Source organism: Shewanella kaireitica (genome assembly GCF_023284045.1).
Taxonomy (GTDB): Bacteria; Pseudomonadota; Gammaproteobacteria; order Enterobacterales; family Shewanellaceae; genus Shewanella; species Shewanella kaireitica.
This window is the reverse complement of sequence record NZ_JAKIKQ010000008.1, coordinates 115,343-169,333: the sequence shown is the minus strand read 5'-3', so window position 1 is coordinate 169,333 and position 53,991 is coordinate 115,343. Positions and strand designations below refer to the sequence as shown.

Genomic DNA, 53,991 nt, shown 5'->3' with positions numbered 1-53,991 from the left:
GCTCAACAGCACTGGCAGCTACAGCTTCACCCCGAATGACGATTGGAATGGCAACGTGCCGGTGATCACCTACACCACGAACACCGGTGAAACTGCCACACTGACCATTACCGTCACCCCGGTGAACGATGATGTAACAATTACAGGAGTGACAGACTCTCGAGTCTCCGAAGAGGGGCTTGCAGATGGGGTTATCGATAGTACAGGAAATACAGATTTAACAAATTCAGTGACGGCCAGTGGCATTATAAGCATTGAAGACGCCGACACAGATACTTTGACCGTTTCACTTTCAGGGCCAGGAACTGATTTGTACTCAGGCGGAGAAACTGTACAGTGGAGCTGGGATGCGGGCTCTAATACGTTGACAGGTTATGTTGGCACAGTTGGTGAAGGCTCTTATCTTGAAGTCATGTCAGTGGTTCTCACGCCACCAGCGGGTAACTCTTCAGGAGACTGGGGCTACGATGTTACGCTTCTCGCCCCTGTACAGCATTCAGACGGTACTTCAGAAGACAACTTATCGGTTAGCTTTGGGGTGAATGTTGATGACGGCAACGGCGGTACAACCTCAGGAAACTTTAATGTAGTCATCGAGGATGATGCACCTGAGGCGCAAGTAGATGATCTGGTTGTCAACAATGCTAATGGTAGCAACACTGGTCAACTCAGTGTTCAAGGTGCTGACTCAGATTATTCAGCCAATTTAACAGGCAATGTAACGGGCTGGAGCGACACTCCAGGTAGTGAACTATATTTTGCTGATTCAGGTATCACAACTGCCGGTGAAATAATCTACTACTATGTTGACCCAAGTAATCCGGATGTACTCATTGCATATACCAGCGATACAGCCTCTGAGTATGGCGCGGCAGGAACAGAACAATCGATCGTATATACATTGACAGTAGATCCTAATTCTGGCGAGTATGTATTAGATCTGCAGCAACCTATTACCGATATAGTAGCAACAAACGCCAACCTGACAGGCAATATTCCAGGCGGTAACGATGAAGATCTATTCATCTTGCTACAAGGTAGCGTCGTAGGCGAAGTGGGCGCTGATGATGTTGTAAAATGCTCTATAACAGCAAAAGATTCCAATGGGAATAGTGAGTCAGTTAACACCAGTCCAAATGGTATTGGGATCGGCTCAGGTAAGGATATTAGCGACGGTGAGACTCTGATTTTAACCTTCAGCGACCCTGTCACTAAAAACCTCACATTAACTCTTAGTACCAATAACGGTAATGAATATACCGGCACTGCGACTTTTTATGTTTCAGGGCTTGATGCTAACGGCGCTTTATCTGAATTTACTTTCTCAGGAACTAGTGCTGAATTTGCTACCTTCCTATCAAATTCAGACTTAGTTGATGTCAATTTATTAGAGTTATCAACTGCGATTGATGGAACCGATTTCAATTTACAGAATATCAATACCGAGACCATTATCATTGACACGTCAGGGACAACACTTGACTTCACTGTAGATATTATCGACTCCGACGGCGATGTTGATAGTGACAATGATTTCAGCGTAACGCTGAACTCACCATCGGCTCTAACTGCAATCACGCCATACGGCTTTGCAAGCTTAAGCGAAACCAGTCTGCTCTCTGCCGCTGCGGATAATGATACTGAAACGCTGCTATTTAAAGCGGGTGAAAATGAGCTAAATGACTTCAGCTTTGGGAACACAGATAACATCTCTGTCCAAGGTATACGTCAACCAATGACATGGCGGATTGAGGATGGCAAGCTTATAGGGTCGATGAATGGCCGTGGAGATCTACTCAAACTGACACTTGATTGGGACTCTATCGCCTCAGGTCAACAAGGTGATGTGGTTCTTGATGCAGAGTTACTAGGAAAGCTGCCTCATAACATTGATGTAGATAATCTGCAGATTACTGGTATTACTGTCATTGCGACCGACACTTCTGGTCAAACAGCTGAATCGAGTGTCACAGTTAACGTAGCCGAGCATGATTTCGCTCCTGAGTTCTTATCTGGAAGCGACACAGCCAATACAGAGGCCAATCAAGATGTTTACCAGTTAAACGTCACTCAAGATAATTTGAATTCAGGCACTATCGTAGGCAACGTAACCGCACACGATCCCGACAATGGCGGTACATTAACTTATAGCTTTGAAGATGGCTCTTTAGTTAATGGTTTATTTACCATAGATGCTGATACCGGACAGATTACACTCAATCAAGATCTCGATGCGAATGGAACAACAAATTACAGCTTTAATGTGCTCGTTACCGACGAGAGCAATCTCACGGATACCGCGGTTGTTAATGTCCAATTAACTAATGAGAATGAACCTCCTGTTGCACTCAATGATTATTTTGGGCCAGGGCTAAGTAGCTACTACTACAGCTATGACGACTCTGCTGGCGGTGGTAATCTATCTAACGTAAATCAGGTGCGCAACTACATTAATAGTAATGAAGCCAATGCAACATTTATCGCTACGACACTCACTTACGCTTGGGGCGATGGAAATTTAGGTACAGGTAAAAATCTTCAAGATTTTCTGGGTGATGATGCAGCCAGCTTGAGTAATGACCCAGGCAATAGCAATGATGCAATTTTACATATGAGAGGTTTTGTAGAACTAGATGCTGGCACCTATGGATTAAAAGTCACAGCCGATGATGGTTACTCCGTCGTTATTGATGGCGTAGTTGTTGCGGAAGTTTCTCGCAATCAATCATCAAGTACACGCTATCCCGGCGAACAGGGCCATATCTATTTTGATATTACCGACCCAGGTGCACATAGCATTGAAATTATCTACTGGGATCAGGGCGGTGCCTACGAACTTGATATCCAACTCGGCGAGTTCGACGAAAATGATCAACAAATTGGCAGCTATACACCTTTGGGCGATCAAATTATCACCAATGATGTAATGGTGCTTGAGGACACTCCGTTTACCTTCACAGCAGAGTCGATTATCGCAAACGACTCAGATCCTGATGGCGATGCGCTTTCAATTATAAGTGTCGGCAATGCACAAAATGGTACTGTAACTCTAACCGCTGATGGAGATGTAACCTTCACTCCGACAACTGGTTACACTGGCCCTGCAAGCTACGAATATACCATTCAAGATCCTGATGGCTTGACAGACACTGCAACTGTTTACTTTGATATTTTGCCAGATAGAGATTACAGCTATTTGGACGGCAGCGACGGAGATAACGTCCTTGGCGGAACTGACGATCATGACATCATAGTCAGTGACACGTCAGGCATACAAATAGTACAAGGTGAAAATTACAATATCGCCTTTATTTTAGACTCTTCAGGTAGCATGGGCGACTCAGCAGTAAATACAGCAAAAGAACAATTAATTGAAGTATTTAAATCTCTGCTCGCATCAGCATCAGGTCAACACTCAGGCGTCGTCAATGTGGCTGTTGTTGATTTCTCTGGATCCGCTGTACTCAGTTTATCTGTCAACATAAAAAACCTTGATATCGCCGCATTAGAAAATGGTAGAGATGCAGCTTGGAATGCAATTACTAATGGCGGCTATACTGACTATGTGAATGCATTTAATGCTGCAGTAAATTGGTTTGAAAGTGCTGATGTACTCGCTAATGTCGGTAATAACATTACGTATTTCATCACTGATGGACACCATAATGGTAACGGTATACCAGCTGACGCATTTGAAGACTTAACAGCCCATTCAGAAGTTGAAGCCGTAGGCATTAAGCAAAGCATTAAAGAAGAAGATATCATCAGCTATGACACAGATGGACAGGTTAGAGCAAAGATCAGTGTCGATAATCTCGCAGACGTAATTCTTGGCCGCGAAACCAACTTATTACAAGGTGATGATGAAGCAGCTGGCGGTTTAGGTAACGACATTATATTTGGTGATCTCGTGCAATTTGATGGCATTGATGGTCAAGGCTTCACTGCATTACAAGCATTCGTTGCCAAAGAAACAAATGTCGATAGTAACGGCGTCACAGTTCAAGATGTGCACACCTTTATCACTGATAATGCTTCACTGTTTGACGTCGCAAAATCGAGTGATGGTGCAGATGAACTTGAGGGTGGGATCGGTAACGACATTCTATTTGGTCAAGGTGGCAACGATACCCTAATCGGTGGCTCTGGTGAAGACACTCTAATCGGTGGTCTTGGTGACGATACTATGACTGGCGGTGAAGGCGAAGACACTTTTGCATGGAGCGCTGGTTCTGTTAATGGCACGGACGCAACAGATCACATAACCGATTTTAACCTTGCGGAAGATAAGCTAGATCTTAGTGATATCCTCCAAGGTGATTCAATCAGTGAACTATCTCAATACATTAGTTTTACCAATGAAAATGGTAGTACTTCAATCAATATCGATACCGACCAAGATGGGACATTTGATCAACACATAGTTCTCGACGGTGTTGACCTCTTTGCTACGTTTGGTGCTAGTGAAGCCGATATTATTTCTGGGTTATTAGGTAGTAACGGTGAAGGAGCGCTTATAGTAAGCACTTCAAGCGGAGACCCTTTTGCAGTCGCAGTTAATGCACCCGATAAATTAGTTGATGAGCTTAACGTACAAGGATTTAATCACATACCTTAAGCAAGCACTACAGTGAAATGGTGGCCTATGGAAAAATAGGCCATCATGACCGATACTAACAATATATAATAAAATCTTAAGGATAAGTCCCCAAGGTGCCAGAATCAGCGTCGAAGAAAACTGATCAGTGGACGATATCGGCTTCTCAACGAGTTGTAGTCGATCCTCTGTTAGATAGTTTAGTTTTGCTTACTGAGTATTTCGGTAGCCCCTGCTCTAGCGACTCTTTAGCCGCGGGCCTTCCTATGCAAGGTCATGTTTTAACGCCTGAATTGTTGCCACAAGCAGCAGCTCGAGCAGGACTCGCCGCTAAGCTTTCTCGTAAAGGTTTAAATGAAATCACCCCAATTCTGCTCCCCAGCATATTGTTACTTAAGGATAAAAAGGCTTGCCTGCTTAGAGAGCTCGATATAGAGCAAGATAAAGCGATTATTCAGCTACCAGAAACCGGTGGTGAACAGACATTATCGATTGAAGAGCTAGAAGCCATTTATGTCGGATACCTGTTTCTTGTTAAGCAAGAATATCGTGGCGATATGGGCTTTGATGTCCACCTGCACGAAAATAAATCTCACTGGTTACTGCAAACACTTAAAGATTCTGCCCCCATCTACCGGGATGCTTTAATTGCTTCTGTTTTAGTTAACCTATTTGCACTGGTATCACCGCTATTCATCATGAATGTATACGACAAAGTCGTGCCTAATCTTGCATTCGACTCCTTATGGGTGCTGGCGATTGGTGCGGGAATCGCCTACATTTTTGATCTAATAATGCGCCAATTACGGAGTTATTTAATTGATGTTGCAGGCAAAAAGGTTGATATTATTGTCTCATCGAAACTGTTCGCCAAAGCTGTTGGTATTCCATTAGAAAAACGCTCACCAAGTGTCGGCGGTATGGCAAAACAACTCGGTGAATTTGACAGTATTAGAGATATTCTCACCTCAGCGACGATTACCACTTTAGTGGATCTGCCATTCTCACTATTTTTCTTAACTATTATTTATTTGGTTGCAGGGGATCTTGCGCTCATCCCACTCGTCGGCGGTGTCATCATCATTGGTTACACCCTGATAATGCAGCCTAAATTAAAGGCTGCTATAGAAGAAACCAATAAGTTCTCAGGCCTCAAACATGGCCACCTAATCGAGTCTTTATCATCACTGGAGTCGATAAAATCTAGCGGTGCTGAAGGGCTAGTGCAAAAAAGTTGGCAGCAGATGATTGGCCATACGGCTAACTGGCAGCTAAAAGCAAAGAAGATCTCTACCTCTGTGACAAACGTTGCCACATTTGTTGTACAAACATCGGTCATATTTGTAGTCATATTGGGTGTTTACCGCGTTGCTGACAATGCTATCTCTATGGGTGGGATCATAGCCGCGGTTATCTTATCTAGCCGCGCTATATCACCGATGGCTCAATTGGCTGGGCTTATGACGCGAGGTAACCAAACCGCCAGTGCACTGCGTCAGTTAAACGAAATCATGACCCAAGAAGATGAGTTTGAAAGCAAAGGCCACCTTGTCAGCCGTCAGCGTCTTAGAGGGCAGATCAATGCTCATACTTTGGGCTTTAGCTATCCAAACTCTGAACGTCCAATACTGCATCCAATGTCATTAAAAATTGAGCCAGGTGAGCGAGTCGCCATCATTGGTCGTAATGGTTCAGGAAAAAGTACCTTAGCTAAAATTTTAGTCGGTCTTTTTAAGCCGAGTAAGGGCTGCATAACCTATGATGGCCTCGATTCTGCTCAAATACACCCTAGCGACTTAAGGCGTAACTTTGGCTATTTACCACAAGATATCACCCTGTTTCATGGCAGCATTCGCGACAACATCCTTTTTGGAACCCGCCAAGTGACTGAGCACCAACTGATCAGAGCGGTACAGCTATCCGGCGTTAACTTGTTTACCAACCTAGAATCTGAAGGGCTCGACCAACAAGTTGGAGAAGGTGGACGAGAACTGTCTCGCGGCCAACGTCAGACTATCGCTTTAGCACGAGCGACCTTAAACGATCCTCCGGTATTACTGATGGATGAACCTACTGCCAGTTTAGATGCTAGAGCAGAGAAACAGTTTATCCAAGCGATGCACAATGTTAGCCGAGATCGTACCCTGCTACTGATAACTCATAAAATGCATCTATTAAATTTGGTTGACCGCATTATTGTGTTAGATCGTGGCCACATTGTTGCTGATGGCGCTAAAGCAGACGTACTCAAAAAGCTCAATGAAGGGTTGCTTGCAGGAGCGGTAAAAAAATGAGTAAGCATTTAACCTCGCAAGATTTAGAGATGGTTGACGATGTTTATGGCGCGATGATGACTGATGCGCCAGCCAGTCACCGATTAACCATTTGGGCACTCACAGCTCTGGCTTTCACCTTTTTAATTTGGGCCTATTTCGCAGAGTTAGACCAAGTAACGACAGGGATGGGTAAAGTAATTCCCTCTTCGCAAATACAGGTTATACAGAGTTTAGATGGCGGCATATTGCAAGATATGTACGTGCAAGAAGGTTTGATAGTAACTAAAGGTCAGCCCCTTGCGCGTATTGATGCAACTCGTTTTCAATCTGACTTTGCGCAACAGGAACAAGAGGTCAATAGCCTTCTAACCAATGTTATTCGACTAAAAACAGAGTTGAACAGTATTACCATTTCCAGCATCGGCACTGATTGGCGTGAACAGGTAAAAATATTACCTCAAGCCTTGGTATTTCCTCAGTTATTAGAAACCAATGAACCAGAGCTAACCAAGAGGCAACGAGAAGAATACCTCGGCCGTATTGATAACCTCAGTAACCAGCTCGAGATCCAAGCTAGGCAGATCCAGCAACGTAATCAAGAGATCCAAGAACTTGCCTCAAAAATTAGAACACTGACTACCAGCTTCCAACTGGTATCTAGGGAGCTAGAGCTTACAAGACCACTCGCAGATAAAGGAATTGTGCCAGAAGTTGAGTTACTTAAACTGCAACGTGTGGTCAATGACATTCAAGGTGAACTCTCTTCCCTAAGATTATTACGACCAAAAGTAAAATCAACCATGGATGAAGCGATATTAAAACGTCGTGAATCTGTACTGATTTTTGCCGCTGATACTCGCGCTCAATTAAATGAGATGCAAACAAAATTATCGCGCATGAATGAAGCTCAAGTGGGCGCACAGGATAAAGTTAGCAAAGCGGAGATAGTCTCTCCCGTTAACGGCACGATTAAATCTGTGCATATCAACACCCTCGGCGGCGTTGTGCAGCCAGGTGTTGATATTATTGAAATCGTTCCCTCTGAAGACAAGCTACTTATCGAAACCAAAATTGTCCCCAAAGACATCGCTTTTCTGCATCCCGGCTTGCCCGCTATAGTCAAGGTCACAGCGTATGACTTTACAAGGTATGGCGGGCTAGACGGCGTTGTAGAGCATATTAGTGCCGATACAACCCAAGATGAAGAGGGTAATAGTTTCTATATTGTAAAAGTTAGAACGGAGTTTTCTAGCTTAACAAAGGACGATGGCACGGAAATGCCTATCATACCAGGGATGTTGACCTCGGTTGATGTAATTACTGGGCAGAGATCCGTTTTAGAGTACATACTTAATCCAATATTACGGGCTAAAGATACCGCGCTCCGAGAGCGTTGAAGCCCAATAAAAAACGACCTGGAGGGGTTAACATGGACACCAGCACAATACGGCAGGTAAAACGAAGTGCAATTGCACTAGCCGTTGGCGCGCTGATATTACCAGCAGCGGCTTATAGCCAAACGTTGGAACAAGCAGTAGCGCACACATTAGATACGAATCCTGAAATACGGATCGCATTTAACCGCTTTAAAGCGCGCGAAGAGCAAGTCAACCAAGCAGTAGCCGGTTATATGCCAACGGTAGATATCTCAGGAGGCTATGGTTGGGAACAAACCAATAGCCCATCGACTCGTCGCCGAGCAGGACAAGGTGAAGTCGACTCTGATGGCGTCATAGAGCTGGAAAGAGGCGAAGCGGGTTTTAGTATCAAGCAGATGCTTTTTGACGGTTTTTATACCAGCAGTGAAGTTGATAGATATAGCTTTGAAGCAAGTGCAGAGCAGTGGGCACTATTTGCTGCAGCCGAAGATATGGCACTGGACGTTGTTAAAGTTTACACCAATTATATTCGCAGCGAGCAAGTACTTACATTGGCCGAGAAAAACCTTGAAAGCCATAAAGATATTTATGATCAAATTAAACAGAGAACCGATTCAGGCTTAGGCTCGACCGCCGATCTATCACAGATCACCGGCCGTCTAGCCCGTGCTAATGCCAATGTTATCTCTGCGCGTAATAATTTCTACGATGCCAAGTCACAGTTTGTTCGTATTGTAGAGCAGCAACCAGAAGATATGATTGTGCCAGTACCTGATGCAGATATGTTACCTGTCGACTTACAAACCAGTGTAATGATGGCGCAAGAGAACCACCCAATTTTGAAGTCAGCTTCAAGTGATATTTTTGCTGCTGAGAATGAACGAGAGTCAGCACAATCTAATTACTACCCCAAGTTTACTTTAGAACTAGATGGTAACTGGAATAATGATATTGATGGTGAAGATGGAGCGGGTACTTTTCAAAATGTAGGCGGTCATAACAACGACCTAGTCGCTATGATCAGGGTTAAATATAACCTGTTTGCAGGTGGTCGAGATTTAGCCCGAGAAAAAGAAGCGGCCTACAAAATAGGTGAAGCAAAAGAGATCCGTCAGCGAGCTCATAGACAAGTGGTTGAAGGTGTCAATCTTGCCTGGAACGCTTACGAGCTTCTTACCCCGCAGAAAATGTACATTCGTGATCATGTCATTGCGGCAAAAGACACTCAAGTCGCTTATAGCCAACAGTTCAATTTAGGCCAACGCACATTACTGGATCTACTCGATACAGAAAATGAGCTATTTGAAGCTAGAAAAGACTATTTGGAATCCGAGTACGATGAAATAGTTTCTCAGTACCGTGTTCTGAATGCGACTGGACAGCTGCTTGACTCATTAAGAGTGACGCGTCCGGATGTATGGCAAGGTGAACGTGATTACGAAGGAGGAGTACCGCAATGAGAACCCTAATTATATTATTGAGTTTCGCTATATTAGGTGGCTGCTCAATGCGCGATACCGTATCGATGGACACACCAACGAAACAGGTACATGATCTAAATGACATCGACCATGATGGTGTTATTGTTGCCAGAGAGCGCTGCACAGAAACTGAACTCGGAGCGACGATTGATAACTACGGTTGCGGTAAAATCAAACCGATTAACGAGCGTCAAGAGCTAAAAATCTTGTTTGCCAATGACTCTTACTACATCGATCCTGTGTATTATACCCAGGTCGAAATTATCGCTACTTTTATGCAGAAATTTCCCAATACACAAGCCGTGATTGAAGGACATTGTAGTAAAACCGGAAGCCACGAGCATAACCAAGTGTTATCGCAAAACAGAGCAAATGCAGTAAGCGCTTTGCTTAGCGAACGCTTTGATATTGAATCATCTCGATTAAGTGCTGTAGGATATAGTTTTGATCGCCCAATCGATCCCACTCATACCGCAGCAGCACATAAGGTTAACCGTCGAGTTATCGCTGAGCTAACTGGTGATGACACCACCGCTGATATGAAATGGCATATATATACTGTAGATGAAGTGGTTAAGTAGGAGACTCTCTAACGTCGTATGAATGGCAGGCTTTATAAATTACAAAAATTAAAAAAAGTCTGCCAATTCACTTTGACTGGATTGGCTTTATCTGTGTCCTCACTTTATCTAGATGCAGACCCAATACCGCAATTAGACGAAGCCCACATAACCCAAACCATAGAGTCTCAATATGGAGAACGGGCGGGAAAACGCATTAGGGCTTGGTTTAAAATAATTGATGAAGCTAAGGGGTTACAAGATAGCGATAAAATATTAATGGTTAATAATTTTTTTAACCTTTTTCATTTTGTCGACGATATAAAACTTTGGGGAAATAAGAATTATTGGGCAACACCAATGGAATTTATTGGTGTTAGTGGTGGCGATTGCGAAGACTTTTCTATCGCAAAGTATTTCACGTTACTGCAGCTTGGCGTTTCAGAAGATAAATTACGCATTACCATGGTTAAGGCAACGAGTGTTAATCAGTACCATATGGTGCTTGCGTATTATGAAACTCCCTCCTCTATTCCTCTCGTTTTAGATAATCTTGATAAATCTATAAAACCAGCAACTCAGCGTAAAGATCTTATACCGGTATACAGTTTTAACGGTCGACAATTGTGGCTAAATAAAGAAAAAGGACGAGGCGTTCTAGCAGGCTCTTCATCGAAACTTGCGAAATGGAATGACCTAAAGCATCGTTTAGGTGTTGAACGACTAAAACAACCTAAACTAAAACTGGAGTAGTTAACAAGATGACACTGTTTCGACAGATATACACACTTCTGTTTGCACTGTTTTTACTAGTAGTAGCGAGTTTAGGTTATGTGCAATTTACCGAGACTCAAAGCTTTCTTACTAAGCAGATGGAGTCCGACCTCAACAATACCAGTAACTCTCTCGGTATAATGCTAGTACCTGATTTAGAGGCTGGCGACATCGTCGGCGCAGAAACCTTAATCAATGTAATCTTTGAAGGTGGCTATTACCAAGAAGTAAAACTAACCTGGTTGGTTGATGGTAAGCAACAGGTTTGGCAAAACCCACTAACGATTGAAGGTGTACCACAATGGTTTATTGACCTTGACCTGTTTAAAACCATTCGCCGCGAAAGCACCATTACAACGGGTTGGATCCAACTCGCTAGACTTGAAATAACTGCTCACCCTGGTTTTGGCTACCATGAACTATGGCGCACAATGACCAATGCGATTATGGTTTTCTCAGTACTGTTTTTAATCGCTATAATCCTCGCTCGCGTCGGCTTAACTTGGATTTTAAGACCACTGCATGAGATTGCAGAACATGCCAAAGAGATTGCCAATAGAAAATTTGGTCCTGATATGGCTGTACCTAAGACCCGAGAGTTAAAATCGGTGGTACAAGCTTTCAATAGTATGTCAGCTCAACTTAAGCAGATTTTCAGTTCTCTCGATGAAGAGGTCGGTGAGCTCAGAAAGAAAAACCTCGTCGATCAAGTTTCTACTCTACCTAATCGCCAATATATGATGGGTAGACTCAGTGGCTGGCTAAGTGAGCCTAAAAACGGTGCACTGATCATGGCCAAAATGGACTGGCTGGAAGAGGTGCACAGTAAGTACGGTTATCAAGTTCGAGATGAGACCATCAAACTTTTATCACAGAAGATGAAGCAACATTTGGATGGCGTTAGCATATCTGTTATTGCACGTATCGCAGCCTATGAGTTCGCATTTTTGATTACTAGCTCAGAGCATGAGCAGACCAGTAAATACCTACAAACACTTATTCGCACCATTAACCAAGAGATTTCTAAAGCAGGCTGTAAGCCTAATGAAGGGTTTGCCCTTGGTATTGCAGAGCGTAAGGGGCAAATGACGGTAAGTGACATTTTAGCCCAGGCTGATAATGCGCTACAAAAATCACTGCAAGAAAACAAAGTCTTCCACTGGTTTGAGACCAGTGAAAAGCAACTATTTACTCGTGAGCAGTGGCGAGAACATTTAAGCAGTGCAATTAGTGCGGGTAAATTTAAGTTCAAATGGCAACCAATATTACTCAATAGCAATGACTCAGTGTTGCAAAGAGAGCTCTATTGTCAGCTTAAAATTGGTGACAAGAATATATTCGCCGGTCAATTTATGCCCTACATTGAGCTTTTGTCTTTAGGCAGCTTGCTTGATAAGTGCCTAATAGAGACCATCAGTAGCAAAGCACTGCTGGATCGTAATTTTGAACCTATCGCGATTAACCTGACTTTCGAAAGTATTAACGATACAGATTTCCACCAGTGGCTTAACAAGTTACTGCGTTCATCAGCTTTAAGGGAACGTATCTGTTTTGATATCCCAGAAGCAGCTGTATATAGCAGCCCAGAAGCCTGTGAAGCTCTGTGTACAATCATTAGAGATAACGGCGCACATTTTGGCATTGATCATTTTGGTCGCCAATTTGGCTCAATGAGCTACTTACAGAACTTACGACCAAGTTACGTCAAACTCGACCAGTCTTTCGCCTATTATGATGAAAGTGAGCATAGTAGTGAATTGTGCCGCGCGCTGATTAATGTAGCTAAAGGGTTGGATATCGAGGTGATAGTTACCGGTATTGAAGAGAAACAGCAGCTCGAGCGTTTTGTTCCTTTAAAGACCAATGCCTATATGGGCTATGTTTCGCCACCTGTCGATATAGAGCTATAGCGAGCACTGTATAAGTAAACCCATAAAGGCCTCATTAGAGGCCTTTTTTAAGAAATAGCCAGCCTTCATCAAAACAAAATCAATCACAAATAGATAATTATGAAGTAGAAACATGACTCATGTACAATTCAAGCAACACTTGTAAACACTTACCACCAAAAAGCTAGACTATTGCGTTAGTTTACAACAATATTAAAATTTCTAGACTAAGTTACTTTTTATTCGACAAGTCTCCCAAGCATTATTATTGCCAGTTACAACAATAATGCTGCTAAGGGACCTCACTAATAGTCGCTCGAAAAGTCTCTTTGATATAACACCAACAAATCCAATGGAATAATATTTTGCTTAGCCTTTTAAAGCGTTCAGACAATATAGCGTTCTCAATAAGTCAGTTAATATAATGAATAGTATCTTTTGGTATCCACCACGACATTTTATGAGACTATTTTTACTCATACTAACGTTCGTGCCCGCGATAGTATCAGCATCAGACATAGCAACTAGTGTATCCGGTGGCGTTGATAACCGCCTTGAAAATGGCGGCTACTTTGAGCTGGGAGCGAGTGTATATAGCGTCAATAAGGTAGATATTCGACAGAGTGAACATCAAACTGTACAACCCTCCTTATTAATCAGCGGTATGTACCAATATAACGGCCTTTTTGTTGAAATGATTCATCAATCTCAAGATGGTATCAATCTAGGCTACAACTTTTGGAATTCAGAAAACTGGTCATTAGATTTGTTAGTCGCCAACCTCAAGAGTTCATGGGCACGTCCCGAAGGCGTTGATCCTACGACTCTTAATGAGGCAGAACGTAATAGTTATCTCATGTCCGAAGATTCAATTTATGTGGGAGCTGGTTTTCGTGCCACCCGTTATTGGGGCGATCATTATGTATTTCAGTATCGAATCGTCAGCGACTATTACGACGACCAAGGGATACAGAGTTCAGCACGATTAGGGAAGTCTTGGCAAATACGGAACTGGAACTTTCACGCATTAGGCAGCGTTGAATATTCATCAGCAACATTGAACCAGCACCTTTTCGGTGTAAGCAGTGAGGAGGCTACAGCACTCTTTCCGCAATACCAACCTGAGAGTTCATTTAGTTACGGGGTAGAACTCGGCGTCGCCTACCCAATTAGCGAAAGCTTTGTATTTCGAGCAATGTATCGCATCAATATGCTCTCAGACGAAGTCACCAATAGTCCTTTTAATGAGGCTGATTACGTGTCGTTTTTTAACGCATCAATCAGCTATGTATTCTAGGTGGCTTATGAATAGATTTTATTCCTGGTTGCCGCTAATCTTATTTGCAGCCCCATCGATAGCCTCTGAGCATAAACAGCCTATCACTTTCACTGCGACACCAGAGCAATGTGTTGCTTTGCACAAAGGACAGATTTGCTATCAAGATGTATTATTTCAATGGCAAACACCGTCGATTGGCCGATTTTGCCTAATGTTGTCACAAAGTCAGCAACCATTAACCTGTTGGGATGGAAAAGCGCTGCAGCAATTTAAATACAACTTCGAAAGTGACTCAACCATAACATTCAGGTTAGTGAGTCAAGATGACTTAAATGCTGTTGCTGAGGTAAAAGTTGTAGTGACTTGGGTTTACAAAGCCCCAAAACAAAGTCCTTCTGGCTGGAGACTATTTTAATAATGGCTAATGTGAAACACATATTGGTTGTCGAAGACGATAGCTCTCTGGCTGAGTGGATAAGTGATTACCTACTCGACCATGGATATAGTATTACTGTCGCAAATCAAGGCGATTATGCGCTAGCAATGATCAAAGAAGAGCGGCCTGATTTAGTGCTGTTAGATGTCATGTTACCCATTAAAAATGGATTCGATGTCTGTAAAGAAGCGCGGGCTTTCTATACAGGACCCATTCTATTTATGACCGCTTGTGTTGAAGATGGTGATGAAATTCAAGGGTTAGAAGTGGGTGCTGATGACTATCTGACTAAACCTATTCGACCACAAGTCATGCTTGCTCGAATCAAAGCCCTACTGCGTCGCACAACTGACGATAATATAAAACAACAACTCGTATTCGACTCTTTAAGCCTAAATGCAGCGGCTAAATCTGTCTCCATTGAACAGCAAGTCTTAGATCTAAATGCCAATGAGTTTGATGTTTTATGGTTACTGGCACTGAAGGTTGGCACAGTCGTTAGCCGTACAGACTTAATTGCCGAGCTTAGAGGGATAGAATACGACGGCTTTGATCGCTCTATTGATATCCGCATATCTCGCCTGCGCAAGAAACTACATGAAGCCAAAAACCAGCCCTATAAGATCAAAACGATTAGAGGTAAGGGTTACCTATTTTGCCGTGAGGATGAATCATAGCTATCGATATACAGCTCTATAACTAGGTCATATCAATGAAAAAACTAATCGTCTCTCTCATCCTAGTAGTGCTTGTTTCTATTATCAGTTTAGGCTGGTCAATAAGTGAATTTGCCTCGTTACAAAACCCTGATACTGATAGCACCAGCACTAATGAACAGTTAGCCGCATTAAAATTAGTAGGCGTGACACTATCACGCACACTTGCTGACGACGAATCCAATCAACAAAGGTTTATCGACAACTGGAATCGACATAACCAACAGCAGATGTCACTCACTCCAGAGGCTGAATTTATACTGCCCCCCTCATTAAAACTACAATTTGATAATGAAAAGACTCTGGCGCTGGAGTCAGACGAAGGCATATCACTGCACTACTTAATACTTAATACAGGCCAAGTGCTCAATATCAAAACCCAACTCACCTCACCTGAAGAGAAAAACTTCGACCTCAACAAGCTTTATACCATGTTGTTTTATATTGGTGTCGTCGCGATATTATTAGTGTGGGTATCTCCGCTTATCAGGCAATTATTAGCACTAAGTAAAACAACTCAAGCATTTGGTATGGGTGAGTTACAACAACGAATTGACGTCAGAAAAACGTCCTATATTGGTACAATTGAAACTGAATTTAATCGGATGGCCGACCGTATCCAGCAGCTAATTGATGACAATAAATTACTTAGCAGAGCTGTATCTCACGACCTTAAAACCCCTATAGCACGTTTACGTTTCGGTATTGAAGCACTTGAGGAAACTCAGAATGAACAACTGCGGGTTAAGTATTTTAAGCGATTAAATCGCGATATTGATGCAATGGAGGAATTAGTTGCAACACTATTAAACTATGCACGCCTCGACCAAGCGAATATTCAGCCTGAGTTGCAACCTGTTGAACTTAATGCCTGGTTAGAAAGAAAACTAGTTGGGCATACAGACAATCGCTTACAACTGGAATATATTCCCGCATCACAGTCCATAATGATCAATACAGATCCTAAATATTTATCAATGCAAGTAGCTAACTTGCTCAGTAATGCAGAACGCTTTGGTCACTCAAAAATTAGGGTTCGATTGGAACTTACTGAAAACGCAGCTTGGCTGCACGTTGAAGATGATGGCCAAGGAATTGCTGAAACAGAAACCGAACAAGTGGTTAAGCCTTTTGTTCGAGGGCAGCAAAGTAGAGATAATGCAGGGCACGGTATGGGACTGGCCATCGTCCAACGTATTGGAGATTGGATGGGATCAGAGCTTGTTATTGACCGCTCAATTGCGCTAGGTGGAGCAAAAATATCGTTAAAGTTTAAGTAATACCAATCAGTATAAGAAGTTGATCTACTCAGAGCTTTTTTGGCACGCTAATTCAAGGCGAATAAATGACATAATGGTTATTCCCTTATGAGTTTATTCAACGCAGAAGTAGCAAGCCAAAAACACTCCTAAAGGCGAGTTTTAGCGACTTTGATGCTGCGTTAATGAATTTGAACGTAGAATAACTATGCTCTTCATTCATTGCCTTACCTCAAAGTCGCTAAACTCTCGCTGAGCGATCAAATCTTTATACTGATTGGTATAACCAATCACCGCTAACTCTCACATTGTAGCAATGCAAATAGGCGCCCCTTTGAGGGCGCTCATATGCCAATCGCTTAGCTATCAGAAGAGACATTACTCAGAATGTAGTTCGTATCATAAATACGTGCTCCTGAATTCGCAGGGTGCTGTTTAAGCCCTGTGACCTCAACAACCGTAGATGTCTCTTTATCAATGGTAGAACTACCCCACAGAATGTCACTAGTGGTAGTGCCTGCACCAAATTGGCCAACCGAATCTCGATTAGTTTGCTCGTTGGTAAAAGTAAAATAAGGATAACCTGCTTTTTGGCACAACTCTGCAGATTTCAGCATGACATACTTACGTGTCAGCGCTCTATCAGTATTAGTATTACCAACAAAACTTATCTGCCAACTATCGGCGGCAATTTGCATCGTTTCGAACCCTTTACCAAAAGTCCAAAAACTCTTCTCTGTATCGTAAGGGGTCGCACAGGCTGTTAATGCTATAGCCAAAATGACTCCTATGGATAACTTCTGTACCGCTAACTTTTTCACTTTATTGAATCTCATAGTTTCTACCTCACAACTTAGAAGCTGTAGTTGACCCCTAACGTAGTTACCCATTGATTATTGCTGTCGATAAGCGGTGAATCAGCCATATCAGAACTTAGGCGTGAGTAACCTGTTGCTTGGGTAATATCTAGATGCTCACTAATAGGAACAACCATTGCGTAACCAACTTTATAAGCAAATGCCCCGTCAGCTTGATATACAGGACGATTAGCTGTGGCATCAGATTTAGAGACCCCAGTGTAATAGTTCACGTAATCCTTACTAAAGTAATGAACGCCTGCATAAGGCACGAAGTCTGCAAAGCCAATATTCATCGGATGGTAATAGGTGACGTCTGCCTGGTAGCCATCGTAAACACCGGTTACATCATGTTGGAACTTTCCAGAGAGAGTGCCTTGGGCTAGGTGAAGATCAGCATTCAAGCCTAAGTCCCCACTTGTTTTTCGATCTTTCATTCCTTTTAAAATATCAGCATCATCTGCGTCAAAACCTGGATTCGCAGTCGCAAAAACACTGAAGTTAATAGCGCTATCGTTTGAGCCAAAAAATCGGTAGTTCACACCGGCGAGATCAGCATTAAAGTCCTCGCCATGATAACCACCGTTGATATAGGCACCTGTTTTATGGTCTTGGCCTTTATAAAACTCACTACCAGTTGCAGCACCTGCACCTGCAAAGAACTGACCTTGGTGGCTATATATGTTGCCGTTGCGAATGTAAGTATTGCCTTCTGCTAAGGCGGCGTTAGACAGTAAGATTGCTGAGATAGCGAAATAAATTTTTTTCATCGGTTCGTCCTTTTACATCGTTCAAATGACAGTGAGCTCACTATATTTGATGTTGTTTTAGGACTCTGTATCCAAATGTATCCTGACAAGGTATTCGCTTGCTCCCCCCCCGGGGAGAGCAAGCTGTAAATAGCCAGTAACTAAAACATGATTTGTTTATTTTACTTTTCTCGAAAAAGAAAAAGCCTTCTGATTTATCGAGAGGTTTTTCGAAAGTGATTGGTAGGTAAAACTGGTTCCAAGCTTTTATGGCAAACCAACAAAGAGTCCCGCGGTTTATCAAGAGGCTTTTCGAAATTGGCCGGTCGTTAATGTTGGATTCAAATACTTTCTTTATTACGAACTAACAAAAAAGCCCTTAGATTACTCGAAGGGCTTAATGGTAAGTGGTCGGTCATAAATGTTGGATTCAAGCATGTTGCCTAGTCTAAACGAAAAAAGCCTCTTGATTTCTCAAGAGGCTTTTCGAAAGTGGTCGGTCGTTAATGTTGGATTCAAATACTTTCTTTATTACGAACTAACAAAAAAGCCCTTCGATTACTCGAAGGGCTTAACGGTAAGTGGTCGGTCATAAATGTTGGATTCAAGCATGTTGCCTAGTCTAAACGAAAAAAGCCTCTTGATTTCTCAAGAGGCTTTTCGAAAGTGGTCGGTGATAGAGGATTCGAACCTCTGACCCTCTGGTCCCAAACCAGATGCGCTACCGGGCTGCGCTAATCACCGTAAACTTTTAAAGATTGTCGGTATCTTCTAAAAGCAGAATTCGAACCTCTGACTCTCTGGTCCGCTCTTGCTTAAAATCATGATGCGCTAAAGGGCTGCGCTAATCACCGAAATCTTTTAAATGCTAAATACCGAGTAAACTCGTTACTTATTAATGTGGTCGGTGATAGAGGATTCGAACCTCTGACCCTCTGGTCCCAAACCAGATGCGCTACCGGGCTGCGCTAATCACCGAGTCAATATAGATGTTTAAAGAGGGTCACCCTCTGCTCCACTTCTTATCACAATCCTGATGTGTTACCAGGCTGCATTAATCAACGAGCTTTTTACTTTAAAGCTTAATAAGGAAAATGGGGTGACTGATGGGGCTCGAACCCACGACAACCGGAATCACAATCCGGGGCTCTACCAACTGAGCTACAATCACCGCTGCTTATTTCCTACTAACAAAACCGCCGTATCCAATCTGGTGCACCCAGAAGGATTCGAACCCTCGGCCTCACCCTCCGGAGGGGTGCGCTCTATCCAGCTGAGCTATGGGTGCCTGCCTTGTTAGCGCCGCATATAATATGGATAAAAGGCCCCCCCGTCTACACTTGATTTGCTTTTTTTTACCTGTTTGCTCAAGATTTGAGTGATTAGTATGCTTTTAAAGCACTGCTGTACAAAATAAAGCCTTGGATATAAAGATTTTTCATGTTATTTATATTGATTAGCTTAATTCCTGATCAGAATAAAAAATAGCGCTTGGCGGAAATGCATGTTTAGGGAAGAAACATCGCAGTCGACAGAAACTGTGAAATTAAATAAAAGGATTGCTCGCTTAAAAGTATTGGCTCAAAAATACAAGCGCGCAGAAGTCACCCAAAATGCTCTGTTAGAGATTTCTAACTTCGCAGCAAGCGTCAGTACACCTGAAGAATTCTATTCATCTCTACATCAATCACTCAAAAAGTTAATTCCTGCTGACAATTTCTTTATCGCAACGCTTAATCCTGCAACAGATAGAATTGAAGTTCCTTTTTTCGAAGATGAAAAAGATCTCCACCCTGAAGATTGCTACCCAGAAGAAGATCTATCCGACATGCTCTATAGTGGCTTGACCGGATACGTACTAAAAACTGAACAGGCTTTGATTTGTAATAACGACACCTATACACAGTTGGTAGCATCTAACGAGATAATTCCGAGGGGCAGCGATTGTCATCAATGGGTAGGCGTTCCCATTAAAAGTGCAGAGAGCACCACAGGTGTACTCGTAGTACAAAGTTATCATACCGATACCTATTACGGTGATATGGAATTAGAGCTGATGACATTCATTAGTCACCATATATCAGCGGTAATAGAACGTCTGCAATATCAGGAGCAACTCGAACTTGCTATCGAAACTCGCACTAAAGAGTTAAGCATTGCTTACAACAAGCTAAAACTTGAAGTCTATGAAAGACGAAGAGCTGAACGTTTACAAAAGTCTCTTTTTGAAATTGCCGATCTTGCCACTTCAAACATTGATAATTTAGAGTTTTACGAAGAGCTTCACCGAGTTATTAGCCATTTAATTCCAATCAACAACTGCTTTATTTCACTACTCAATGAAGAGCGAGACTCGCTGAGTTTTCCCTATTTTGTATCTCAATTCGATCTTCCATCTCCCAAGCCGAGAGCCATCAGCGACGGCTTGACGGAGTATATCTTACTCAATCGAAAACCCAGGTTATTAGAGCGCTGCGATATCGATGCGCTAATACAGTCCGGCGAGCTTTACTGCGAAGCACCAGAACTAAATGACACTCAAGAGATAAACCAATGGATAGGCTTACCGCTATTTATTCACGGTAAAGTTAGAGGCTCGCTAACTATTTACAGTTATAGCTATAGCCAGAATTATCAAGAAAAAGATCTCGAACTGCTGACGTTTGTATCACAGCATATTGCGACAGCCATAGAAAAAAAACTATCCGCTGAATCATTACAAATTAGCTACGAGCAACTTGAAGAGAAGATCAATGAGCGAACTCAAGCATTAGCATGTGTTAACGATGATCTTGAGAAAGAGATAAATCAGCGTAAACGTATCGAGCGCCAACTGGTACACGACGCCAAACATGACAACCTTACAGGCTTGCCCAATAGAGCCATGTTTATGGAACGTTTATCACAGTCAATTAAGCACGTTCGCAGACATACTCTCGACAAGTTCGCCGTGCTATTTATTGATATGGATAGGTTTAAACTACTTAACGACACCTTAGGTCACCTTGAAGGCGACCGCTTCCTTATCGAAACAGCAAAGCGTCTTAAACTCTGTATTCGCAATAACGATATGTTAGCCCGTTTAGGCGGCGATGAATTTGTGATCTTACTCGATTCTGTTGGTAGCCAAAAAGATGCTGAAGATGTTGCTGAGCGGGTATTACTTGAGCTCTCGCGACCCTATACATTGGCCAATCAACAACTCAATTCTAGCGCAAGCATAGGTCTCGCCATGAGCGGACAAAACAATGCAGATACCAGTGAATCAATTTTGCGTAATGCTGACAGTGCTATGTATCAGGCAAAATCTAAAGGAAAAGGTTGCTACGTACTCTTCGACCAAGGTAATAATAAGCAGCATGTACAGGAACTTGAACTAGAGAACGAGCTAAAAATCGCCCTAGAGAAAGGCGATCTACAGCTGAGTTACCTGCCCATAATGGAGCTCGAAAGCGAACGTGTAATCGCGTTCGAACCTAGGTTATTTTGGCGTCACCCAACCTTAGGAAAAGTAAAGCAATTACAGCTCAATAACATCGCAGAACACTGCAATCTGCTTATCGAGCTTGATAACTACATGCTGGCAATGATTTACGACGGCTTTCACTCGCTAGAACAGCGCTTTGGAGTGGACTTCCATATACAAGTCTCCATATCCAGCCAGCATTTGAATCACAAACACGCACTCAGAGCTTTAAAGAATAAGCTAAAGCAATGTAGCTTCGATTTGACTAAGCTAACGCTATTTTTCAACGAAAAAGAGTTTGTTCAAAATACTAACAATCATATCAATGCTTTTGAGCAGCTCAATGGTCTCAATGTGCAACTCGGTATTGATGGCTACGGCAGTGCCCATAGCGCGATAAGTAGCTTAACCTTTCTGCCTATTCAGTCATTAAAGTTAGATTCTAGCTACGCTACGCATCTTGAGAGCGAGCAGCACCTAAAAATAATTAAAGCGTATTACAGTGCAGCTAGAGCATTGGAGCTGGAAATATTTGCAGTGGGGGTTTCAACTAAAGCACATTGCCAGCTGCTATCTGATATAGGTTTTGAAAAGGGACAGGGGATCGCGCTAGGAAAAGTGTTTGAACTTGATAATTCAAGCAACCAAGTTTGCGCCTAACGCAGTAGCAGCCTAAGCCGCCACTGCGAAACAACTGCAATTACTTCTTAAACATATCTCTAAGGTTAGCAATATTGCTCTTACCTGTTTGCTGCCGCTGTTCTGCACTTTGCACTGGTTTTCTATTTTCCCAAATCAGATCATCTTGAGGCAACTCCATTAAAAAACGACTTGGCTCACAACGAATAGTCTCACCAAATTGGCGTCTTTCGCGACAGATAATAAACCATAACTCTTTTTGAGCTCGAGTGATCCCAACGTAAGCTAGGCGACGCTCTTCATCGACATTATCTTCATCAATACTACTCTGGTGTGGCAAGATACGTTCTTCAGCGCCCACCATGAACACATAGGGGAACTCCAACCCTTTTGATGCATGCAATGTCATCAATTGCACCTGATCGCCGCCTTCATCTTCGCTGTTACGCTCCATCATATCGCGTAATGTTAAACGAGCCACAACCTCAGGCAATGTCATTGCCTCATCGAGGTCGTCACCTTGCAGCATTTCAGTCACCCAACGGTACAGCTCTGAAATGTTCTTCATCCGCATCTCTGCAGCTTTGGCACTGGTGCTGGTCTCGTAAAGGTAATCTTCGTAATTGATATTGCGGATCAACTGCTTCACTGCATCGACCGGATCACCACGCTCGGCACAGTCGCCCATCTCCACCACAAAACGACCAAATTTATACAAAGAAGCCATCGCTGCTGGAGGCAACTCATGGTTAAGATCCGTTTCAAAAATAGCGGCAAACATGGAGATCTGTTTTTGGTTTGAAAAATTACCTAAACGTTCCAAAGTCGCAGGACCAATACCTCGTTTAGGCAAGTTTACAATGCGCAAAAAGGCATTATCATCATCAGGGTTCACCACCAAACGCAGATAAGCCATGATATCTTTAATCTCTGCACGACCAAAAAATGAGGTACCACCGCTGAGTTTGTAGGGGATGCGGTTGGTCATCAGTGCTCGCTCAAGTAGACGAGATTGATGGTTACCTCGATACAAGATAGCGTAATCACCAAATTGGGTACGACCGACAAACTTATGGCGGATCATCTCCGCAATAACCCGCTCGGCTTCTTGCTCCTCATTGGCCGCAATCAGCACCCGAATAGGTTCACCATAAGCCAGTTCACTAAACAGAGCTTTTTCATATACGTGCGGGTTATTAGCGATCAATATATTGGCTGCGCGCAAGATACGCTGACTAGAGCGGTAATTCTGCTCCAGCTTAATCAGTTTCAATTTAGGGAAATCTTTACCGAGTAACACTAGGTTTTGCGGTTTAGCTCCACGCCAGGAGTAGATAGACTGATCATCATCCCCTACCACGGTAAAACGTGCTCTTTCCCCCACCAGCAGCTTAACCATTTCATACTGACTGGTATTGGTATCTTGGTATTCATCTACCAGCATATATTGAATGCGAGTCTGCCAACGCGTTCTGACCTCTTCATTTTGCCTAAGCAATAAAGTGGGCAGCAGAATAAGATCATCAAAATCCAATGCGTTATAGGCTTTCATATGTTGCGCGTAGCGATGATACAGTACCGCAAAAAGCTGTTGCTGTTCGTCCTTAGCAATCTTTGATGCCTGTGCAGGGATCACCAAATCACCTTTCCAATTAGAGATGGTGGTGGCGAGTAATCGCAGTAGATCTTTATCTTCATCTAGCTCATCAAGCGTTAACTCTTTCAGTAGCGCTAAGGTATCTTGATCATCAAACAGTGAAAAACCAGGCTTTAAACCGACCACTTTATGTTCACGTTTAATGATCTCTAACCCGAGGGTATGGAAGGTAGAGATCCACAGACCGCGGGCTTCTTTACGCCCCATAGACTGAGACACACGCTCTTTCATCTCACGCGCAGCTTTATTGGTAAAGGTCACGGCAGCAATATTACGCGCCTTGTAGCCACACTTTTCCACCAGATAAGCGATCTTGTTAATAATCACTCTGGTTTTGCCACTGCCTGCACCAGCAAGCACTAAGCAGGGGCCACTAACATAGTGGACGGCGTCATTTTGTCCGGGATTGAGCTTCATCTGTACTTAACAACCAAGATATTAAAAGGGAGGCACTAAAAAAGGAATGATAGCAGAAAGCCATTCTGTAGCGAAAAGTAATCAAAAAATTCCTCTCACAGTAGACTATATTTACTACCGTATAGCAGTGTAAAGAAGGATCTATATTGCCATTAATTCTTGCTTATCCACAAAGTGAACACTACACTAATGAATGAACGTTCATTCATTAGTGTGTTTTTATGTCAAATAAACGTGATTTAATTTTAAGGGCCTCTGAAACAATTATCGCCTCAGGTGGGATTCAGGGACTGTCTATGCAACAAGTTGCTAATGAAGCCGGTGTAGCAGCAGGTACGATTTACCGCTACTTTAAAGATAAGAACGAACTTATTTTAGAGCTACGCAAAGATGTGTTAGCACAAGTGGCGACGCATATTTTACAAGATCATCACATAGGTACGCTCGAAGAGCGATTCAAACGCATCTGGATGAAGATGCATGATTTTGGCAAACAGCCCTCTCCTGCTAATTTAAGTTATGAGCAGTATGCCCATTTGCCAGAAACCAACACTGATGAAATCCGCAATACGGAATTAAAACTATTTGCACCATTGCAGCAACTCTTTGAAGAGGGTAAGGCAGAGGGATTATTGCAGCCATTGCACTCCCGAGCGCTATACGCTCTATCCATGGAGCCAGCTATGACCCTCGCGCGCAGTATACGCCGCGGCTTAGTTCATTATGAAGCACACGAAATTAATCTCGCTTGCGACCTCTGCTGGAAAACAATTTTACTCCCAACTCAACCGACTCACTAAAGGAGCTGTCAGGACATGAAAAAATGGACCCTGGTAATGTTAGTTATTGCTGTACTGGCATTTGGATCTGTCATTGGATTCAACCTATTTGTTAAGGGGAAAATTGCCGATGCTATCGCCAATATGCCCGAACCTGTTGCGCCGGTAACCGCTATCACCGTAACCCCTGAAGGCTGGCAGCCAACCATCAATGCCATTGGTTTTGTAGAGCCTAATCAAGGTGTCACTATTGCTAACGAGTTGGCAGGCGTTGTTTCTGCTATTAAATTTGAAAATGGCAGCTCTGTCGAAGCGGGTCAAATGCTAATTGAGTTGGACTCAAAAGTAGAAAAAGCAAACCTTAAGAGTAAGCAGGTACAGCTACCTGCAGCATCTGAAGACTTTAAACGACTCACAAAACTCTACAAGCAAAACTCTGTCTCCAAGCAAGACCTTGATAACAGTGAGTCGAAGTACCTTGCATTGGTTGCTGATAGCGAAAGCTTAAGCGCTACCATTGGTCGCCGCGAAATAAAAGCACCCTTTGCTGGTTTAGTCGGTATCCGAAATGTGAACTTAGGTGAGTATCTGCAAACAGGTACAGAGATTGTGCGCCTTGAAGATATCAGCACTATGAAGATCCGTTTTACCATTCCACAAACACAGCTGCCACGCATCGCCAAGGGCCAGCCAGTACATGTGTATGTTGATGCCTACCCGACCGAACCTTTTGAAGGGGTGATCTCAGCGATTGAACCTGCAGTTTTCTACCAAAGCGGTTTGATCCAAGTGCAAGCACAAATTCCAAACACCGACTCAAAACTGCGTAGCGGTATGTTTGCCAAAGTTGACATTCAGCTACCAGAGCTTACAGAGCAAATCGTACTGCCACAAACAGCCATTAGCTTCACCCTCTACGGCAATTCAGTGTATGTCATCGAAGATATCGTAGAAGACGGCGCAAGCATTAAGCGAGTTAAGCAGATTAACGTCCAAGTACTTGAGCGTGGCATAAACGATGCACTAGTCACCGGCGACATTAAAGCAGGCGATATGATAGTCACCTCAGGTCAAGTACGCTTGAGCAATGGCAGTAAGGTGAGTATCAGCGAAAATGATGCGCTAACGCCTCCAGCCACACTGCCACAGCTATAAGCGGAGATAGAGCTATGCGCTTTACTGATATTTTCATCCGCAGGCCCGTACTCGCTGCGTCGATTAGCTTTCTTATTCTGCTGCTAGGCTTTTACTCGCTTAATAGTATGCAGGTTCGAGAGTATCCAGAAATGACTAACACCGTAGTGACGGTAACCACCAGTTACTACGGCGCCGACTCTAACTTGATTCAGGGTTTTATCACCCAGCCACTTGAGCAAGCATTAGCTCAGGCAGACAACGTTGACTTTATGACCTCAGATAGCTTTCTGGGTAGCTCAAAAATCACCGTCTATATGAAGCTCAATACTGACCCCAACGGCGCCTTGGCTGATATCTTAGCCAAGGTAAACTCGGTGCGTTCGCAGCTTCCCAAAGAAGCTGAAGATCCTACCGTGGATATGTCGACCGGTTCGCAAACCTCGGTTCTGTATATCTCTTTCTACAGCGACCAAATTAATTCAAGCCAAATCACCGACTACCTAGAGCGGGTAGTAAAACCTGAGTTATTCACTATTGATGGTGTAGCCAAAGTTAACCTTTATGGCGGGATTAAATACGCTATGCGTATCTGGCTAGACCCTGCTCGCATGGGCGCATTTAATCTGTCATCAACCGATGTCATGAATGTACTTCAAGCTAATAACTATCAGTCTGCAGTCGGTCAAGCCAATAATACCTTTACTCTATTCAATGGCACAGCCGACACTCAGGTCGCGACCGTTGCCGAGCTAGAAAAGTTGGTTGTAGGCAGTAAAGATGGCCTAGTCATCCGCCTTGGGGATATTGCGGATGTTAGCCTAGAGAAAAGTCACGATGTCTACCGCGCCTTAGCCGATGGCCAAGAAGCTGTTGTGATTGGCTTAGATGTTACCCCTACGGCGAACCCATTAGTGGTGGCTGCAGATGCACGTAGCATGATGCCAGACATTACCCGTAATCTGCCAGTTTCGATGAAGGCTCGCATCTTATACGACTCATCACTGGCAATTGATGAATCTATCAATGAGGTGATAAAAACCATTGGTGAAGCCGCGCTAATTGTAATTGTAGTGATCACGCTATTTTTAGGCTCGTTTAGAGCGGTTATTATCCCGATTGTTACCATTCCGCTGTCATTAATAGGTGTGGCCGTCATCATGCAGATGTTTGGCTTTACCCTTAACCTGATGACGCTACTGGCGATGGTGCTTGCCATTGGTCTTGTGGTGGATGACGCCATCGTAGTGGTAGAAAACGTCGATCGGCATATCAAGCTTGGTGAATCTCCCTTTAGAGCAGCAATTATTGGTACTCGAGAAATTGCAGTACCAGTTATATCAATGACCATTACTCTAGCTGCGGTGTATGCACCGATTGCCTTAATGGGCGGTATTACTGGCTCGCTCTTTAAAGAGTTTGCCCTAACCCTTGCTGGTGCGGTATTTATCTCCGGTATTGTGGCGCTGACACTATCACCGATGATGTGCTCTAAAATCCTCAAAGCCCACTCAGAGCCTAATCGATTTGAGCGTGGTGTTGAGCGCTTTCTCAATGGCTTAACCACGCGCTACAACCGTATGTTAACCGCAGTACTTAACCACCGCCCTGTGATGGTAGCATTCGCCGTTATCGTGTTTGCCTCACTACCTGTGATGTTTAGCTTTATTCCATCAGAACTGGCGCCCAATGAAGATAAAAGCGTAGTGATGATGATGGGCACAGCGCCGTCTAGTGCCAACCTCGATTACATTCAATCGAATATGGCCATAGTGACCGACATGATCAGCGCCCAGCCTGAAGCAGCAGCATCACTGGCCTTTGTTGGTGTTCCCAATGCAAACCAAGCCTTTGGTATTGCACCTTTAGTGCCTTGGAGCGAACGTGATAAGAGCCAAAAGGAGATGCAAAAGCTACTCGGTGACAAAGTTAAAGCCGTACCGGGTATGGCTGTCACCACCTTCCAGATGCCTGAGTTACCAGGCGCATCAGGCGGATTGCCAATCCAGTTCGTAATAACCAGCTCAGCCTCGTTTGAGAGCCTATTCCAAATTGGTAGTGGTGTACTTGAGAAAGTACAGCAAAGTCCGCTATTTGTTTACTCTGAGATCAACCTGAAATTCGACTCTGGCACCATGAAGATCCATATCAAGCGTGACTTAGCCGGAACCTATGGTGTCACTATGCAAGATATAGGGATGACACTGACGACTATGATGAGTGATGGTTACGTCAACCGTATCAACCTTGATGGCCGCTCCTATGAAGTGATTCCACAAGTAGATCGTAAGTACCGAGCTAACCCTGAGTCACTTGACGGTTACTATGTCACTGCAGCAGATGGTCGCTCTATTCCGCTATCAAGCTTGGTCGATATCGAGATGATCTCAGAGCCACGTTCACTGCCACACTTTAACCAGATGAATGCGATAACAGTAGGCGGTGTTGCCACTCCAGGTGTCGCCATTGGTGATGCAATTGCCTTCTTGCAAAACATTGGCGATAACGAGCTACCTAAAGGTTACAGCTATGACTTCTTAGGTGAAGCACGTCAATATGTCACCGAAGGTTCAGCGCTATACGCTACCTTTGCACTGGCATTGGCGATTATCTTCTTAGTGCTAGCCAGCCAGTTCGAGAGCCTTAGAGATCCATTAGTGATATTGGTATCGGTGCCTCTAGCGATAAGCGGCGCATTAATCGCGCTAGGCTGGACCCATGTGATGGGATTGTCATCGATGAACATCTATACCCAAGTCGGCTTGATCACCTTGGTGGGTCTAATCACTAAACACGGGATCTTAATGTGTGAAGTGGCTAAAGAGGAGCAACTGCATAACGGCTTAAGTAAAGTAGACGCCATTAAGCATGCGGCCACGATTCGTCTACGCCCAATCTTAATGACCACAGCAGCAATGATCGCCGGCCTGATACCACTGCTGTTTGCAGTAGGCGCAGGTGCGGTTGCTCGATTCAATATTGGGCTAGTGATTGTATCTGGCCTTGCCATTGGTACCATTTTCACGCTGTTCGTATTGCCAGTTATCTACACCTACCTTGCCGAGAGACATGAACCTCTGCCAGTGTTTGATGAAGAACTTAAACCTACTGTTTAATCAGTATTGCTAGCACAATAAAGACCTCCGCTTATTTCGCTCACAAGCTAATGAGTGGGGGTCTTTTGTTTTATACCAATTGCTATCAGAAGTTGATCTACTCAGAGCGATCAAATCTTTATACTGATTGGTATTAGGCCAATTGCTACCAGAAGATAAGCCACTCAAGCTGCGATTGTTTTGGCAATAGCTATCCCCTAAGGTACAATCAACCCATATTGAAACAGGCACCTTAGCGGATACTAAAGATGATCAACCCAAAGAAAATCGAAGATGTAGCAAAGCAGCTTAGTGATAACCTACCTGCAGGGCTAAAGCAGTTTGCTGGTGAGTTTGAAGAGCGTAGCAAGCAGGTTCTACAAAATCAGTTACAGAAGCTAGATGTCGTTTCTCGCGAAGAGTTTGAAGTACAGCAGCATGTATTGATTAAAACCCGCGAAAAGCTAGAAGCCCTGCAAGCTCAAGTCGATGCACTTGAAGCAAAGCTTAACGCTGAAGACTAGTTTGCTGTTACGCAATAAAAAAGCACCTTTAATAGGTGCTTTTTTATTGGCTATAGCTTATTAATGACCAACAAGCTTTCTTTTGTTAAACAATATGATACAACAAGCCAGCAGTGCTAAATCTTTAACAATGAACTGCCCGCTGCCAGTTAGCACAGGGAAACCTAAACTGGTCTCATAACCTGGCAAAGTGATAAGGAAAGTTTGCGTTGCTGCAAACGTTAGCGCCGCGACACTCAAGCCAAACACATAAGCTTTATCGGACCAAGGCGCTAGCAAAATACCTATCACCGCTAGCAGTTCGACCACACCGATAAAGTAAGAGCCGTGTAACACGCTAAACAATGAATAGATCCAGCTAAAGAGTGGGCTTGTGCTCATCAACCCCTCAATACCATCGGCCTCAATTTGGGTAAACTTCATGCCGCCAATCCACACCATCACCAGCAAAATACCGCCAACCGCTAACTTCACCGCAAGCTTATTAACCCTTGTGTGGCCAGCATAGTGAGAGGCGATAAATAGCGATACAGCAACTATCCCTAAGTACTTTATCAGCCCTTGCCCAGCACCAATGGCTGGAAAGCCTCCTAAAGCATCAATCCAAACAGGGTGGGTGAACATCATCAATAACGGCACTGTTGCTAAGCCCGCATAAATATAGATGATGATCTGGCTCCAACGATAACCAGGCACAATAAGCGCAGCTAAAGTAACAAGCTGCATAATGCCTAATACAGCAGACAACCAAGGCAGTTCAGGCAAGTTAACAGCCTGCAGTTGCTTAGAAAAATAACTAACATCGTCAGCAGTGAAGCGAGTAACCGCGGTAAGTAGCAAAAAACTACCCAATAACCAACGCGATATTAATACGCTGTTGGCAACAACTAAGGATTTAAGCGACGTAAACATTAAGCGGTTCCTATTCTCATTCAATACTGGTTTCAGCAATAGACCCGTACATTGCCAAAAGCCTTTCAAACATTTTGCACCTCAGTTAAAGAATATTAATTTACACTTCATACTGTTGGGCTAGCATAGTGCGCTATCAAGGATTAGTCTTGCTGTGCTCAAACCTACATGACTGCACCGCCACCATTTTGCTTATCGAGGCTGCTATTGAACCGTTTACACCGTGACACTAAAGCCAGTACCAAACTCATGTTGATTGGCTGGGGCGTATTACTGGCTATCCCCGCATGCTTATATGCATTTTCAGTGACCATGTTCCCTCGCATTGAACTTGATGCAGCTTTCGCGCAATTGCTTTATTGGATAACCAGCACAGGCACCGCTCCTTACGGTATTGCCACAGGTATTGTTATCCTTATCGCTTGTTACCAAATACTAAACAGAGCCGAATTCTTAAAGCTAGTCATGGCAGTTTCCATCGCTATGGCAACCACTTTAAGTTTGAATCATTTCCTTAAGCCATACTTTGCCGAACCTAGACCCAATGCAGCGCTGATGGCACAGGAGTCTCTGCTTAATACCAATGAGTTTTATCAACATAACAAAGCCGACAAGCGTGAGTTATTAACTCAATCTATTGAACAGCTCGAGCTCAGCCGCAGTGATATCAACCTAAGCCCTGCAATCGAAGGACATTGGCAGCACGAGGTGGGTTACGCCTTCCCTTCTGGTCACACTCTTTTCGCGGTCACGTTGGCGCTCGTTGTTAGCTTTTATCTGCTGTTAGCCGGGCAGACTTTATTGCCATTGGTGCTATTTAGTTGGGCCATCAGCATGGGGTTAAGCCGCATGTGGTTAGGCATGCACTGGTCACAAGATGTACTTGCGTCAACGGTCATTGGAGGGCTTATCGCCTTTGCGAGTATTGCCGTCATGCAGCAGGTCACATTAAGTAGCCACTGGCTGCGGAAACTATCGACAAACAACTAGGTGAAATAGCACAACACCTTGAACTTTAAGAGAATGTAGGTATCCTCCTTAGCAAACACCTCAAACCCTAAGAGAGATCCCAATGGCCGACATTCAACTGGACAAAATTGATCTGCATATTCTTAAGCTGGTGCAGCAACACGGAAAGTTGTCTAACCAAGAGCTAGCCGAAAAAGTGGGCCTCTCTCCCTCACCCTGTTCTCGAAGGGTAAAAGCACTGGAGGAAGCTGGCTACATAGCGGGTTATGCTACCTTGCTAAGTCCGGCACATTTTGACTTAGCATTAACCGCTTATATCCACGTGCGCCTTGAAAAACACTCTAGCGAAACGCTGGAAAACTTCGAAGCAACAGTAGCCTCATACGATGAAGTACAAGAGTGTTGCTTGCTAACCGGTAGCGATGCCGATTATCAATTAAAAGTGCTAGTAAAAGATATGCCAGCTTTTAAAGTGTTCCTACTCGACAAGCTGACCACCAATGAGAAAATAGCCGGTGTGCATTCAAGCTTTGTGTTAAAGCAGGTTAAAAACCAAACCCAAATTCCACTACCTCCTTCTGCTGACTAACAGCAGTTAATGACCGCGGTTCTCCCCAATAGCGACTATAATCTGTGGATTCGGTCGCACTTTGCTAATTAATCCAAAAATGATTAAATTGCGTTGCGCTGATACTACACTTTAGCAGGCGCATAATAAGCTCGCCAAAACCAATGAATGCAATCATTAATTCTAAGTAAATGTGTTTTTTAGCGTTTTATTATCGACGTATTACTACTTATCAAATAGTTTTTGCGTTGACCTATTAAGTAAAAGCTCTATTATGCGCGCTCTTTCAATGGTTCGAGAATAGGTATGAGCACAGTAAAACAGGGGCACTTCAGCTCTAGAATAGGCTTCATCATGGCTGCAGCTGGTAGCGCAGTAGGTGTGGGTAATATCTGGGGATTTCCAACCCAAGCAGCAACTCACGGTGGTGGTGCCTTTCTACTGGTTTACCTTTTCCTTATTCTACTGCTCGGTTATCCCATGCTATTGGCAGAGTTGATGATTGGTCGTCATGGGCAAACCAACCCTGCTGACGCGATGGCTAAAGTTGCTTCCAGCCCAATGGCTAAGAAGATAGGTAAAAGCATAGGTTTTATCTCTATCATCACCGCCACTTTAATCTGTACCTTCTACAGTATTTTGTCAGGCTGGTTCGTGAGTTTCGCGCTAGCGCCGGTGGCGCAAGTTAGTGGTCAGAGTGATATTGCCGCTTGGCTAATGGATTTCTCACTATCGCGCAATCTTGTATTTACGCTTATCTTCATTGCAATGGTCATTTTGGTGATCCGCCAAGGTGTACAGCAAGGTATTGAGCGTTGGTCAAAGCGCCTGATGCCGATGCTGTTGCTTATTTTAGTCGCTGGCGTAGGTTACATTTTAACTCAGCCGGGTGCTATGCAAGGCCTTGAAGTGTTATTAATCCCTGATTTTAGCCGTATCTTTGAGGCAGACGTATTAGTTGGTGCTCTCGGACAAACCTTCTTCTCTCTCACCATAGGCACAGGTGCCATGATGGTTTACGGTGCTTATTTGAGCCAAAAAGAAGATCTTGGCAAGCTGACCGCTTATGTCACCTTAACCGATACTAGCGTTGCCTTTCTCGCGGCGTTAATGGTGATCCCAGCCATGTATGTCGCTCAACATAACGGCGTGCAGATTTTTGCCGAAGATGGCAGCCTGCTTAATTCTGATACCCTAGTATTTACTGTATTGCCTGAGCTATTCAAAACCCTAGGTGGCGTAAGTCAGTACCTGTTAGCCATTATCTTCTTTATGTTGATGACCATTGCAGGGCTTACCTCAGCCATCTCTATTGTAGAAGTGCCAACTAGCTATATCGTCGAGAAAACCAACTTAAGCCGTGATAAAGCGACCTTACTGGTCGGCGCGGTGATTGCCATTTTATCGATGGTGGTAGTATTTAACTTCAGCGCGCTATTTGGCTTTATGATCACCATAACTACAGAGCGAGCACAGCCGCTTATCGCTTTAGGTATTGCTATCTTCTTAGGCTGGGTATGGAACCGTAACAAGTTAATCAGCACCATTGCAGTCCAAGATGGCGTTAAAGCTGATAGCTGGTTTTGGAAGCTATGGCCTGTATATGTGAAGTTTGTCTGCCCACTGCTGATCATCGTGATCATCATGCAGTTGTTTAGCAAATAACGTTTGCGCTATCGGTTGTGATTAAGGTGGAGTCTACGGCAGGTAACAGTCGTGGTGCTTCGCCCTTGTTTTGTAAAGAGTAGAGCCAAGGAGTGAAGCGCCGCACGCTCTTTATTTCAAAAGAATCGCCTCAACATACTGATATCCAAAGGTCACTAAAAAGCATCAACTCATTGGTGCGCAGCACTTAGCTACTGATGTGTAACTGACTCAACTAAACCTAATAGATAAAAAGCCGCTCATTTATTTTGAGCGACCTTTTATATTCTTGCGATTTTAGGATGCAGTTGTAAACCAGTTTAAGCTGGCTGAACCAAGACTTCATCCAAGGCCTTAATACACAACGCAACATTTTCGCGCCGGGCAGCGTACCCCATCAAACCGATGCGCCATGCCTTGCCAGCTAAGGCTCCAAGACCTGCACCAATTTCAAGGTTATAGTTCTCAAGTAGCTGCTTACGTACTTTAGCGTCATCGATACCTTCTGGAATATATACCGCGTTTAGCTGCGGTAATCTATCCGCTTCTGCAACCACAAATTTAAGCCCAAGGCGCTGCAGCCCATGACGTAACACTTGATGCATATCCGCATGGCGTTGCCATGCATGCTCAAGCCCTTCAAGCGACAACAGACGCAATGATTCATGCAGTGCATATAGCGCGTTAACAGGGGCAGTATGGTGATAACTACGTTTACCGCCACTCTCGCCCGTCCAGTAACCCATCACCAGTGTTTGGTCGAGAAACCAGCTCTGCACTTGAGTCTTACGTGCTTTCATTTTTTCTACCGCTGCGGGTGAAAATGACACTGGCGACAAACCAGGTACACAAGAGAGACACTTCTGACTACCAGAATAGATGGCATCAATGCCCCATTCATCGACTCTTAGCTCGACGCCGCCTAACGAGGTGACTGCATCGACAATCGATATACAGTCGTGCTGCTTAGCGAGTGCACACAAAGCTTTAGCATCGGATAACGCCCCGGTTGAGGTCTCAGCGTGCACAAAGGCAAGGAATTTAGCATCTGGGTTGGCCGCAAGTGCGCTGGCTACCGCATCCACATCGACCGCTTCGCCCCACTCGTTATCGACCATCACCGCGACAGCACCAACCCGCTCAACGTTCTGGCGCATGCGCTCGCCGAATACGCCATTGCGGCAAACAATCACTTTTTCACCTGGCTCAACCAGGTTAACAAAACAAGTTTCCATGCCCGCACTACCAGGTGCTGACACAGCTAATGTCATTTCATTTTTAGTTTGAAACGCATATTGGATCAGTGCTTTTAGCTCATCCATCATCCCAACAAATAATGGATCTAGATGACCAATAGTCGGCTTTGCTTGAGCTGCGAGTACCTCTGGATAAACGTCTGAAGGCCCCGGCCCCATCAGCACTCTGCGTGGTGGATTAAACGGTTCGATATAGGGTGCTATTAACATTACATTTCCTTAGAAACAAATACTGTGCTGCGGTTAAGACTGAACTGCCGATTGATTTTGCCTAAACAAAAGCCCGTTGCTGGCTAGAGTATTGCTATCAATATTATTGTTATTTGGTATAAGACCATATTACAAAACAAGCAGTAAAACTATAGTCAAACAGTCTTAAGTGGCAGAATTAAGGGGATATTTGTCGGGAGTAATATGAGTAAGCAGTGAATGAGATTAATTAATCTCTTACCTCATAGCGGCAGCAATACAAAAGGACGCCAATGCGCCCTTTCGTTGATGATCACTTATCAATCACGATTATCTAGAAACAGTTTATAAGCAGGGCTCTTGGTTTCCTCTTGATAGACAAAACCAAGCTCAGTCAAAAATTGCTGAAAAGCAAGATTGTCACTCTCTGGCACTTCAAAGCCAGCTAACACTCTGCCGTAGGCTGCACCATGGTTACGGTAATGGAACAAACTGATATTCCACTTGCTCTGCAAGGTGGTTAAAAACTTAAACAAGGCACCTGGGTGTTCTGGAAACTCAAAGCTAAACAAACGCTCCTCTAATGGCTCTGGCGGATGCCCGCCAACCATGTAGCGCACATGCAGTTTAGCTGTTTCATCTTGCGACAGATCTTGCACTCCAAAACCTTCAGACTCTAGGTTGGCAATGATCTCATCAACTTCAGCTTGCCCTTCAGATAAGCGTATACCCGCAAATACCACCGCTTTGTCGCGACTACTAAAGCGATAATTAAACTCCGTCATCGCTCGTTTACCCAACAGCTCGCAAAAACGCAGGAATATTCCCGGGCGCTCTGGCACTTTAACGGCCAAAATGGCTTCTTTTTGCTCGCCTAGTTCACAGCGCTCAGACACATAACGCAAGCTATGAAAATTAACATTGGCGCCGCTTAATATCGCACCGAGCTTTTCGCCTTTGCCATTACTGCCAACATATTTTTTAAGACCTGCTAACGACAATGCGCCCGAGGGCTCTGCAATGGCTCGGGTATCTTCAAAAATGTCTTTTACCGCTGCGCAAATTTCATCAGAAGTTACTGTAATCACATCATCAACATATTCACGAGCAAGCCTAAATGGTTCTGCACCTATCTGCTTAACCGCTACACCGTCGGCAAACAAACCCACTTGAGGTAGCACGACTCGTTCATCGGCATCGAGCGCCGCCTTTAAACACGCTGAGTCTTCAGGCTCTACACCGATGATCTTAACTTGCGGCATCACCGCTTTATAGTAAGCTGCAATTCCTGCAATTAAACCACCACCACCCACGGGCACAAACACCACTTCAAGATCACGCTGTTGCTGCACCATCTCCTGCGCCACAGTGCCTTGACCAGCAATCACCGCTTCGTCATCAAAAGGCGCCACATACACACGCCCTTCGCTCTTAGAAAGACCTTGTGCGTAAGCATTAGCTTGGTCAAACGCTTGGCCATGCAATACCACTTCACCACCTAAACGCCTAACCGCATCAACTTTAATGTCGGGTGTCGTTTCAGGCATTACAATAACCGCACTGATACCACGAGCAGCAGCAGACATCGCCACCCCTTGTGCATGGTTGCCCGCAGAGGCACACACCACACCACATTCACACTCCTCTTTAGTTAGTTCAGCAATCTTGTTGTAAGCACCGCGCAGCTTAAAAGAGTGCACCGGCTGCATATCTTCACGCTTTAAAAATACCTGACAACCGATACGCGCCGACAGCTTATTAAGGCTTGAAAGCGGGGTGACTTTGGCCACATCATAAACAGAAGACAGTAGTATCTTCTGTAAATAATAATGAGCTAAATCCAATTGTGATTGTGATGCTAACGCCAACATAAACGCCCCTTAAATCGATTAGCCCAGTTTACTGGTATCACGCACCGCGCCTTTATCGGCACTGGTGGCAAGTAATGCATAAGCTTTCAGTGCCATCGACACTTGTCTAACACGTCCAAGTGGCTTCCAGGCATCTTTACCTAGTGCTTCCATCGCAGTGCGGCGCGCAGCCAACTCAACATCACTAATGGCCAGTTTGATTGAGCGAGCAGGAATATCTATCTCTATTCTGTCACCGGTGTTAACCAATGCTATCGTGCCGCCCGCTGCCGCTTCTGGCGAAACATGGCCAATCGACAAGCCTGACGTACCACCAGAGAAACGACCATCAGTAATAAGCGCACATTTAGTGCCTAAACCGCGTGATTTAAGGTAACTGGTTGGGTACAACATCTCTTGCATACCTGGGCCACCTTTAGGGCCTTCGTAACGAATAACCACTACATCACCTTCAACTACTTCGCCACCTAAAATACCAGCAACGGCATCGTCTTGACTCTCATACACCCGAGCATTACCGATAAAGGTATGGTTTTCCACTTCGACGCCGGCGGTTTTAACAATACAACCATCATCTGCGATATTACCCGACAATACGGCTAAGCCCCCCTCTTGGCTAAAGGCAAATTCGCGGGTACGGATACAGCCCGCTTCACGGTCAATATCGACGCTGTCCCAGCGGCAACTTTGGCTAAAGGCTTTAGTCGTTGGAATGCCTGCAGGGCCTGCGGAGAAAAACTTGTGCACCGCTTCATCTTTGCTCTGAGCAATATCGTATTTAGCCAGCACTTCAGCTAAGTTTCTGCCTGCAACATGGTAAGCGTCGTTATGTAGCAAGCCTGCACGATCAAGTTCGCCTAAAATGCCCATTACGCCACCCGCACGGTGTACATCTTCCATGTGGTACTTTGGCGTCGATGGTGCAACCTTACACAGGTGCGGCACTAGACGTGATAAACGGTCGATATCATCCATGCTGAAATCAACTTCAGCTTCAATTGCTGCAGCAAGTAGATGCAGTACAGTGTTGCTTGAACCGCCCATAGCAATATCAAGGGTCATAGCATTTTCAAAGGCATTAAAGTTAGCAATATTACGGGGTAATGCAGACTCATCGTCGTCACGGTAGTAACGCGTTGCCAAGTCCATAATGCGGCGACCGGCCTCTAAAAACAGTTCGCGGCGATCGGCGTGGGTTGCTAGCATTGAGCCATTACCCGGCAGTGATAGACCCAACGCTTCTGTTAAGCAGTTCATTGAGTTTGCAGTGAACATGCCTGAACAAGAGCCACAGGTTGGGCAAGCGCTGCGCTCAATCTGTTCGCTGTCTGCATCAGATACACGATCGTCGGCGCCAGCCACCATGGCATCTACTAAGTCGAGCTTAATGATCTTGTCAGAAAGCTTAGTTTTACCTGCCTCCATCGGTCCACCAGAGACGAAAATCACAGGGATATTCAATCTTAATGCAGCCATCAACATGCCTGGGGTGATTTTGTCACAGTTAGAGATACACACCAGAGCATCGGCACAGTGAGCATTGACCATGTACTCAACACTGTCGGCGATTAGCTCACGCGATGGCAGACTGTAGAGCATGCCGCCGTGCCCCATGGCGATGCCGTCATCAACCGCAATGGTATTAAACTCTTTGGCGATACCGCCCGCTTCTTCAATTGCGCCCGCTACGAGTGAGCCCATATCTTTAAGATGCACATGGCCCGGTACAAACTGGGTAAATGAGTTAGAGATAGCAATAATTGGCTTACCAAAGTCATTATCTTTAACACCGGTAGCACGCCAAAGCGCACGCGCTCCCGCCATGTTACGACCTTCGGTACTGGTTGCTGAACGTAATTTTGGCATTGCTTTAATCCTTGTTTAGAGAAGGTTGTAGGTGCAAAACACCTAATTCTGACCTTCTATTTTTCAATTCATTAGCTTGAGATATCATTCTCAGCTTTTATGTTTGACGTTAATCTTTTTCAGCTTTCATGTAGGTCGGTATTTAGCCGGCAAACTTTACATCAAACCCTTAATTGACGGGCTCAAGCCCGACCTACAAAACAACATTTCCCGACCTACAAAACAAAATTTATTGAGCGAAGCGGTTAGCTTTTCAAAGGCTCTAGCCAGCCCCATTTATCTTCAGTTTCACCGTTGAATAAGCCAAAGAAACTTTGCTGAATTTGCTTGGTTATCTCACCGCGCTTGCCGCAACCGACATCGATTCTATCAACGCTGCGCACTGGCACTAATTCGGCTGCGGTGCCTGTCATAAATATTTCGTCAGCTAAATAAAGGAACTCGCGAGACATGTTCTCCTCTACGACTTCATAACCTTTATCCCGCGCCAAGGTGATAATCGTATCGCGGGTTAATCCCATCAGAATAGCGGCTGTGGCCGGTGGTGTGTAGATCTTATTTTTCTTGATCACAAAAAGATTAGCACCAGCCGCTTCGCTGACTAAACCATTGGTATCCAGCGCAATACCCTCATCAAAGCCATTACGCTTAGCTTCAGTAGAAACTTGTAATGATGACAGATAGTTGCCCCCCGCTTTGGCACCTGTTGGAATGGTGTTTGGCGCTAGGCGATTCCATGATGTCACTGCAACATCAACTCCTGCGTCCATGCTGTCTTCACCTAAATAAGCGCCCCATGGGAAACCTGCTACCATAACATCGCATTGAGCGTCTTTGGGCGGCGTAATCCCCATGCCGACATCACCGTAGAATGCCAATGGGCGGATATAAGCGCTTCGCAAACCGTTACCCAGCACCGCATCACTACAAGCCTGCATCACGTCATCAAAGCTATATGGAATTGGCATGCGGTAGATTTTGGCTGAATCAAATAAACGCTGTACATGCTCAGTTAAACGAAAACCTGCAGGCCCATTTGGCGTGTCATAGACACGGATCCCTTCAAATACTGATGTACCGTAATGCAGCGCATGGGACATGACATGAACCTTAGCATCACCCCAAGGCATCATTTCACCATTGAACCAGATTAACTCAGCTGTTTTAGCGGCCATATTCTTATCCCTTTGCAGATTCGGTTGTCTTGTTTGTTTGACCCGCCAACACTTGGCAGTCAAGTACGTCAATTAGCTTGTTTATTTGATTGGTTAATAACTCAATGGCTCGGTCACTCTGCAGCGACATATCGATACTGCTAGTGTTATTGTCATTGAGCTGCATCGCTAAATTGGTAATATTAAAACCACGATGGCGGACGACACGTAACACGCGCTCTAACACTTCTGGTCGCTGCTGCACATTGATTGCGATTGCGTAATTGCTCATGTTTGCTTCTCCATCTCATCCATCATGTCTTGGTTTGACGCACCGGGTGGTACTAACGGCCATACGTTATGTGCATCATCTATCGATACATGCAACAAGAATGGCCCCTCACTGTTAAGCATTTCATCTAGGCCTGCTTCTACTTCGCTTGCCTGAGTAATGTTTCGACCTGGAATATCAAAGGCTGATGCCATTTTGACAAAGTCAGGGTTATCCGACAGATCCGTTTCGCTGTAACGCTCTTCAAAGAATAGCTGTTGCCACTGCTTAACCATGCCCAGCTTTTGGTTATCCACCAGCAGTATTTTTACTGGCAAACGCTTACGTTTAATGGTGGTAAGCTCCTGTACATTCATCATGAATGAACCGTCACCAGACACCGCAACGACTGCCGCGTTAGGACGAGCAACTTTAGCGCCAATCGCCGCTGGCAAGCCAAAGCCCATAGTGCCAAGTCCGGCGCTTGAAAGATGATCTTCTGGGCGTCTAAAGTACATATGCTGGGCAACCCACATCTGGTGCTGACCCACATCGCAGGCAACGACGCTATCTTGTGGTAGTTTTTGTGCCAAACGGTTCAGCATCGCAGGCGCATAAATAAGCTCTCCCGGACGATCGTAACGCCATTGATGCTGTACTTTTAATGTGGCGACTTCTGCTTGCCAATCCGCTATCTGCATTGGTTGGCTTAGTGCAGGTAGGATCTGGCGCAAATCGCCTGCTATTGCTACCTCTGGCATTCTCAATTTACCTAGCTCTGCGGCGTCAATATCTAGGTGCAGTACTTTGGCATTCTCAGCAAATGATGCTAAACGCCCAGTCACCCGATCATCAAAACGCGCACCAACAACAATCAACAAGTCGCATTGCTGCACTGCTAAATTGGCCGCTTTTGAGCCATGCATACCCAGCATCCCCAAGTAACCTGGAGTTTCATAACTGATAGCGCCAAGACCTTTCAAGGTCGCCACCGACGGAATGCCAGTTGCCGCTATAAATTGTCTCAATGGCTCAACGGCACTGGCCATGCCCACACCGCCACCCACATACAGCATAGGCTGCTTTGATTCTGCCAGCAGTGCTTTTGCAGCATCAATTTGGCTAGGAGTATGTTCCGGTTCTGGCAGTGCTGCTTGTAATGGCGTTTTGTACTCCATCAAAGCGATTTGAATATCTTTCGGGATATCAACCAATACAGGACCAGGGCGACCCGAAGCTGCGATTTCAAAGGCCTGATATAACGTCGGAACTAGCTCTTCAACACTAGTGACCATAAAGCTGTGTTTAGTGCAAGACAGTGACATACCAAGTACATCTATCTCTTGGAACGCATCAGTACCGATCACGGCTGTTGATACCTGACCTGTGATCGCAACCACAGGCACTGAATCGAGCAATGCATCGGCCAGTGAGGTGATGAGGTTGGTTGCGCCTGGACCTGAAGTTGCAAAACAAACTCCAGTCTTACCACTCGCTCTGGCATAGCCAACTGCAGCAAATGCTGCGCCCTGTTCGTGGCGGCTTAATAAGTGCTCTACCGGGCTACCATAGAGGGCATCGTAAATAGGCATAATAGCGCCACCGGGATAACCAAACACTGTGGTCACGCCATGTGCGGCTATCGCTTTTATTACTGCGTCGGCGCCCCGTATCATCTGCCCTTGTTCCATCTGCTCTTGCTCCACTACTCAATGTTTCGATAACTCGGTTATAGCTTAATGGCGACCCGCAATCATTTTGGTCGGCCCTTAAACGAAAAAACCCCCGTTCCTTTCGGAGCGGGGGTTATTTGCAATCTTAAACCTAATTAGGTGTGTCGATTTAGCATGCGCCGCCCCCGCTGTGATTTAATAATCACGACGGTAATAATCACAATAATAATTTGGGCAGCTTGGTTAAACATACGCGACTTGTATTCCTAATAAGGTGTTTGCTTAAATTCGGTATTGGCCTTTATCAAAAGAACCACCATTAAGATTTACCACAAAGCGAATAAAAAACACAATGAAAACTTTTGCATCATTAATAACACTCAAGTATTAGCCTGCAATTTAGCGCTAGCTATTCGGTGTAATAATAATTGACTGCCGCCTCTCTTTATTGTCACTAAGGTGTTAATCGTTAATGTTTTATTGAAAACTTTATCTGTGCTCTTAATGGGCGATATTTAGGCCTTGCCTGCAACGGATAAACGTCACAGGCAAGTCATAAAATAAATTAACCTTCTTCGACGATACGCTTCATTTCGGTCATGTAACCACGAAGCTCTGCACCGATAAACTCAACGGCTGTGCCGCGGATCTCTTCGTTAACTTCGATAAGACGCACGTTATCAACGCCATTACCGTTATCTTTCAAGCCGCCACCCAAAAACTCAGATGACATGTTTTCCACGTAATCCCGTAGCATTGGTACTGCCGCGTGGTTGAATAGGTAGCAACCGTACTCAGCAGTGTCCGAGATAACCACGTTCATTTCGTACAGACGCTTACGGGCAATCGTGTTAGCAATTAGCGGTGTTTCATGTAAAGACTCGTAGTAAGCAGACTCTTCAACAATACCAGCAGCAACCATGGTATCGAACGCAAGCTCCACACCAGCTTTGATCATCGCAACTAAGAAGATGCCTTTATCAAAGTAGGTTTGCTCGTCAATCTGCTCATCGGTTTGTGGTGCATTTTCAAAAGCAGTTTCGTTGGTTTCGCTGCGCCATTTTAGTAGGTTCGCATCATCGTTCGCCCAGTCTTCCATCATGGTTTTAGAGAACTCGCCGCCGATGATATCGTCCATGTGCTTTTCAAATAATGGACGTAGAATCGTTTTCAACTCTTCAGCCATTTCGAATGCTTTGATCTTAGCGGGGTTAGACAGTCTATCCATCATGTGAGTAATACCACCGTGCTTAAGCGCTTCGGTAGTGGTTTCCCAGCCCTGCTGGATTAACTTAGCTGCGTATCCTGGCTCAACGCCATCGGCAACCATCTTCTCGTAACCCAAAATGGCGCCAGTTTGTAGCATGCCACAAAGAATAGTTTGCTCACCCATCAAGTCAGACTTAACTTCAGCGATAAAAGATGAGTGCAATACACCTGCACGGTCACCACCTGTTGCACTAGCGTAAGCTTTAGCAATATCGAAACCTTCATCCTTAGGATCGTTTTCTGGGTGAACAGCAATCAGTGTTGGAACACCAAAGCCACGCTTGTACTCTTCACGTACTTCAGTACCCGGACACTTAGGGGCAACCATGATAACGGTGATATCTGGGCGAACCTGCATCCCCTCTTCAACAATGTTGAAGCCGTGCGAGTAAGACAGTGTCGCACCTTGCTTCATCAATGGCATAACCGTGTTTACAGCGTTAGTGTGCTGCTTATCTGGCGTTAGGTTTAATACCAAATCCGCATCAGGAATTAGCTCTTCGATAGTGCCAACGCGGAAACCGTTGCCAGTTGCTTTCTGGTAAGATTCACGCTTCTCGTTAATCGCTTGCTCACGCAGTGCAAAAGAGATGTTCAAGCCTGAGTCGCGCATGTTCAAACCTTGGTTTAAACCTTGTGCACCACAACCAAGGATGACAATATTCCAACCCTTAATATGGTTACAGCCTTCGCTGAACTCACTGCGATCCATAAAGCGGCATTGAGCCAGCTGTTCTAATTGTTGACGCAAATTCAGAGAGTTAAAATAGTTAGCCATCTGATATACCACCTTGATTCTGGATATTTAAACGGGCTTGCTCAAGCGCGAGCTAAGCTGTGATTGAGATCACTATAGCGCAAGCTTTTCATTGCTTAAAATGATATATTCGGAACATGACGTTGCGTTTTATGCAACATGGGTATTCTATACAGACCTAACAGTTACCCGCGAGTAATGCTACTGACAGAGGATGAAAAATTTGGACATTCGCACCATCAAACTCTATTTACACCTGTCAGATAGTTTGCACTTTGCCCGCACCGCCCAAGCGATGCATGTGAGTCCGTCAACATTGAGCCGTGCAATGCAAAGGCTGGAGGAGGAAGTCGGTGCCCAGCTATTTCAGCGCGATAATCGCAGTGTCACCTTAACCAGTGCAGGTGTTGAATATCGTCACTTTGCCGAACTGACGCTCGACCACTGGAGCAAGCTAAAAACCAAAATCGATCCTAAGCAAGACTTGCTCAGAGGTCGGCTTAATCTGTATTGCTCGGTCACTGCAGCTTATAGTCATCTCCCCGGTTTGCTCGACCGCTTTAGGCGTGAGCATCCATTGGTTGAAATCGCCTTAACCACAGGTGATGCTGCTAATGCAGTGAATGAAATTCGTAATAATCGCGCTGATATTGCTATTGCCGCGCTGCCAGACCCCTTCCCTGAAAACCTGCATTTTGCCAAAATAGACGACGTGCCATTGTCGATTATCGCACCGACTTTTCGTTGCCAAGTACAAGAGTTGCTAACCGAATCTTACATCCCTTGGGACAGGCTACCCTTTATCGTGCCAGAGCATGGCCCCGGGCGTAAACGTATCGATAACTGGTTTAAAGCACTGGGTCTTACGCCTAATATCTATGCCCAAGTCTCTGGCCAAGAAGCGATAACATCTATGGTGGCACTGGGTTGTGGCGTGAGCATTACCCCCGAAGTGGTGATTAATAACAGCCCGGTGCGAGACCGCATTCAGTTGCTGGCCTCGCCAATTGCTATCCCGCCATTTGAGCTAGGTTGTTGCTGTAGAGAAAAACGAGTACAAGAACCCGTGATCAGCGCATTTTTAGAAGCTATCTAGCTGAGAGTTTGTCATCATTGCTCGATTGAGCACGCACGCCATCAATCATTAGATTACGCAGCCAGCTATGGCTTGGGTCTAAGTTAAAGTGTTTATGCCAAACCAGCACATAAGCGCCCGGTTCAACATGCACAGGCACATCCAGGCAAACCAAGTCATGACCGGGTAGCATATGCATCACATACTTTTTCGGCGCGCATAAGATCAAATCACTGTGCTGACATAGATCTAAAGCGCTATTGAAGTCCGTCATATTGACCGCGATATCACGTTGAAGGTGCTCCAGTCGTAATACATCATCCAGTAGCCAGTGCTCCAAGCCACCAAAAGTCACTTGCAGGTGACGATACTTTAAGAAGGTATCGAGATCCCAAGGCTCATTAAGTAGTGGATGCCCTTGCCGTACAAGGCAAACGGGATAATCACGGATAAGCTCAGCGTAACCTAGCTCGTCGGGGAGGTTATTCATGTGCAGTAAAGAGCGTTTATCCCACTCGCGGCAGATGATCCCCAGATCAATTTCACAGCGCAGCAGTTTATCCATACTGTCAGTCGCCCAAGTTTGGCTATTAATGCTCACCTGCGGCGCCTGATTGAGTAAAGTTGGTACAAAATGCGGAAATACTAATGAGTAGGATGTTTCAACCAAATGCATGCGGAACCTACGTTGACTATCAGCAGGCTCAAAGCTATTAGGCCGAGTGAACTGATCCAGTCGTTGCAATACTTCACGCAGTTCAGGCGCTAACTGCAGAGCCCTAGGCGTGGCTTTTAAGCCATAAGCAGTGCGCTCAAACAGCTGGTCATCAAAGGTCTCTCGCAGCTTACTTAGCTGCTTACTCACTGCCGATTGACTCAGGTGTAATCTCGATGCCGCCGCAGTAACACTTTGCTCCTCAAGCAGCACCTCTAACACTCGCAATAAATTGAAATCTAGCTGTTTCACCAATTACCTTCTCACCCACTAACACTGACTTGGCCTATGATAGTTTTTTTCAGAGGTTAGTGGGTCAGTTTTTGCAAATTAAACTAAGCATCATTAGTCTGCCGTCACAGCAACAATCCACGGCTCGAAACGGCTGCCCCAATTGACTTCAACCGAATAGCGCGGTGCAGTAATATCTCGATAGCCTAATCTCGACAAGCCTTTAAGCGGCTTGGTACCAGCCAGCGGTACCATAATGCGATTGACCAGTAATTGATTCAAAGACAAACCATAACTGTCGCTATTTTGATGGTAATAAGGCTTGGTAAGCCCTTTGACAAATATCATGTTGTCTTGACCCGCAAACTCCGTGGCAAGCGACTGATAATCAGCAGCGGCTTTAACAAAAAACAGCCTGCTATTGGTTAGCTGCTCTTTCTTCACCATGTCCAGAGCATCATTTTTTAGACGAGTATTATCTTCATTTGGCTGTGCATTATAGCTGGCGAGCGCTTTTTGGTAGCGCAGCTCGGCCTTAACAACTTCAGCGTCATGCAATTCGCCATCAAACTCCAGAGCCCAATATAACGGTTGCGACTGCACGCCATAATAGCCCTCATCGGGTAATTCAAACCCGAGGGCTAGCACTTGCTCTTTGCTTAAACGGCTCTCTTTAGCATTATAAGGCTGATAAGCCTCGTCCTTCGCCGAAGGGGAGCGCCATACAATCTGCAAAGACAACCCCGAGTTCTCTTGTTGCGTACTACTGTTATAGGGTAGCTGCAACTCTCTTTCAGTTAAGGTGACCGCTGCGGTGACCTCATTCAGCCTGTTGTATGCCACACCTGCGAGTGCCACAAGATTGCTGCCAATCAGCAGTAGTAAGCCCATCAATAAGTATTTCTTCATGATGCGGCTCCTTGATTTAAGTTACTTGAACGAATGCGCTTAAACACCATCAGCGCTAGCAATGCAGACAAACCTAGAATGAAGAAGAATATGTATTTCGGCATCCACTGCCACCACCAATCAAAGAACTTGGTATAGAGGAACAAGATAAAGAACACGTTACCAGTATTAGTGACCGCCCCCCATTGGCGCTTAACCCCGAGCCAGATAGCGGCAGCTGAAATGACAAAGCCACTGACTTGATAGACACCTTCAACGACTTCAGCGTCCCAATCTAAATAACTAATATCACCCCAATTCGACAAGATCAGCATAGGCAAAAACAGCATGATCATCGCCGTCACTCTATAGATGGACTCAAAACCTGTGAACGCTCTTTGCGAGATAAACTGCGGCAAGGCGAAGATGATTAAGCTGGGTACAAAGAAGTTTTCCGGCCGTTCACCAAAGCTTATCCAATACATGCCCGACCAACTGCCCAGTTTCATGGCAATAAAGCCACTGAGACTAACAATAGCGAAGAACAGCAGTAAGCGCGCATTGCAGGCGTAGGCTAATAAAAAGGCAAATGCAGACCAAACAGCAAACGCATTGGGCGACGGGGTAATATTAAAGATCTGCCCCAACATCGACAGATTAAGAACAAAACAGGCCAAGCTAACCAATGCTGCTATCTTGGAGTAATAACTCCCCTGCTCAGTTTGCGCCAGCTTTAACGACAGCAGAAATAACAGTACTGGCGCCACCACTAAAATAGCGACCTGTACAGGCGTGTTTATGTACCCCCAGAACTGATAGAACAGAAAAAACAGGCTAGTAGCCATCGCCAGTGCACCTAGCATTGAGGCGATTTTCATCCCCAAAGAAAGCTGCTTAGATTGGCTACTGATATCGACGTCGTAAACCTTGGCTAAACGTTGTAACAGCTTGTTATGGTAACCATCAAGCTCACTTTTTTGCTCAACGGATATCGCCATAACGTCGTCAAGTTCTAGCTGTTGCATCTCTTGCTGAAATGCATGGATCTGATCCACCCGTTGCTGCGCATCGGCTGTCGAAAGCGACTTCTCTTGCATAGTTGATTCTCCTTAATCACTGTTTATAGTGCCGCAATGCAAGAGAAACACAATAGGAAGTCATCATCTCGGGCTGCGATATCAACAGCAGCAATAAAAGAGTGATTAATCAAAGTGGGATCAATATCACCAATTAGCGCGATTACCTCGCCTATACTTTAGCGAAAGGTTGATTAGTCAACTTTACAGGTGATGGGGTTCCACCGACTTAACCGCCAATTTGGCTGATGACTCCTACAGAATCGAAAACAGGTTAGCCTGAGATGACAACCAGCGTTGTCAGCGTATTTCTGTGGGACATGCCCAATCAGTCACTATCTCCGCTTTCTTGTTTTCCTAGCATTTATTTAGGAAAACACTATGCAATACTCTTCAGAAATTCAGTCTATGTGCCCTATTCAACGGGGCGACTTGCATCCGTCCGCTCCCATTCCTATTGAAGGGCGTATGCTCAACCCCAAAGACGTTATCGCCATTTCAGGCTTGAGCCATGGCGTAGGTGCCTGCGCACCGCAACAAGGCGCCGCTAAACTGACTTTAAACGTCAAGCAAGGGATTATCGAAGAAGCCCTAATCGAAACCATTGGCTGCTCAGGAATGACCCATTCAGCAGCGATGGCCGCCGAGATCATCACAGGTAAAACCATACTCGAAGCGCTCAACACCGACTTAGTGTGCGACGCCATTAACGTGGCGATGCGTGAGATCTTCCTGCAGTTTGTTTATGGCCGCACTCAATCCGCGTTTTCAGAAGATGGGCTTGAGGTTGGTGCCGCACTTGAAGATTTAGGTAAAACCCAACGCAGCCAAGTCGGTACGAGCTACTCCACTAATGCCAAAGGCGTGCGCTATATGGAGTTAGCAGAAGGTTATGTCACTCAGCTCGCACTCGACGGCGACGGTGAGGTTATTGGTTATCGCTACCTCAACTTAGGCAAAATGATGGCACTGATGAATGAGGGTACTGCGCCAGATACCGCCGCAACCGAAGCCACCGGCACTTATGGCCGTTTTAATGATGCCGTAACCACTGTCAACCCACGTCAAGCCTAATAGAGGAGCTAGTCATGAACACTCAAATCGAAACCTTACTGACTGAAATGAAGCTAAGCTCTATTGCAGAAGCTAATGATTTTTGCCTACAACATCATATTGATGCACCAAAAATGGTGCTCGAGACCCAACCGATTGCCTTTGATAATGCCTGTGATGCCTACACCCTAGGCACAGCGTTAGCACTGCATAGAGCCTTGGCCAGCAACGATAATTCAGCCACACTCGCTGCCAGTAATATTGGTGAGGCACTACAGGCATTTTGTAAGACCGGCAGCGTCGCCGCCCAGCGCCAAGTTGGCTTAGGACATGGGGCACTCGCCGCAAGATTGCTGAGCGAACAGACTCAATGCTTCTGCTTTTTAGCCGGACATGAATCCTTTGCCGCCGCCGAAGGCGCGATAAAAATCGCCCTTAACGCCAACAAGTCTCGTCAATCACCATTGAAGGTCATTCTCAACGGCTTAGGCAAAGATGCCGCCTACCTAATCTCCCGTATCAACGGCTTTAACTATGTACGCACCCAATTCGACTACCAAACAGGCCAACTTCATGAAGTCAGTCGTAAGCGTTTTTCCGAAAGCCAGCGAGGGGAGATCTTGTGCTTTGGTGCCGATGACGTTCGAGAGGGTGTTGCTATCATGCATTACGCCGATGTGGATGTCAGCATTACTGGTAACTCCACTAACCCAACTCGCTTTCAGCATCCTGTCGCCGGGATCTATAAATCGGAGCGTATCAACCAAGCTAAACCCTATTTCTCAGTTGCATCAGGCGGCGGCACAGGCCGCACGTTACACCCAGATAATGTCGCAGCAGGTCCCGCCTCATATGGCATGACCGACACCATGGGCAGAATGCACGCCGACGCGCAGTTTGCTGGTAGCTCATCAGTCCCCGCCCATGTGGCGATGATGGGCTTTATCGGCATGGGCAATAACCCTATGGTTGGTGCAAGTGTGGCGTTGGCTGTTGCCGTAGAGCAACAGTTGCATTGCTAAGCGTGGGCAACGCTATTGCTTAGTATGTTTTTGAAGCATCGGTTTTCGCCATTGGATTCATTGAGTATTTGTAGTTCCAATAGCCTTATTGAACGCTTATTGAAATAAATGTGATCTTATTTTTAACCTCAGGCGTACTGACCGATAAGTTTGCATTAGTGTGGTGTTACAACCCAAAATTAGCAGCGTCAGTTGCTAGCCGCATTAATGATGGCTTACCAATCTCCAGATACCTTTCCCCTCGAGCCTCTGTTCGAGGGATTTTTTTTGCTTGTCAGGCAATCGTCAAGCAACTTTGGTTCCAATGGCCTGCGGCCAGCGCATGTGCCAATATGTCTGAGACTCGCTGCAATTTCAGCCATGCAAACTCACCGATGTTCATGTTTTCGCGCTATCTTTTAGCTATCAGCAATCATCAAGCAGTATTGGTTCCAATGGCCTGCGGCCAGCGCATGTGCAGATACTGCTGAGGCACACTTTACGCCATCCATGGCCGCTCTGCGGTTTCATCCCTGAAACCGAAGGCCTCAACCGCATCTACACTGGGTATAAAAAGAGGCTCCGTTCAGCATCAGAATGGTCCTTTAGTAAACTTTACTCTGACCCCAAATGTTGTTAATCAGACTCAGTCTGATACTGCACAAATGTGGGCGAAGCAAACAACTGGGGGCAGAGTAAACTTCCAAATCTAGCGACCCTTATGCATCTCCAAAAATTAAACACCGACTTATTCCCAACTCAAAACTCTCCGTAAAACACCCATTCCCCATCGAAGTTGCCGAAGTGCGTTGAAGACTCTTTACAAATTTAAGGCCGTAATGCCCACACGGTCTTTCTCATGCATGCATCCATGCACTTCAAGACATTCAGGCATCCTGCCTATCAGAGTTAGGCATCGCTTTCGCGGGACAGGCCGTTCTTTGGCATCTGACCCATATGGACATGGGAAATGTCTACATGATGTAGGGAACATCATTGACCATGCCATCACGGCATTCGTAAATCCATTTACATCAGATGTCCCATCGGAAGCGTTAGGCTATTTCGAATAAGTACGAGGCCTGTACTCAACACATGTAACTTCGTCGGGGCGGCACGGGACTTCTTTTGTAAGAATTAGGCAAGAGGGGATTGCTGTTGCTCCCCTTTTGGCCGGGTGTGGGATGGAATCCCACGACATTAGTCAGGCGCAGTCTGATACTGTACAAATGTGGGCGAAGCGCCACGACTTTCATCAAACAAAGTTTGATACCCACATAATTGTTAGACGCAGCCTAACTACCCAAGCTCAAGTGCAACTTGAGCAGCCCAAAAGCAAACCCAAAGTATGAATTTACTGCCAAATCCAACCCAAAACCCACATAAATTCAAAACTTTGGCTAGGCTTAAGCAAGCCTCCCTCAAAACTCATAAAACAAAAGGATTTGTTTATGGCACTCGCCTGTGTTGCAACCCGCGCTAGTAGTGGCGTCGACGCCCCTGCCGTTACAGTAGAAGTGCACCTCAGCAACGGCTTACCCGCATTCTCACTGGTAGGATTACCCGAGGCTTCAGTCAAAGAAGCTAAAGAGCGAGTCCGCAGCGCATTGATAAACGCAGGTTTCGAGTTCCCGATGCGCAGAATTACCGTTAACCTTGCTCCCGCCGATCTGCCGAAACAGGGTGGCCGCTATGACCTTCCTATCGCTATTGGCATTCTTGCCGCATCAAAACAGATCCCACCACAATCGATTGAGCAGCATGAGTTTGTCGGCGAGTTAGCACTTTCAGGTCATGTGCGTGGCTGCCAAGGCATATTGCCGGTTATTGTTGCGGCAAGCCACGTCAATAGCCTTTTAGTGCTGCCCATTGATAACCGTGCCGATGCTGAACTCGTTGGCTATCAACAAGTACTGTTTGCCACCCATTTACAATCTTTAGCAGCCTATCTGCAGGGACAGTCAGAGTTGCCCGGTATTGACCCAGGCCTGGAGTGGATAACACCGGCTTCAAATAATGAAGCTAATACTCACTGCCTTAGCGAAGTGGTTGGCCAGCAACATGCAAAAATGGCGCTAGAGATTGCAGCCGCCGGCGGACATAACCTGATGATGCTAGGACCGCCTGGCACCGGCAAAACCATGCTGGCTACACGTATGATGCAACTGCTACCGCCACTTGACTATACCGAAGCACTTGAGGTGGCTTCGATTCACTCTGTTGCTGGGCAAAACATGTTACCGCAGCAGTTTTATCAACGACCTTTTAGAAGCCCGCACCACACTAGTTCGGCAATATCATTAGTGGGTGGCGGCGCAATACCAAAGCCTGGGGAGATCTCCCTTGCCCATCGCGGTGTGCTGTTTCTCGATGAAGTAGCAGAGTTTCCACGCAAGGTACTAGACTGCTTACGTGAACCAATGGAGACCGGTGAGGTGAGTATCTCCCGCGCAGCGGCTAAACTCAATTTTTTGTGCCGCTTTCAATTAGTGGCGGCAATGAACCCGAGTCCATGTGGTGACGCCGACAACGCTAGAGCTAGCAATGAACAGATCCTGCGATATTTATCTAAGCTTTCAGGGCCATTTTTAGACCGTTTTGATTTAACCATTGATGTGCCTAAACTACCACTCGGCGCCTTAAATAACAGTGACATGCAGGCTGAAAATAGTGCTGTTATCGCCCAGCGAGTACATGCAGCTAGAGAGGTGCAACTCGCACGTTCCGGTGTGCTAAACGCTGAATTAACTGGTAAGCAGCTTAAGCAGGAAGCAAGATTTTGCAGTGATGATCTACTATTTCTAGAGGAGAGCGTCAATAAACTCGGTTTATCAGTGCGCAGTTACCATAGATTGCAACGAGTAGCTCGCACCATCGCTGATCTACAACAGCAACAAGATGTATCTCGTCCACAAATAGCCCAAGCACTAGGTTACCGCGCCATTGATCGGCTGCTGGCCAGCTTAAAGCAGTACTAAGCTTGGTTAATAGAACAGATTGTTCGCTGCTTTTATCGTCAAAAATTAACATCTAGATTGAGACAAACCCCGACAACGAGTACTATAGGTCTCCGTTTTTTGTCTTGAGGTTATTAATGGGCGCGATAGTGTCACGCATTCGGGGAAGTTTAGCGTTCTTCTGTTACTTTATTAATACTATTTTTTGGGTTACTCCCATTTTAGTCGTAAGTATTTTTAAGCTAATCCCACTCAACCTCACGCGTACAGCTTGCACCTATTTTCTTGATTTTTGTGCCAGTTCTTGGATCCGCTGTAACGGTGTTATTGAAGATACTTTTCATCGAGTAACCATTGACGTGCAAGGTGATGCGCAACTCTCAACCAAAGAGTGGTACATGGTAATAGCCAATCACCAGTCTTGGGTCGATATTCTAATTTTACAACGAGTGTTAAATGGAAAGATCCCATTTCTGAAGTTTTTCTTGAAACAGCAACTAATTTTCGTACCCGTTTTAGGGCTAGCTTGGTGGGCGCTCGATTTTCCTTTTATGCGCCGCTATAGCAATGCCCAGCTGCGTAAAAACCCCAAACTGCGTGGCAAAGACATTGAGATCACCCGTAAAGCTTGTG

General features: G+C 45.0%; 38 protein-coding genes, 4 tRNA genes and 1 riboswitch (1 of these 43 running past the window's edge). Of the genes, 24 read left to right on the top strand and 18 right to left on the bottom strand.

The window, feature by feature from the left end; all coding sequences use genetic code 11:
- The 11 genes from L2730_RS12330 to L2730_RS12280 form a co-directional block, all read left to right on the top strand.
- A partial coding sequence (locus L2730_RS12330) for an Ig-like domain-containing protein (protein WP_283105724.1) occupies positions 1-4,618 on the top strand: 4,618 nt, incomplete at its 5' end.
- 95 nt (positions 4,619-4,713) lie between these two features.
- Positions 4,714-6,891 (top strand): type I secretion system permease/ATPase, encoded by a 2,178-nt coding sequence (locus L2730_RS12325; protein ID WP_248974867.1) that lies wholly within the window; start codon positions 4,714-4,716, stop codon positions 6,889-6,891.
- Positions 6,888-8,270, top strand: a complete 1,383-nt coding sequence (locus tag L2730_RS12320) for an HlyD family type I secretion periplasmic adaptor subunit (protein WP_248974866.1) — start codon at positions 6,888-6,890, stop codon at positions 8,268-8,270. The genes L2730_RS12325 and L2730_RS12320 overlap by 4 nt, the downstream gene beginning before the upstream one ends.
- Before the next feature lie 32 nt (positions 8,271-8,302).
- Positions 8,303-9,712, top strand: a complete 1,410-nt coding sequence (locus L2730_RS12315) for a TolC family outer membrane protein (protein WP_020910607.1) — start codon at positions 8,303-8,305, stop codon at positions 9,710-9,712.
- Positions 9,709-10,314, top strand: coding sequence for an OmpA family protein (locus tag L2730_RS12310; protein ID WP_220738536.1), 606 nt, complete (start codon positions 9,709-9,711; stop codon positions 10,312-10,314). Before L2730_RS12315 ends, L2730_RS12310 begins: the two co-directional genes overlap by 4 nt.
- An 18-nt stretch (positions 10,315-10,332) precedes the next feature.
- Positions 10,333-11,046, top strand: a complete 714-nt coding sequence (locus L2730_RS12305; protein WP_220738537.1) for a transglutaminase-like cysteine peptidase — start codon at positions 10,333-10,335, stop codon at positions 11,044-11,046.
- 8 nt (positions 11,047-11,054) lie between these two features.
- Complete coding sequence (locus tag L2730_RS12300; protein WP_248974865.1) at positions 11,055-12,977, top strand: bifunctional diguanylate cyclase/phosphodiesterase; 1,923 nt, start codon at positions 11,055-11,057, stop codon at positions 12,975-12,977.
- A 439-nt stretch (positions 12,978-13,416) separates the two neighbouring features.
- On the top strand, positions 13,417-14,253 hold the full coding sequence (locus tag L2730_RS12295; RefSeq protein ID WP_248974864.1) for a MipA/OmpV family protein: 837 nt from the start codon (positions 13,417-13,419) through the stop codon (positions 14,251-14,253).
- A gap of 7 nt (positions 14,254-14,260) precedes the next feature.
- The gene (locus tag L2730_RS12290; RefSeq protein ID WP_248974863.1) at positions 14,261-14,650 is read left to right on the top strand and encodes a DUF3019 domain-containing protein; all 390 of its coding nucleotides are present in this window, start codon (positions 14,261-14,263) and stop codon (positions 14,648-14,650) included.
- A gap of 2 nt (positions 14,651-14,652) precedes the next feature.
- Positions 14,653-15,348, top strand: a complete 696-nt coding sequence (locus tag L2730_RS12285; protein WP_248974862.1) for a response regulator — start codon at positions 14,653-14,655, stop codon at positions 15,346-15,348.
- A 35-nt stretch (positions 15,349-15,383) separates the two neighbouring features.
- Positions 15,384-16,667 carry an ATP-binding protein gene (locus tag L2730_RS12280; RefSeq protein ID WP_248974861.1) on the top strand — a complete coding sequence of 428 codons (1,284 nt, stop codon included), beginning with the start codon at positions 15,384-15,386 and terminating at the stop codon, positions 16,665-16,667.
- A 338-nt stretch (positions 16,668-17,005) separates the two neighbouring features.
- On the opposite strand, the gene L2730_RS12275 is transcribed toward L2730_RS12280, so the two are convergent.
- The 6 genes from L2730_RS12275 to L2730_RS12250 all read right to left on the bottom strand — a co-directional run bounded on the left by L2730_RS12275 (position 17,006) and on the right by L2730_RS12250 (position 19,540).
- Complete coding sequence (locus tag L2730_RS12275) at positions 17,006-17,482, bottom strand: CC0125/CC1285 family lipoprotein (protein ID WP_248974860.1); 477 nt, start codon at positions 17,480-17,482, stop codon at positions 17,006-17,008.
- A gap of 17 nt (positions 17,483-17,499) precedes the next feature.
- Positions 17,500-18,273, bottom strand: coding sequence for an outer membrane protein OmpV (ompV, locus tag L2730_RS12270; RefSeq protein WP_248974859.1), 774 nt, complete (start codon positions 18,271-18,273; stop codon positions 17,500-17,502).
- Positions 18,274-18,919: 646 nt separating this feature from the next.
- A tRNA-Pro gene (locus L2730_RS12265) sits at positions 18,920-18,996 on the bottom strand.
- Positions 18,997-19,153: 157 nt separating this feature from the next.
- Positions 19,154-19,230, bottom strand: a tRNA-Pro gene (locus L2730_RS12260).
- A gap of 117 nt (positions 19,231-19,347) precedes the next feature.
- Positions 19,348-19,423 (bottom strand) — tRNA-His (locus tag L2730_RS12255).
- Positions 19,424-19,463: 40 nt separating this feature from the next.
- Positions 19,464-19,540 (bottom strand) — tRNA-Arg (locus L2730_RS12250).
- Positions 19,541-19,756: 216 nt separating this feature from the next.
- Between L2730_RS12250 and L2730_RS12245 the strand changes: the two genes are divergently transcribed.
- Positions 19,757-22,378 carry a sensor domain-containing phosphodiesterase gene (locus L2730_RS12245; protein ID WP_248974858.1) on the top strand — a complete coding sequence of 874 codons (2,622 nt, stop codon included), beginning with the start codon at positions 19,757-19,759 and terminating at the stop codon, positions 22,376-22,378.
- A 40-nt stretch (positions 22,379-22,418) separates the two neighbouring features.
- Here the strand turns inward: L2730_RS12245 and rep are convergent, their stop codons facing one another.
- Entirely contained in the window at positions 22,419-24,431 is a 2,013-nt protein-coding gene (gene rep / locus L2730_RS12240) for a DNA helicase Rep (protein WP_248974857.1), read from the bottom strand.
- Positions 24,432-24,652: 221 nt separating this feature from the next.
- Between rep and L2730_RS12235 the strand changes: the two genes are divergently transcribed.
- The 4 genes from L2730_RS12235 to ubiK all read left to right on the top strand — a co-directional run bounded on the left by L2730_RS12235 (position 24,653) and on the right by ubiK (position 29,963).
- Complete coding sequence (locus L2730_RS12235) at positions 24,653-25,231, top strand: TetR/AcrR family transcriptional regulator (protein ID WP_248974856.1); 579 nt, start codon at positions 24,653-24,655, stop codon at positions 25,229-25,231.
- Between the two features lie 15 nt (positions 25,232-25,246).
- On the top strand, positions 25,247-26,365 hold the full coding sequence (locus L2730_RS12230; protein WP_248974855.1) for an efflux RND transporter periplasmic adaptor subunit: 1,119 nt from the start codon (positions 25,247-25,249) through the stop codon (positions 26,363-26,365).
- A gap of 14 nt (positions 26,366-26,379) precedes the next feature.
- Complete coding sequence (locus tag L2730_RS12225) at positions 26,380-29,460, top strand: multidrug efflux RND transporter permease subunit (RefSeq protein ID WP_248974854.1); 3,081 nt, start codon at positions 26,380-26,382, stop codon at positions 29,458-29,460.
- 248 nt (positions 29,461-29,708) lie between these two features.
- Positions 29,709-29,963, top strand: a complete 255-nt coding sequence (gene ubiK / locus L2730_RS12220; protein WP_248974853.1) for a ubiquinone biosynthesis accessory factor UbiK — start codon at positions 29,709-29,711, stop codon at positions 29,961-29,963.
- A gap of 60 nt (positions 29,964-30,023) precedes the next feature.
- Here the strand turns inward: ubiK and L2730_RS12215 are convergent, their stop codons facing one another.
- Positions 30,024-30,875 carry a DUF417 family protein gene (locus L2730_RS12215; RefSeq protein WP_248974852.1) on the bottom strand — a complete coding sequence of 284 codons (852 nt, stop codon included), beginning with the start codon at positions 30,873-30,875 and terminating at the stop codon, positions 30,024-30,026.
- 207 nt (positions 30,876-31,082) lie between these two features.
- Between L2730_RS12215 and L2730_RS12210 the strand changes: the two genes are divergently transcribed.
- The 3 genes from L2730_RS12210 to L2730_RS12200 all read left to right on the top strand — a co-directional run bounded on the left by L2730_RS12210 (position 31,083) and on the right by L2730_RS12200 (position 34,077).
- A complete protein-coding gene (locus L2730_RS12210) occupies positions 31,083-31,865 on the top strand; it encodes a phosphatase PAP2 family protein (RefSeq protein ID WP_248974851.1) in 783 nt (260 codons plus the stop codon).
- An 82-nt stretch (positions 31,866-31,947) separates the two neighbouring features.
- Entirely contained in the window at positions 31,948-32,433 is a 486-nt protein-coding gene (locus L2730_RS12205) for an Lrp/AsnC family transcriptional regulator (protein WP_020910588.1), read from the top strand.
- 285 nt (positions 32,434-32,718) lie between these two features.
- Entirely contained in the window at positions 32,719-34,077 is a 1,359-nt protein-coding gene (locus L2730_RS12200) for a sodium-dependent transporter (RefSeq protein WP_248974850.1), read from the top strand.
- Between the two features lie 299 nt (positions 34,078-34,376).
- Here the strand turns inward: L2730_RS12200 and L2730_RS12195 are convergent, their stop codons facing one another.
- From L2730_RS12195 to ilvC, 7 genes are all read right to left on the bottom strand, one after another.
- Complete coding sequence (locus tag L2730_RS12195) at positions 34,377-35,522, bottom strand: pyridoxal-phosphate-dependent aminotransferase family protein (RefSeq protein ID WP_248974849.1); 1,146 nt, start codon at positions 35,520-35,522, stop codon at positions 34,377-34,379.
- 299 nt (positions 35,523-35,821) lie between these two features.
- Positions 35,822-37,372: a threonine ammonia-lyase, biosynthetic gene (ilvA, locus tag L2730_RS12190; RefSeq protein WP_248974848.1), complete on the bottom strand. Its 1,551-nt coding sequence runs from the start codon at positions 37,370-37,372 to the stop codon at positions 35,822-35,824.
- 18 nt (positions 37,373-37,390) lie between these two features.
- Positions 37,391-39,238, bottom strand: a complete 1,848-nt coding sequence (gene ilvD / locus L2730_RS12185; RefSeq protein ID WP_248974847.1) for a dihydroxy-acid dehydratase — start codon at positions 39,236-39,238, stop codon at positions 37,391-37,393.
- A 245-nt stretch (positions 39,239-39,483) separates the two neighbouring features.
- A complete protein-coding gene (locus L2730_RS12180) occupies positions 39,484-40,413 on the bottom strand; it encodes a branched-chain amino acid transaminase (protein ID WP_248974846.1) in 930 nt (309 codons plus the stop codon).
- Between the two features lie 4 nt (positions 40,414-40,417).
- On the bottom strand, positions 40,418-40,684 hold the full coding sequence (ilvM, locus tag L2730_RS12175; RefSeq protein WP_248974845.1) for an acetolactate synthase 2 small subunit: 267 nt from the start codon (positions 40,682-40,684) through the stop codon (positions 40,418-40,420).
- On the bottom strand, positions 40,681-42,354 hold the full coding sequence (gene ilvG / locus L2730_RS12170) for an acetolactate synthase 2 catalytic subunit (protein WP_248974844.1): 1,674 nt from the start codon (positions 42,352-42,354) through the stop codon (positions 40,681-40,683). The genes ilvM and ilvG overlap by 4 nt, the downstream gene beginning before the upstream one ends.
- A 547-nt stretch (positions 42,355-42,901) precedes the next feature.
- A complete protein-coding gene (ilvC, locus tag L2730_RS12165) occupies positions 42,902-44,383 on the bottom strand; it encodes a ketol-acid reductoisomerase (RefSeq protein WP_248974843.1) in 1,482 nt (493 codons plus the stop codon).
- 202 nt (positions 44,384-44,585) lie between these two features.
- Here ilvC and ilvY point away from each other — a divergent pair, with 202 nt between their 5' ends.
- Positions 44,586-45,458, top strand: coding sequence for an HTH-type transcriptional activator IlvY (gene ilvY / locus L2730_RS12160; RefSeq protein WP_020910573.1), 873 nt, complete (start codon positions 44,586-44,588; stop codon positions 45,456-45,458).
- Here ilvY and L2730_RS12155 read toward each other — a convergent pair.
- From L2730_RS12155 to L2730_RS12145, 3 genes are all read right to left on the bottom strand, one after another.
- Positions 45,451-46,407, bottom strand: coding sequence for a LysR family transcriptional regulator (locus tag L2730_RS12155; RefSeq protein ID WP_248974842.1), 957 nt, complete (start codon positions 46,405-46,407; stop codon positions 45,451-45,453). The two genes, ilvY and L2730_RS12155, sit on opposite strands and share 8 nt — an antisense overlap.
- Before the next feature lie 90 nt (positions 46,408-46,497).
- The gene (locus tag L2730_RS12150; protein WP_248974841.1) at positions 46,498-47,292 is read right to left on the bottom strand and encodes a DUF4824 family protein; all 795 of its coding nucleotides are present in this window, start codon (positions 47,290-47,292) and stop codon (positions 46,498-46,500) included.
- Positions 47,289-48,368: a DUF2157 domain-containing protein gene (locus L2730_RS12145; RefSeq protein ID WP_248974840.1), complete on the bottom strand. Its 1,080-nt coding sequence runs from the start codon at positions 48,366-48,368 to the stop codon at positions 47,289-47,291. The genes L2730_RS12150 and L2730_RS12145 overlap by 4 nt, the downstream gene beginning before the upstream one ends.
- A 179-nt stretch (positions 48,369-48,547) precedes the next feature.
- A riboswitch (Fluoride riboswitch) is annotated at positions 48,548-48,612 on the top strand.
- A 116-nt stretch (positions 48,613-48,728) separates the two neighbouring features.
- Here L2730_RS12145 and L2730_RS12140 point away from each other — a divergent pair.
- The 4 genes from L2730_RS12140 to yihG all read left to right on the top strand — a co-directional run.
- A complete protein-coding gene (locus L2730_RS12140) occupies positions 48,729-49,421 on the top strand; it encodes an iron-sulfur cluster assembly scaffold protein (RefSeq protein ID WP_220738562.1) in 693 nt (230 codons plus the stop codon).
- Between the two features lie 14 nt (positions 49,422-49,435).
- On the top strand, positions 49,436-50,422 hold the full coding sequence (locus tag L2730_RS12135; RefSeq protein ID WP_248974839.1) for a GGGtGRT protein: 987 nt from the start codon (positions 49,436-49,438) through the stop codon (positions 50,420-50,422).
- Positions 50,423-51,852: 1,430 nt separating this feature from the next.
- Positions 51,853-53,379, top strand: coding sequence for a YifB family Mg chelatase-like AAA ATPase (locus L2730_RS12130; RefSeq protein WP_248974838.1), 1,527 nt, complete (start codon positions 51,853-51,855; stop codon positions 53,377-53,379).
- Positions 53,380-53,495: 116 nt separating this feature from the next.
- Positions 53,496-53,991: the 5' portion of a 1-acylglycerol-3-phosphate O-acyltransferase, YihG family gene (gene yihG / locus L2730_RS12125; RefSeq protein ID WP_248974837.1), read on the top strand. The gene runs 410 nt beyond the window's last position; only the first 496 of its 906 coding nucleotides appear in the window; the start codon lies at positions 53,496-53,498; its stop codon lies off the right edge, out of view.

What these genes read in the sequence shown, in the direction of transcription:
- L2730_RS12145 (WP_248974840.1), bottom strand. Translation starts at nt 48,368, where the DNA reads ATGCAAGAGAAGTCGCTTTCGACAGCCGATGCGCAGCAACGGGTGGAT.
- L2730_RS12215 (WP_248974852.1), bottom strand. Translation starts at nt 30,875, where the DNA reads ATGTTTACGTCGCTTAAATCCTTAGTTGTTGCCAACAGCGTATTAATA.
- L2730_RS12285 (WP_248974862.1), top strand. Translation starts at nt 14,653, where the DNA reads ATGGCTAATGTGAAACACATATTGGTTGTCGAAGACGATAGCTCTCTG.
- L2730_RS12290 (WP_248974863.1), top strand. Translation starts at nt 14,261, where the DNA reads ATGAATAGATTTTATTCCTGGTTGCCGCTAATCTTATTTGCAGCCCCA.
- ilvA (WP_248974848.1), bottom strand. Translation starts at nt 37,372, where the DNA reads ATGTTGGCGTTAGCATCACAATCACAATTGGATTTAGCTCATTATTAT.
- L2730_RS12295 (WP_248974864.1), top strand. Translation starts at nt 13,417, where the DNA reads ATGAGACTATTTTTACTCATACTAACGTTCGTGCCCGCGATAGTATCA.
- L2730_RS12135 (WP_248974839.1), top strand. Translation starts at nt 49,436, where the DNA reads ATGAACACTCAAATCGAAACCTTACTGACTGAAATGAAGCTAAGCTCT.
- L2730_RS12300 (WP_248974865.1), top strand. Translation starts at nt 11,055, where the DNA reads ATGACACTGTTTCGACAGATATACACACTTCTGTTTGCACTGTTTTTA.
- L2730_RS12280 (WP_248974861.1), top strand. Translation starts at nt 15,384, where the DNA reads ATGAAAAAACTAATCGTCTCTCTCATCCTAGTAGTGCTTGTTTCTATT.
- L2730_RS12200 (WP_248974850.1), top strand. Translation starts at nt 32,719, where the DNA reads ATGAGCACAGTAAAACAGGGGCACTTCAGCTCTAGAATAGGCTTCATC.
- L2730_RS12310 (WP_220738536.1), top strand. Translation starts at nt 9,709, where the DNA reads ATGAGAACCCTAATTATATTATTGAGTTTCGCTATATTAGGTGGCTGC.
- ilvD (WP_248974847.1), bottom strand. Translation starts at nt 39,238, where the DNA reads ATGCCAAAATTACGTTCAGCAACCAGTACCGAAGGTCGTAACATGGCG.
- L2730_RS12235 (WP_248974856.1), top strand. Translation starts at nt 24,653, where the DNA reads ATGTCAAATAAACGTGATTTAATTTTAAGGGCCTCTGAAACAATTATC.
- ompV (WP_248974859.1), bottom strand. Translation starts at nt 18,273, where the DNA reads ATGAAAAAAATTTATTTCGCTATCTCAGCAATCTTACTGTCTAACGCC.
- ilvC (WP_248974843.1), bottom strand. Translation starts at nt 44,383, where the DNA reads ATGGCTAACTATTTTAACTCTCTGAATTTGCGTCAACAATTAGAACAG.
- ubiK (WP_248974853.1), top strand. Translation starts at nt 29,709, where the DNA reads ATGATCAACCCAAAGAAAATCGAAGATGTAGCAAAGCAGCTTAGTGAT.
- L2730_RS12195 (WP_248974849.1), bottom strand. Translation starts at nt 35,522, where the DNA reads ATGTTAATAGCACCCTATATCGAACCGTTTAATCCACCACGCAGAGTG.
- L2730_RS12305 (WP_220738537.1), top strand. Translation starts at nt 10,333, where the DNA reads ATGAATGGCAGGCTTTATAAATTACAAAAATTAAAAAAAGTCTGCCAA.
- L2730_RS12180 (WP_248974846.1), bottom strand. Translation starts at nt 40,413, where the DNA reads ATGGCCGCTAAAACAGCTGAGTTAATCTGGTTCAATGGTGAAATGATG.
- L2730_RS12140 (WP_220738562.1), top strand. Translation starts at nt 48,729, where the DNA reads ATGCAATACTCTTCAGAAATTCAGTCTATGTGCCCTATTCAACGGGGC.
- L2730_RS12275 (WP_248974860.1), bottom strand. Translation starts at nt 17,482, where the DNA reads ATGAGATTCAATAAAGTGAAAAAGTTAGCGGTACAGAAGTTATCCATA.
- L2730_RS12320 (WP_248974866.1), top strand. Translation starts at nt 6,888, where the DNA reads ATGAGTAAGCATTTAACCTCGCAAGATTTAGAGATGGTTGACGATGTT.
- L2730_RS12150 (WP_248974841.1), bottom strand. Translation starts at nt 47,292, where the DNA reads ATGAAGAAATACTTATTGATGGGCTTACTACTGCTGATTGGCAGCAAT.
- L2730_RS12225 (WP_248974854.1), top strand. Translation starts at nt 26,380, where the DNA reads ATGCGCTTTACTGATATTTTCATCCGCAGGCCCGTACTCGCTGCGTCG.
- L2730_RS12315 (WP_020910607.1), top strand. Translation starts at nt 8,303, where the DNA reads ATGGACACCAGCACAATACGGCAGGTAAAACGAAGTGCAATTGCACTA.
- ilvM (WP_248974845.1), bottom strand. Translation starts at nt 40,684, where the DNA reads ATGAGCAATTACGCAATCGCAATCAATGTGCAGCAGCGACCAGAAGTG.
- L2730_RS12130 (WP_248974838.1), top strand. Translation starts at nt 51,853, where the DNA reads ATGGCACTCGCCTGTGTTGCAACCCGCGCTAGTAGTGGCGTCGACGCC.
- L2730_RS12245 (WP_248974858.1), top strand. Translation starts at nt 19,757, where the DNA reads ATGTTTAGGGAAGAAACATCGCAGTCGACAGAAACTGTGAAATTAAAT.
- L2730_RS12205 (WP_020910588.1), top strand. Translation starts at nt 31,948, where the DNA reads ATGGCCGACATTCAACTGGACAAAATTGATCTGCATATTCTTAAGCTG.
- L2730_RS12230 (WP_248974855.1), top strand. Translation starts at nt 25,247, where the DNA reads ATGAAAAAATGGACCCTGGTAATGTTAGTTATTGCTGTACTGGCATTT.
- rep (WP_248974857.1), bottom strand. Translation starts at nt 24,431, where the DNA reads ATGAAGCTCAATCCCGGACAAAATGACGCCGTCCACTATGTTAGTGGC.
- ilvG (WP_248974844.1), bottom strand. Translation starts at nt 42,354, where the DNA reads ATGGAACAAGGGCAGATGATACGGGGCGCCGACGCAGTAATAAAAGCG.